The following is a 54,680-nucleotide window of genomic DNA, read 5'->3' as shown; positions in this document are numbered from 1 at the left end:
CGCCGCGAACGGAGCCAAATCCCAGGGCTACCAAAACGGTGCGATCTACTGGACCGCAGCGACCGGCGCCCGCATCTCATCCGGTGTCATCCGCGACGCCTGGGCCGCCCAAGGCTGGGAATCCGGAACCCTCGGCTACCCCACCACCGGCGTATATTCGACCGGGAACGGTAATCTTGCCCAGAACTTCCGGGGCGGCCGAATCGACTGGTCTTCAGCTGCGGGAGCAAAGACCACCCTGTCGCGATGACTGATGCCTGCCACGAGCATTTGACTCGACGGCACATCCGCCGGAGCAGCGCGCTCTCCGGAGCTTAAGGTTCACGGACGGGACGTCGCCTCATGCAAGATAAGCTGGATAGATGCGAGAAAAACCAGTAACCAACGGAACATCTGCCGAAACCCGGCCGCTCAGAGTCGCCGTTGCTATGCTCACCCTGGTACCCGGCGGGATGGGCGGTGGCGAGACCTACGCCCGCGGGCTTCTCCGCGGCCTGGCCTCCATCCGGGATGTTGCCGCGACTGCATTTGTCAGCAACGCAGCAGCCGGTTTTTCGGACCCCATTCCGGAGGTTGTCTGCCCCGAGATAGCTGGTGGAGGGTCCGCCAGAGAACGAATATCGACTCTCGTGGCTGGCCTGCTCAAGCGCAAGTCGCTCATTGCCCGCATGGGGGGCAACGATGTTTTTCACGTTCCGTTCGCCGTGAACGTGCCGCGTCCCTCTGGGTCGGTGGCGACTGTGCAGACGCTGTGCGACGTGCAGCATCGTGACCTTCCCCACCTCTTCAGCCGCGTGGAGCGGCTCTACCGAAGAGTCTTCTACGAACGCACGGCACGGAAAGCTGACGCCGTAGTCACCATCAGCGAATTTGCGAAGCGGACGATCGTAGAACACCTAAAGATCTCCCCCGACAAAATCTTCACCGCCCACTTGGCTGTCGACACAGACCAATTCACGCCCAATCTCGGTGAGCGGGAGAACTTCGTCTTCTACCCGGCACGTGGCTGGGCCCACAAGAACCATGCCGTCCTCTTCGACGCCATGCGTCTTTTGCAGGACGAACGGCCCGAATTGCGTTTGGTTCTCACTGGTGGAGGCCTCGACCATCTCATTGATGTCCCGGAGAATGTAGAGGTCAAGGGCCTGGTGCCCTTCCCGGAGTTGCTTGAGCTGTATCGCAAGGCAAAGTGTCTGGTCTTCCCCAGTTTGTACGAAGGATTCGGCTTGCCTCCCTTGGAAGCGATGGCCTCGGGATGTCCGGTGGCGTCCTCTACGGCCGGCTCTCTGCCCGAGGTCTGCGGTGACGCTGCCGTCATGTTTGATCCGCATTCGCCCCGTGCCATCGCCGACGGAATCCTCGAAGCCATCGACCGGGCCTCCGAGCTCCAAATCAAGGGGTTCCAGCAAGTTGATAGGTTCACCTGGGAGAAATGCGCGGAGGCACACGAAGCCGCCTACCGCTACGCTGCAAGGCAGCACGCACAGTCCGTTCGCTAGCTCCAATCCGCTGTTCAGCACCCAACCGGATATAGTGGCTGTGCTTGACTCTTCGACTTAAAGGACAATTTCCCCATGCCTCGTGCGCTCATTACCGGTATCACTGGTCAGGACGGCCTTTACCTTGCAGAGCTGCTGCTTTCCAAGGGCTATGAGGTTTTTGGCCTGATCAGGGGCCAGAACAATCCCAAATTCGATCTGGTCCGCAAGACAGTCCCCGATGTAAAGCTCCTCACGGGGGACCTGACGGACGTGTCCTCGCTCGTCCGAGTACTGGCAATTTCGCAGCCTGACGAGATTTACAACCTTGGGGCGATCTCCTTCGTAGCCTATTCGTGGGAAAACGCGTCCATGACGTCGGATGTCACTGGCAAGGGCGTGCTCAACATCCTCGAGGCCACCCGGCTATACGCAGGTGATGACATTGGCAAGGTTCGTTTTTACCAAGCCTCTTCGTCCGAGATGTTCGGGAAGGTCCAGCAAGTCCCCCAGAGGGAGGAAACACTGCTGTGGCCCCGCTCGCCTTACGGTGTCGCGAAGGTCTTCGGTCACTACATGACCATCAACTACCGCGAGTCGTACGGAATGCACGCCTCCAGCGGAATCCTGTTCAACCACGAGTCTCCCCGACGCGGGCCGGAGTTTGTTACGCGCAAGGTCTCTCAGGCTGTCGCCCGCATCAAGCTCGGTTTGCAGGATGAGATCGTGCTGGGAAACCTGGACGCCAAACGTGACTGGGGTTTCGCCGGGGACTATGTCGAGGCCATGTGGCTCATGTTGCAGCAGCCCGAAGCGGATGACTACGTCATCTCCACCGGGGAAACCCATTCCATCGAGGAACTGCTGGCAGCAGCCTTCGCGGCAGCGGGACTCGACGATTGGCGCCGCTATGTCCGCCAGGACCCCAAGTTCATGCGTCCGGCAGAGGTTGACCTTCTTATCGGCGACGCGGCGAAGGCACAGACTGTCCTCGGGTGGAAGCCCAAGGTTTCCTTCGATGAGCTCGTAACCATGATGGTCGAGAACGACCTGCTGGAGCAGCGGCTGCTCGCCAAATGACCACAGCACCAGCCCGCGATGGAGTTCGCAGCACCCGAACGGCCTTCATTACTGGCATTTCCGGCCAGGACGGCTCCTACTTGGCCGAACAGCTGGCCAGCGCCGGGTGGAGCATCCACGGGATGGTCCGTGCAGAGGATGCGTCACCCCCGCAGTATCTTCATGCAGGGGTGACGCTCCACGACGGAGACCTCTCGAATGCCCCGCGGCTGTCGCGGCTCGTGGAAGAAATCCAACCCGACACGATCTTCAACCTTGGGGGCACCAGCTCGGTTGCCGCGTCGTGGAAAAAACCATACGAAACGTCGCTCAGCACCGGCGCAGCCTCCATTGCTTTGCTCGAAGCCGCGTGGTTGCTTCAGGAACGAACCGGAAATGAGGTCCGGTTCCTTCAAGCGTCCAGTGCCGAGATCTTCGGCAATGCCGCTCAGGTACCGCAGAATGAGCGCACTCCGGTCAGTCCGCTTACACCGTATGGTGCGGCCAAAGCTTTCGCGCACCATGCCGTTGCCACTTACCGGGCACGCGGGCTTTTCGCCTGCTCGGCGATCCTATACAACCACGAGTCGCTCCGCCGGCCCGCGAGTTTCGTTACGCGACGGATCACCTTGGGCGTAGCTGCAATCGCACTGGGGCTCAAAGACCGTTTGAGTTTGGGCAACCTTGAAGCTGTCCGGGACTTCGGATGGGCACCAGACTACGTTGATGCCCTGGCGAGAATAGCGACGGCCGAACAGGCGGATGACTTCGTGGTCGCGACCGGAGTTTCGCACAGCGTGAGGGACTTCGCGGAAGCTGCTTTCTCTGCTGCCGGAATCTCGGACGGACTGTCGCGAGTAGACACTGATCCCAGATTTCGCCGCCCGGTCGACGCCTCCGAGATGCGTGGCGACCCTGGCAAGATTTCAGCGACTCTTGGCTGGAAGGCGACCACCACTTTTGACGGCATTGTACAGACCATGGTCGAACACGACATCGAAGTCGTCCGCAACAGCGGACTAGCGGCGCTACCAGCGGATTAGACGGACGGCGCATCACGACAGCCAGTGCATCACGACAGCGTTCGGATGCTGATTACAACGTGAAAGCTCCCGAATTGACGGATATTACCCAGTCATCCGAGTTTGTCCCCGAACAGCCTCCAAGCAGCGGTGAGACAATATCAGCCAAATCTGCCGCGGGCGTCGGTGGGGCTTCGGTGGTGGCGGCCGCAGCCGGCATCGTCATTCTCTTCATCACGAGTCACGCGCTGTCGCCGGCCGACAATGCAGAGTTCCTATCGTTCTGGGCCGCATTGTTTTTCGTCTGCGGCGTTCTCGGCGGGATTCAGGCAGAGACGACCAGGGCTGTGGGCGCGGCCCGCAGGCCAGGGCCTACGGGCACTCCCAGAGGCGCGCGCGTACTGGCATCCGGACTGATTGTTGGTTTGGCCTCAGCAGTGGTCATCCTCGCCCTGTCCCCCATTCTGAGCAACCACATATTTCACCGTGACTCCGGAGCCATTACTGGAGCCCTTGTTGCCACGGCGGTTTTATTCTCATGCCACGCCACATTGGCCGGGGCCGCACAAGGCCATGACAAGTGGTCGCTCTTCGCCGGATTGGTCTCACTGGAAGCCCTGCTCCGCCTTGGAGCCATTGCGGTCGCAGCCGCGCTTGCCGCTCCGCTTCTGGGACTGGAACTGGCATGCCTCGCTGCCCTCGCCGCCTGGCTGATAGTGACGCTTATCTTCCCGACCGCCAGAGCCTCGCTCGCGGCCCGCGCCGATGTGGGCCTCGGCAGGCTTCTTCAGAACACCGGACATGCCCTGCTCTCAGCCGCATCTTCCGCTGCGCTGATCGTCGCGTTCCCGATCCTGCTGAAGCTCACCACCTCGCCAGCCGACTACGCTTTGTCCGCGCCCATTCTCCTGGCCATATCGCTCACCCGTGCGCCGATCATGGTTCCGCTTCAGGCCTTCCAGGGCGTTGCCCTGACCGAGGTTGTCAAGAACCCCCGGGACGGCTGGAAGGCGTTGAAGAAGCCACTTGCTGCACTGCTCGCTATCGGCGTCGTCGGCGCCGTCGCGGCGTGGTTGATCGGCCCCTGGCTGATGCTCTTTTTCGGCCCCGACTATCGTGTGGACGGGTGGGCTCTCGCCGCCCTGACACTTGCTGCAGTGTTGATGGCAGTCCTCACCTTGCTCGGCACCATCGTCATCGGCTTAGGCAATCATCGGGCATACTCTGCCGGATGGCTGACAGCAACAGCGGTAGCCGTCGCGCTTCTCCTGCTCCCGGCCAGTGTCGAGGTTCGCAGCATTCTGAGTTTGGGGCTGGGCCCCCTCGCCGGGATCGTCGTCCATGCATTGGCGATTGCTCGCATTGTTCGCATCCAGCGTGAAACTGCCGACCAGGTCGTAGATCCCTAGGCCACCCAGAGGCCCCGGGGGGGCCGTCCGCCTACCTCGCCCCTAACACGAAGTCTTTCAGCCGGCCCAGAACTATGCTTCGTTCAAGGTTCGCGAAGTGGTAAGCCTTGCCGCTCTCGCCAAGGCCCTTGCGTTCCTGCGGAGACATTCGGTACAGCGTCCGGATGTTTTCGGCCAAAGCGGCGGCATCGGCAGCCGGTCCCACGAGTCCACAGTGTGCTTCATCCTCGACGAGCGTTCGGACTTCGCCATCCATGGCCAGTGCAAGCGGGCGGCCGGAGGCGATGTAAGACATGACCTTGGCCGGAATGGTCGCTTCAAGCAGATCGCTCTTGACGAGACAACCGACCAGCACATCCGCCAACGTCGTGTACTTCGGGATGTCGGAAACCGGATGGTGTCCTTCAAAGCGGAACACGCCCTCAAGACCCCGCCGCGCCACTTCCCGTTCCAGTTCGCTCCGGCTCATACCGTCGCCCACTATTACCCACACGATGTCTGTCAGGCCCTCGTGATTGAGCTCTTCGGCCGCATCAACAATGGTTTCGAATGATTGCGCAGGGCTGATGTTTCCGGTGAAGACGACCTTGAAGCCCTCGCCCAGGCGTTTGGCGAGCTCAGGCTCATAGATCTCTTCTTCGTAGAGACTTTCGCAAGCCTGCGGCACGACAGTAATCCGGTCATCGGGGAGGCCTGTTATGCCTTTGACTTTGGCACGCATCTGTTCGGACAGCACGACAATTTTTTCCGGTTGGCGGTAATGCCAATGAGATATCTTTTCTGCCAACCTGCGGAACAACTTGTTTTTCACGTGCAAAACAGAAAAGAGGTTTTCCGGCCACAAATCGAGGACGTACATTGTGGATTCTATGCCCCTCATCTTCGAGATAAGAATCCCTGTGATCGACATCATTACCGGCGAAAGCTGGTATAGAAAAACTTTGTCGTACTTGCCGAAAAGTAATCTCGGCAAATGCAGCAGACTCCCGACAGGAAATGACACATAGTTCAGGAAGATTCGAAGGCTCGAATTATCTCCCCGGGGGATCTCCGGTGCCCGGTAAATCTTGATCCCCTTGTGTTCTTGCCTAAATGGACCTCGCAACGAGTATCCAGGATAGAATTGCCCCTGCGGATAGTTGGGAAGACCGCATAGAACCTCCACATCCAGTCCGTTTTCGACAAAGTAATCGCAGATATCGTTTATCCGGAAGCCCTCCGGCCAGAAATGTTGGCCGACGACAAGTACTTTGGGCTTACTGCTCATTCCTAAGACGCTGACGTGATCGAGGGAAGCAGGTCCTGGACGAAGTCCGTGGTCTTCATCTTCTCGATAATCTCGTCAATGGTCAGCTGTTGGGTGTTGTGGGATGTGTATTCCTCCAACGTCTCGCTGACGATGTCTCCGGAATCAACGAACTTTTCGTAGTTGAGGTCCCTCGTGTCGGCGGGGACCCGGAAGTATCCGCCAAGGTCCTCCGACTTCGCACGCTCTTCGCGGGTGAGAAGCGTTTCGTGCGCCTTCTCGCCGTGCCGGGTCCCGATGACATTGATTTCGACGTCGGAATTGAACAGGCGCTTCATCGCTGTTGCCAAGTCACCAACGGACGAAGCGTCGGCCTTTTGGACGAACAAGTCGCCCTGATTGGCATTCTCGAACGCGAAGAGGACGAGCTCGACTGCTTCATCGAGGTTCATCAGGAAGCGGGTCATGTGCGGATCTGTCACCGTCAGAGGCTTTCCAGCTCGAATCTGGTCTGCGAACAAGGGGATGACCGACCCTCGCGACGCCATGACATTTCCGTACCTGGTGCAGGAGATCAACGTTTCCGACGGATCGACGTTGCGGGACTTGGCGATCACGACCTTTTCCATCATGGCCTTGGAGGTGCCCATGGCGTTGATCGGGTAGGCAGCCTTGTCGGTGGAGAGGCACACAACCTTCTTGACCCCCGCGTCAATTGCCGCGGTCAGGACGTTATCGGTTCCGAGGACGTTGGTCCGGACGGCTTCCATCGGGAAGAATTCGCACGACGGTACTTGCTTGAGTGCCGCAGCGTGGAAGATGAAATCCACTCCCCGGACAGCCTCGCGCACGCTGTCAATGTTGCGCACGTCACCTATGTAAAACTTCAACTTGTCGTTGCTGTAGGCCTTCCGCATGTCGTCCTGTTTTTTCTCATCCCGGGAGAAGATACGGATCTCACCGATGTCTGTGTGCAGGAAGTGCTTCAGTACAGTGTTCCCGAACGAGCCAGTGCCTCCGGTAATCAAAAGTGTCTTGTCCTTGAACAACTTGTCTCCTTGTTTTGCAGGTGGCTACGGCTACGAACATGGGCTGCAACCGTTAGATGATATCAGCGAGTCGGGATCGGGACGGGTAAACAATCCTCGCGCGACCCCGGCCATGGATTCGGCTTGCATGTGATTCGGCGTAGAATCTCAAGCATGCTTAGCCCAGAAACCCGCAGAGTTCTAGTGATCATGCCTGCCTGGAACGAAGGTGAAACCGTCGGTGACACGGTTGACGAGGTGATCAGCCTGAACGAAGGATACGACGTCCTGGTCGTGGACGACGGCTCAAGAGACGCGACAGCGGCTGTCGCGGCCGCCGCCGGCGCGACGGTCCTTCGGCTCCCGTTCAACATGGGAGTCGGCGGTGCCATGCGGGCTGGATTCAAGTACGCCGACCGATACAACTATGACGCCGTAATCCAAGTAGACGCCGACGGCCAGCACGACCCTCGGGAGATCGCTTCGGTCTTGGAGGGCTTGACCGCTGCCGACATTTGCATTGGGGCACGCTTCGCCTCCAAGGGTGATTACAAGGTCTCCGGTCCGCGCCACTGGGCCATGGTGTTCCTTGCTGCGGTGATCTCCAGGCTGGCACGCACAAAACTTACGGACGTGACGTCGGGGTTCCGTGCGGGAAACAAGCGGGCTATTGCGCAGTACCTCGACCACTATCCAGCTGAGTACCTGGGCGACACTATCGATTCATTGGTCGTCGCGATCAAGTCTGGCTGTAAGGTGACCCAGATCCCCGTGGCCATGCGGCCCCGGCAGGGCGGAACCCCGAGCCACAATCCAGCTAAATCCGCAATCTACCTGCTGCGGTCCGTCTTTGCGCTGCTGTTCGCGCTGACCCGGAGCCGCTCAAAAATCGCTGCACAGGAAGGCATCGCCTGATGGGAAACACGTTGGCCCCCTTCATCTTCGCCCTGGTGATGGTAGCGATCGTACTGGAGCTGGTCCGCCGCAAGGTCTTTCGTGAGAAGTATGCAGCCCTCTGGCTGGTCATTGGCGCCAGCGCCCTGGTCTTGGCAGGCTGGCCGGACCTTCTTGCGGGTGTCAGCAAACTCCTTGGCGTTCAGGTTGCGTCGAACCTGCTCTTTGCGTTGTGTATCGTCTTGCTGCTTGGCGTGTGCCTCCATCTCTCCTGGGAACTCTCCGTCGTCGAAGATGAGAACCGCACGTTGGCTGAAGAAGTCGCGATTCTGCGCACTGCCGTTGAGCAGTTGGAAAGCGATTTCCGGCGCATCCCGCAGCCCACACCGCAGGCCGCGAAGCCGCAGCTTCAATCGGCGCCTGGCCCCTGCGACGACTGACATATTTGGCACAGTTCAGGGGTGGAGTCCGGCACGCCATAGACTGCTACTGTCCATTCGGAACTTTCATCGCGCCTCGCAGGGAGCGGGCCATGGATCAATAAAGGTCGTGACATTGGGGGAACGCCGGCTTAAACCGGCCACGAAGGAATCATGCTCAGCCCCGATCTGCAAGACAACCCCCGGACCTTCGGACTCCAAGGTGTCCGCCCGGCGCCGAAGAGACTCGCCCATCAGTACCGGCACAACTGCCCCACAGTGGCTCTGCGTCGCCTTGGTTGCGAGCCTCGTGGCCCTGGCCGTATTCATGGTCCGGGCCGCTGGAGGCTTGACCGGCTGGCGGTACGGTGTTGCCCTGGGCCTGGTGCTGATTCTTATCCCGACCTCGCGGACGTTTTCACAGAGAATTCTTTTATCGATCGTCGGACTGGCGGGAACAGCCCCGATCATGTGGTGGGTCACGGGCCCGGTCCCGGATCTTAACCGCGGTTCCGCGGTCTTGGCCGTGGCAGCCGCGGCCCTAGCCGGGTCAGCATGTCACTGGCGCGTCAAACGTCAGCCACTCCGTAAGTTTCTGCCCCATTTCCGTGCCGTGGATGGCCTGCCAGTTCTCGCGGGGCTGGCTTCCCCGTGGTGGTTCAGAGTTTCGTCTCGGTCCGGACACCAAGGCAGGCGTTGCTCGTGCTGACACGGTCGTGGGATTTCGCGCCGCACTTCAACAGCCGCACTTCAACATGTTCAACATGGCTCGAAATCACGGCTCAGTTATCGCGGTGCTGCCAGCAGCCCCCGACGGCGGGAGGTGGTCCGCGGCGACGTATCCCCAAGGTTTCCACTCCTTGGCCGCCACGTTTGCCGAGGTGGTTGCCGGCCGCACTGCAGATGACGCAGGGCAGGAAGTCCTCCTGTTTTGCCGGCTGGTCGGTGTTATCCGCGTTCTCTGCACCCTGCTGGTCGTCGCTGGGCTGACGTCGCTCCCCGTGCTACGCCACAACTTCTTTGTGACGCTTCCTCTCGTTGCCATCGTGTCTACGGCCTGGGTGGTGGGTCCCGGCGCCATTCCAAAGTTCGGGGCCTTCCCAGATTTCGGGCTGGGGGTGGCACTTTGTGTGGCCTGTGTTGCGATCGTGCAGCTTAGGCGGGTCATTCACCCGGCGTTGGCGTCAACGGCCCTGATCCTTGCCCTGGCTGGGGTTGCTCACGGCTGGATTCTCCTGCTCGACCTTTGTCTTCCCAGCGCGGTGGTTTATGGCTGGCACCTGTTTCGGCATCGTGCACAGTCGGGGACGGCGGCCGCTTATCGCCATTCACTGTCTCCTGGCTGCTCGGCGCCGCCGCCCTTATGGCCGCGCTCTGGCAACTGCTGGGCAGGTCTGCCGGGGATGTTCTCAACACTACTGGCGGTATAGCTCTGGCCGACACGGGAGTGGCTGTATTGTGCATCATTGCCAATGCTTTCGTGGCGTTGGCCTTCTACTCTCGTCGAACAGTCGGAACCGACGAGGTTCGGCTCGGAACCCTTACTTCACTACACGTTGTGGCCACTCCGCTCTTTGCTGCGGCACTGCTTGTCTGCCTTGCCGTCTTTCAACTGGTCCAGGCCGGCGTGGTTACGTACTATCTCCATAAGTCATTCCTGGCTGTCGAGCACCGCGCTGGCCGGCCCTATGCCGCCGCTCATTCCGAAACTGCTCGCCGTGTCACGCGTGGAGCAGCGCAGCCCCTTCATCTACGTGGGATTCAACGACTTATTCGATCCTCTTCTGGCCGCCCAGTGGACACTGACCCTCCAAGGCAAGTGGACGAACAATATATTGAGCCCGCCATTCCAATGGTCAGCCCTCTGTTCAAGGGACCGTCCAAAGTCTCGGACGCCATTGTGGTGATCTTGGAAACGATGCCCGATCTGGACGTCATGGTCGATGCGGAGCTGGCCCCGAGTTGCGCGCCACACTTCCCCAATACGCGTCAAGAATCATAACCTACTAGCCTCCGCCCGCTCGGGGCAGTGTGAGAGCTTCGTACGGTCCCTGACCGGGTCCGGGCGCCTTGGACTGCGGGGAGGCACGGAGAGGCGAAGCTGCGGCAGGCAGTCACCTGTCCATTACGGACCCCAGGGCGTCAAACCCGTCCCCAAGAAACCAGACCCCCGCCACGCAAAACGCTCGGCTGGAAATTCCAGCCGAGCGCCAACGTGATCCAATGCCGCAGCCTAAGCCAGCGCGGCGAACCCTAAAACAGCCTGTTCTTCGCTTCGTCACCGATCGATGTTGACGAAAATTCCTGACCGTTGATGGTGTGTGTGGGCGGTCGAACGAATGAAGTTCACTGCCCGCCGAGACGTGTCGCCAATCTGGTAGTCCGCCGGAATGACGGGCGGACCGTCAGTCTCGAACTGGTCGAGGACAATGTCGATGGCGTCGACAATCGCGTCCGCCTTGACACCGGTGGTGATGATGGCCGCGGTATCCAGTGACTCCGGACGTTCGATGGCGTCCCTAAGAGTGACTGCCGGGAAGCCCAACAGGGAAGACTCTTCGCTGATGGTGCCGCTGTCGGATAGCACAAGCTTGGCTTCCTGCTGAAGCTTTACATAGTCGTTGAAGCCGAATGGCGGGTGGAAGCGCAACCCGCGCTTCAACTCCTCGGGCTGGTCCTCGAGCCGTTTACGGGTCCGGGGATGAGTGGAGACGAGCACAGGCAGTCCGTGCCGTTCGCTGATTGTCTGAAGTGCCTTGAGGATCTCGGCCAGGCGTTCTGGGCTGTCGACATTTTCCTCCCGGTGGACGCTGACCATAAAGTACCCGCCGGACGTGAGCTCCTGCTTTTCGAGCACGTCACTTGCTGCAATGGCGTCGGCGTTGCCGACGAGAACTTCCTTCATCGGGGACCCCGTCAGCAGGATCCGGGACGGGTGCAGTCCCTCTGCCAGCAAATTCCTGCGAGCGTGCTCCGTGTATACGAGGTTGTAATCCGCCACGTGGTCAACCAAACGGCGGTTCGTCTCCTCCGGGACATTTTCGTCGAAGCAGCGGTTGCCGGCCTCCATGTGGTAGACGGGGATCCGCAGGCGCTTTGCCATGAGAGCAGAAATGCAGCTATTGGTATCCCCCAGCACCAGCATTGCGTCCGGCTTTTCTGCCAGTAGGACCCGCTCCGTCTTGGCAAGGATCGAGCCCAGGACGGCACCCAAGGATGTCGTGTCCGCTTCCAGGAAGTGATCCGGCTTTCTGAGGCCAAGGTCTTCAAAAAAGACCTCGTTGAGTTCGTAGTCGTAGTTCTGGCCGGTGTGGACCAGTACGTGCTCGGTACTGCGATCAAGTCGCCGAATGGTGGCCGCCAAACGGATAATCTCGGGCCGTGTTCCTACAATGGTCAGTACTTTTAGCCTGCGGCCAGCGTCGGTCATACTTCCTCCGGGAAAGTGTCGGGAGAGGCTGCGTCAAATATTTCGTTGATCCAGAACATGGTGTAAAGCTTATCTGATCCGGTATTTGTGATCTTGTGAGACCACATTGTCGGCATATCAATAGCGACGGGCTGCTGCCCGTCGACCGAGTAGGTCCGCACTTCATCGGAAAACAACTTCCGCATGGAGATTTCGGCAGTTCCCGACAGCACCGTAAACCGTTCAATTTTTCGCCGGTGGTAGTGCTGCCCCCTGGTTACGCCCGGCTCCGTGGTGGAGAATGACGCTTGCCCCTCGCCCCCTGCGCTTCGGATGACTTCGAAAAAGGCGCCACGGGCATCCTCCTTCCGGTCCAAGGTGACGGGAAGACGATCGCCGACCAGGAACGAGCGGTAGGTATTGAACATATCGCGGTCAAACGGTTTCGAAATGTCCGGAATGGTCCCGGTGGAATAGATTTCGGCCATCTCTTGGATCAGCGCGGCCACCTCGCTTACGCGGCGGCTGGTTGCGAGCCGCTGGGTGTCCTCGGGATGGTGCAGCCCGAGGAGGATTTCGGCGGCTGTCTGCACGTGCAGAAGCAACAAGTCCTTGTCGTCCTGGACTTGCAGAGGTTTTCCGTCGGCGGCCAGCTGGCAGAAAGTCGCCACCACAGAGTTGTAGAAAGGCACTCCGTGCTCACCGAACAGATTGGGAAGGCTGACGTTGACAAAGTCGGCTCCGGCGTCTTCGGCGGCTTTCTTCAGGATCAGGCCGGCCTCCTGCTTGCCCCGACCGTACGCGCTGTCGTTGCCGGCCTGAATGGAATTGGCATAAACCACAGTCGCGGGTTTCGTCGTCGTCTGGTCCAGGGTCCACGCGAGTTGCTCAGCGAAACGGATGTTGCCGAGCCTGACGGCATCGTCGTCACCTCTGTTCACGCCCGCCACGTGCACCAGGACCGGTGCCCGTTCCATGATGCCAACCGCAGCGTCGATGTCGAATTTGTCCCCCAAGGCCAGCGCTTCAGTCGGCTTGCCAACGCTGTGCGCGAGAACGCGCGTGTGCCATCCAAGGAAGCCATTGCTTCCGGTCAAGGCGATCGTCATATTTGAATTCCTTTCACGTAGCTACAGTCACTGCCCGCAGACAGTCAGTTTGTAAATTTTCGCTTGGCCCTGGGAATCCAAGAGGGTCGCTACTCCGGAAGCTTCGAGGTTGTCCAGCCCGCGGAAACCGTTGTCGCCGCCGTGGACTTCCTGGTGGCCAAAATCAAGCACATATCCGACGTGAAGCCGCTCAACGATCGGACATAGGGTCGGATCCGAGCCTGCTTGGTTTAGACGCGCGAACAGCTGGTCCGAGCCTCCGGGGAGTTCGCTAAGCATGTGAAGCTGGATGAGTTTCCTGCCGGTAAACGCATAAGCCAGGGCGCTCCCGTTCCACGGATTGCCCACCATTACCGCGTCGTGCGGGATTTTGTCTGGCAGTCGCTTCAACAACGCCATCTCGTCTGCAGACACAAGCCGCGAGTCGTTGTTCAATTGATAGCCGCCCGCGGCTGAGTTGGTCGCCGCCCGAACGTTGGCTTGCTGGGTACCGACCGCAAGCAGGCTTGCAGCCACGACTGCAGCCGCTACGCCTACATACCGCCGGGACCGACTCGCTCCGTCCGCGGCCGTAGGCTCCTTGGCGGAAGGGTATCTGGCCGTCAGCGGAGCCACCCACTTGTCCCAGCCACGAACAGCTCCAATGACGGCCAGCGGCAGAATTACGGTGGGGAGAAGCGATGCCAGGCGGGGTGGATCGTTGTACCAGACACCTGTGAAGAACGTCCGAAGATCCCCAAACGGGAAGGACGCCACGATGACGAAGAGGCCCGCAATGACCGCGTACATTCCGACAAGCCAAAGCTGCTTGCGTCGCAGGATCAGCGACACCAGGCCTGCCACCGCCAGCACCATCACGGCCCATGAGACCGGGCGTCCAATGGCAGAACTGGTGAGTACCTCGCCAATGGCCCGCCCTGTCGTTTCGATGGGGGGCCAGAAGGCCGCAATCTCGGGAGGCCGGACCGTTTTCCACAGAACAGCAAGTGCGCCCAGTCCCAGCAGGAGCATCAGGATCATTCCGGCCACAGGCAGTGCGACTCGCTGCGACCGTCGCGCAAGCCTCACTGTGAGCCCCGCCCACAGGATCAGCAGGGGTGGCACCATAAGCGCCACAAGCGCCATTGTGCTGCTCGGGTGCGCCAGGGTCAGGCCTGGAAGCACTAGAACGAACAGCAACCAGGACACGGTTCTTGATTCTGACGGGTTCCGCCCCAATCCCAATGCCTGGATTCCCAGCGCTAGCGCCACCGGCAGCAACGCGTTACCCAGGAAGTTCGGATAAAGGACACCAAAATCCAGCAGCAACAGTGGAAACGCGCCGAAAGCCGCGGAGAGGACCCCTGCCGCGACGCTGACGGCGACCCGGTTTCCAAGGATCTTGTGTGCCAGGAAGATGCAGCCCAGCGGCCAGACGATGGCTCCCACCACGAGATTCACCACATTTACGGCCACGGGGATGGCGGCACCCGTCGTTGCGGCAAGCAGCGCGACCAGATCGTGCCAGGCCGCCGGGTAGAACCCGCCACCGGTCATGGAGCTCACCGTAATGGACGACGCTGAGCCCGTGTCGAGTATGTAACGCACGGCGTTAAGGTGAAAAACGTTGTCGAACGTTTGCGAGAACGCCTCCGGCCGTCCGAATGCGGCCATGAGACGTCGGCCAATGAGAAATGCTGCAACAACAATCGCAAGCCCGTGGCCAGCCCCCGCCCACCAGTTGATCGCCCTGCGTCCGCCGGGTTTCTTGGTATGTGTTGTTTTGGTGAGCAAGGTGGTTGTCGCCAGGGCAACAGCACCAATCAGGGCCGTGAAGACGAAGACCGGGAGAAGCGACCACTCCATGTTCAGGAGCGGTGCCACCAGAGCTGAGACGGACACGATTGAGACCGTGATGGCGGGAGCCATGGCCAGTAGCGCCATCCCGCGGGCCCGGCTTGCCCAGGCCACGAGTGCCCCCGGGACGAACAACAAGCCGATCGCCACAACGACAAGCGGGACTACAGACCACCACGACAAAGGAATCCTCCGAGAACTTTGATTGAACGAATGCAAAAAACCTATTGGTCATTGTCATGAGCCGCCCTCCCGAATCTTACTCGACTGGGGTTCGGCGGTTTGTGCTACAAGTTGAGTCGCTGAGCCAACGCCGGCGCCAGCGTCTTGGCGAATGTATTGGTCATGTGGTTGTCCCGATAGACCATCACGTTGCCGATAACTGCCGGACAGATCCCCTGGCGGCAAAAATACGCCGACATGTCGAGGAGTTCGACTCCTTGTACCTGTGCTCCTGCCAGCTGCAGGGGATCTGTCCGGGCGTCCACTTCGCGCATCTTGGTCTGGCACATCGGTGAATCGGTTCCGTTGAGCGAAACGCACTCAGGAGTGGAGACGTCGGGATAAGGGTTGTCGCCCACAACGGCCACGCGGATACCGGCTGCCCGAAGTGGCTTTAGGACCTCGACATAGCCGTCGACCAGCGCGTGGGGATTATCCCACCCCCATTTGAGCGCACGGTGGTAGCCCGCTGGCGCCATTCCGGAAACCACTACCAGTTGCGGCCGGAGGAGCAGGATCCGCTCCAGGGTTACCTTGTTCTGCTCGGAACAATTGTGGTAAACCGTCGTGCCGTCCGCTGGCGGGGCTGTAGAAAAGGGACAGCCATTGCGAACCATGGCCCGCACGTTCCATCCCGAAGGCGTGCCGGCGATAAGAAGCGCATCCACGTATTGTGCCGCGTGCGAGTCCCCCACAACGACCATCGTTTTCGAGGCATCCGCCGGACCGTACAAGCATTGCTCGATCCTGAGGTTAGCCGGATCAAAGGTCCCGCATTCGTCCTTGCCGGTGAGGGGCACATCCTTCAATGCCACGGCGGGATCCGGCTGAACGGGGAGGGCAGCAGGAACCGTTGCAGGGCGACTGGGGTCAAATGCCGTCGCTCCCGGATATTCGCGCAGGTTCAGCGCCCCGCTCAGCTGCTGGGATTTGGCTTCGACGACGACCCAAGGCACAAGGGCCGGAGCTGTCGTGGCTGCGATCAATCCCGCGGCCACAACGAGTGCGTTCCCCGCCAGGGGCCTCCATCGTCTTGCTTTCAGCGGAAGACCCGGGAAAGGGCTGACCGCGTGACGGAACCTTTGCTCGACGAAGTAGTAGGAGGCAACGGCCAAACCCAAGCTGATCCCGACAATGGCCGCACCGTGAAGGTAGCCGGGCGTTCGGCCAAGGAGAAACACGTAGAACACCACCACGGGCCAGTGCCAGAGGTAGAGGGAGTAGGACAAATCACCAACATAGGTCACCGGCCGGAGGCTCAGGAGCCGGGTAACCGAATAACCGCGGTCGACTGATGGCTGCAAGTGCGACGCACCCGAAGCGACTACCAAAACCGTAGCCAGCACCGGCAAGAGTGCGACGGATCCTGGGAAATCCATGGCGGTAGAGAACGTCATCGCGGAGTAGAGGATTGCGCAGAGACCGATCCAACCGGCAACACGCAGGAACACCGCCCGTGGATGCATCTTCGGCAATAGGACGGCGGCAATACCCCCCATACCGAGCTCCCACATTCGGGTGCTCGTAGCGAAGTACGCGATGCCGTGCTCCGTGGACGAAAACAGGATGCTGTGGACGAATGACACAAGAGACACTGTCGCCAGCACGGCGAGACAAATGGTTTCAATCCTTAGGCGCAGTTTCGCAGCGACGGCCACCCCCGACAGGAGGATCAGTGGGGTTACCAAATAGAATTGTTCTTCGACGGCAAGAGACCAATAGTGCTGCACCGGCGAAACAGCGGCTGTCGCGCCCGCATAGCTGTTTTCGCTGAACGCCTGATTCCAGTTCTGGACCTGCAGCCCGGACATGATCACGTCCAGGGAAATTGACTGCCACCTGTTTTGTGGCAGGAAGATCACAGTCGCGATGGTGGTCGCAATCAGGACCACGCTGGCAGCCGGCAGCAGCCGCCTGATGCGCTTGGCGTAAAAAACGGACAGCCGAATCCGTCCGGTATCGGAGAGTTCCCTGACCAGGGATCCCACAATGAGGAAGCCTGAGATGACGAAGAACACGTCGACTCCGACAAAGCCACCGGGCAGCAGTTCCGGCCAGATGTGATAAAGAATCACAAGTCCCACGGCCAGGGTGCGCAGCCCCTGGATGTCCGTTCTTAGGCCCGTGTTCGCCTTGTCAGGAGGGGAACTTACCCGTATATGGCGCCCCTGAAGCACCATCGCCGACGGCCTACTAGTCACAGTTCTCTTCCTATAGTGAAACGGTCGTCGTCGATGTGCTCCGGTCAGGGGACTGAGACGCTCAGTTCCCTTGAGGGCAGCCCTGCCGCTGCCCGGCCCTAGGCCCGAAGAAGGGCCACGGCCTGATCAATAGGGCCGTCGAACAACAGGTTCCCGTGCTCAAGGAGGACACCCCGCTCGCAGATGCGCGACACCAGGTCAAGGTCGTGGCTGACGACAACGAGCGTCTTGCCGTTCTGGGCCAGCTCCTGAATCTTGGAGATGCACTTGCGCTGGAAAGGCTCGTCTCCGACCGCCAGAATTTCATCGATGAGGAAGACCTCAGGGTCCGTATGGACTGCTACCGAGAAGGCCAACCGCAGATACATTCCGGACGAGTAGAACTTCACTTCCGTGTCAATAAACTGCCCGATTTCTGCAAACTCCACGATGGCGTCGAAGCGATCGTTGACTTGCTGCTCTGTCATCCCCAGGATGGCTCCGTTGAGGTAGACGTTGTCCCGGCCCGACAAGTCGGGGTGGAAACCCGCACCAACTTCAATGAGGCCGGCCACCCGTCCCCGGGTACGGACAGTGCCGGAGTCGGGAAGCATGACCCCGGATATGTGTTTAAGGAGCGTTGACTTACCGGACCCGTTCAGCCCCAGGAGGGCCACGGACTCTCCGGTCCTTACTGTCAGCGAGACGTCTTTGAGCGCGTGGAACTTCTCCGACAGGTCGCCTCGGCGACCCTTGGCAAGCCAAACGACAGCCTCCTTCAACGACCGGGTGTGACGCAGCACAAACTGCTTGCTGACGTCCCGTACTTCAATAGCGTTTGCCACTCACAACTCCTGCGCGAATCGGCCCTCAAGCCGACGAAATGTAAATTGGCCCACGACAAGGACCGCGATCGAAAGAACGATTCCCACGGGCAACCACAAGGTGAACAAGTTCGGCGGCATCGGCGCTGAACCATCGGTGGTCGGCAACCAGAAAGCGTAGTGGAAGAGCTCCACTCCAACGGTGATCGGATTCGCCTGGTAGACGGCGAAAGCAACGTCCCCAAGCTTGTCCCGAACCATGGTCCACGAGTACATGACCGGCGAAGCCCACGTCGCGATCATCAGCAACATGTCGACGATGTTCTCGGAGTCACGGAAATAGACGTTTGCCGAGCCGAACAGCAGGCCGAGTCCTGTGGCAAGGAGTGCAACGATGACAAAGCCTCCGACCGCAGCCAGGAGCTGGAGCAGATTGGGGTGCCACCCAGCAAAGACACAAGCTGTGACGAGCACAACCAGCTGCGGAAAGAAGTGAACCGCGGAAACCCACACAGAGGCGACAGGGAACAGCTCCCGCGGAAGATAGATCTTTTTGATCAAGTTGCCGTTATGGACTATCGACCTCGCAGCATTGCCCAGTGCCTCGGAAAAGAAATTGATGAGCACAATTCCCGAGAAAAGGTAGATGGCATAGTTGGCGAGCCCGTCAGGGTTCTTGGGACTTTTTTCCAGTCCAAGAAATACGCCCAGGGCGATGTAAAAAACAATGAATTGGACGCCGGGCTTCACGTAGGACCACATCAGCCCCAGAACGGAGCCCCTGTAACGGACCTTGAGCTCTTTCCGTACCAACAGCTTCAGCAAGAACCCGGACTGGCGGATGTCGCGGATCCCACCGCCGACGCCGGGGGTGGTGAGTTCGCTTAAGCTGACGCCGCTCACTTGATCTCGTTCTGCGTGTGCTGCTCGAAAGTCTTCCTCCATGACTCCATCGAAGTCAGATCCCCCACGGCAGCCTGGTACTGGGCGCTAAGTTCGCGCCAGTCCTTGAGCAGGACTGAGTGCAGGTGCGCGCTCTGGGCGAGCATCTCGCGGAGCTGCTTCGGGTCCCTCTTGTACCAGGACGCACCTGTTCCCTCTGCATTGGAGACCACCGCGCTGTCGTACTGGGCCATCCGCCACCAACGGTTGTCCTGGTGCGGCACGGTCGCCTGGGGGCGCTCCATGCTTGATCCGCTCACGGGGTTAAGCAGTTGCCGGATGACCGTCTTGGCTGCCCATGGCAGAAGTGAGACCTTCGAGGGCTGTGTGATGCCGTGGCCCCGGCGGGGCGGCTTGTCCATTTTTGGTGCAGGGAAGTCGTCCTGGTCAGGGCGGAACACCGAGTCTGAGTAACCAGCCATCATTTTTCGGATCTCCGGCAACTTCGTCGGCAGAAGCTCCCGAAGACCGGCCGGCCCCTTGAGGACATCTTCCATTGCCCAGTTACGCCCCCGGACAGTTGCATACTGCATCGAAACGAGGTGCTTCACGTCATGGTAGTGAGACTCGCGGACGACGCGCCCGCCGTACTCGTAGGGGCTGTGCAGCAGCGCCACGACAACACGGTTGCGCGCGTGGAAGTACGCCTGCCAGCCGACCAGGTCGTCCTTGTCGATCCACGAAACGTGCCAAACCGCTGAACCCGGCAGGGAGACGGTCGGGAATCCGTGCTTCTTGGCACGAAGGCCGTACTCAGAGTCATCCCACTTGATGAACAGTGGAAGCGACAAGCCAATCTCGCGGATAACGGCGGTAGGAACCAGACACATCCACCAGCCGTTGTAGTCCACATCAACACGACGGTGCAGCCAGGACGTTTGGCGAAGATTTGACGACATGAAGTCGTGCCCCAGAATCATTTCCTCGCTCGGCAGTGCGGGCTGGAACCTGTACGGATTCACAACTTCACCGAACGTGTGCATGACGGTCCGGTTGTAAAGATCGAACATGTGCCCACCGACGATGGTCGGCGTCTTGCACCGGTCCGCGAATGTGAGGAGACGAATGATGCTTTCCGGCTCGACGACTATGTCGTCATCCATAAGAAGCACATAGTCGCTGCCATTTTCAACGGCCTCGAACATTCCCCGGGCGAACCCGCCGGACCCTCCGAGGTTCGACTGGTTGATGATCCTCAGTTTCCCCTGGAGCGCATCCCTGACTTCCGCGAATCCCTCGGCCTCAGAGACTTTTTGTGAGCCCTGATCCACAAGGAGCACTTCCTGAACGTGCTCAAGGGCTTCAGGATTCTCCGCCATGAGACGCAGATTGTTCAGGCAGAAGTCGTTCTTATTCAGCGTCGTGATCTGCAGGGTGACAGACCCCGACGGCTTGTCGACCGCAGGTCCCTGCCATTCTGCCTCAAGCATCACAAGGGGTTCCGTCCCGGCGACCAGATCGAACCAGTACCAGCCGCCATCGCCGAACGGTGCCAAACTCAGTTCGAAGAAGCTGTCAGCAGTGCCTTCAACCCTGCGGGTATCGACCCGCTGGAGGGAACCCCGGGCATTGGATTTGTAGACAATGACCGAGCCGGGTCCCTGGGTGCGGACCTGCAGCCGAATATTCTCAACGGTTGTCCACCGGCGCCAGTAGCTTGCGGGGAAGGCGTTGAAATAGCTTCCGAAAGACACTCGCTCACCCGAGCGGACAAGGGTGGACCTGCGGGAGAGGAAATCCTCTATGTGAGCTTCTTTAGTGGGGGCTGCGAAGCTGCGGGCACTGGCCGTTTGTCCTCCGCGGTCCCCCGCCGTGGGCAGCTGCGTCCCGGTGGCGGCACCCATGTCCATGTAGAGCGGGACAGTGTCCATTTGGCTCTGGCTGGGCAGAATTACCCTCTGGAGAGTCGACCAGCTCAGTTTCGTTTCAACTTCTACTTCGCTTGAGACTGTCATGCGTCCACTCCTCCGCTTTCAATCTTCGCGCCGCCCTCGAAATGCGGTCGGATCTGGTTCTCGAACATTGTCAGCGCGGACCCGATGGCCATGTGCATGTCCAGGTACTTGTACGTTCCGAGGCGTCCGCCGAACAGGACGTCCTTTTCGGCTGCCGCGAGGTCGCGGTACTTCAGCAGGCGCTCCCGGTCCGTTGCCGTGTTGATCGGGTAGTAGGGCTCGTCGCCCTTCTCCGCCGCGCGGGAGAACTCGCGCATGACGACGGTCTTTTCCGTCTGGTAGTCGCGCTCCGGGTGGAAGTGGCGAGGCTCGATGATGCGGGTGTAGGCCACATCGGCGTCGTTGTAGTTGACCACGGACGTTCCCTGGAAATCGCCGACGTCGAGCACTTCTTCCTCGAAGTCGATGGTGCGCCAGGAGAGGTCGCCCTCGGCGTAGTCGAAGTAGCGGTCGACGGGGCCGGTGTAGATGACCGGGACGTTGCCAACAACCTTGTTCTTGCTGTATTCGTGCGACTCGTCGAAGAAATCGGTGTTGAGCCGGACCTCGATGTTCGGGTGCTCGGCCATCTTTTCGATCCACGCGGTGTAGCCGTTGGTCGGCAGGCCCTCGTACTTGTCGTTGAAGTACCGGTTGTCGTAGTTGTAGCGCACCGGAAGCCGGGAGATGATGCCCGCGGGCAGGTCCTTGGGGTCCGTCTGCCACTGCTTGCCGGTGTAGTGCTTGATGAACGCTTCGTAGAGCGGCCGGCCGATGAGCTGGATGCCCTTGTCGTTCAGGTTCTGCGGGTCAGTGCCGGCAAGTTCCCCGGCCTGTTCCTTGATGAGCTCCTGCGCCTGGCCGGGAGTCAGGTTGGCGCGGAAGAACTGGTTGATCGTGGCCAGGTTGATGGGCAGGGAGTAAACCTCACCCTTGTGCACGCCGTACACCTTGTGCACGTAGTTGGTGAACGTCGTGAAACGGTTGACGTACTCCCAGACACGTTCGTTTGAGGTGTGGAAGAGGTGTGCGCCGTAACGGTGCACCTCGATTCCGGTCTGCGTGTCCTTCTCGCTGTAGGCATTACCGCCGATGTGGTGGCGGCGGTCGATGACGACAACCTTCAAGCCCAGCTCAGTGGCGGCCTGTTCTGCGATTGTCAGGCCGAAAAAGCCTGACCCTACGATGACAAGGTCAGCGGTCACAAAATCTCCTGGTTCGAATATGGGCAGCGCAACGTTGTGCGTTGTCTGCTGCTCTAGCCTACCCGAGACAGGGTGTAAACCGGCGAATCGGGGCCCGCGGCGGGGGTCGCCGCGGGCCCGGTCGTTTGTACGTTTCCCGAGGTCAGCACGGCTTTCCACATACCAGGATTTCCTTGGCGCGGGCCGCTGCTTCCGCGACTAGCGTGGGATTCAGCGACGCCGCGGGAAAGGACCCCCAGCCGATGATGCTGCACTGCACTCTCGTTCCGGCGCCGGGATCCGCACTCGCGGCCGGGCCGGTGGAGCTGTCCATCGAACTGCCAGCCATGTGTTCCGGAGTGGAACTTCAGGCGGCGATCGCCCGTCGCTACGGGACCCGGGAGCTGACCGTGGACCGGGTCCCGGTCGCCGCGTTCATTGTCGGCGAGCGCCCCCTCGTCGACGGCGCCGTCTTGGTGGACGGCGCAGTTCTGATTGACGGCGCAGTGACTGCCGCTGCCCCGGATACGGCACGCCTGGTCCTTGCCGTGCACAGCGGGCCGGGTGCCGGCCTGGTGGTCCCCCTACGGCGCGGGAGGTTCCGGATCGGACGCAGTGGCACGGAGATCGACATCCCGGACACGGAATTGTCCCGCGAGCATGCGGAGCTGGATGTCTCCGACTCCGCCGTCACCCTGCTCGATCTTGGGAGTGCCAACGGGATCAGCGTCAACGGAAAAAGAGTGCAGGCTGCGGCCCTCTCGTCAGACGCCATGATCCGGTGCGGCGGTTCGTCGATGTCCCTGGTTTTCTGCGGCGCCTTGGCCCCCGGAGTCCAGAGTTCTGCGGGTTCCGACGCCTCGGAACCGTTGGTAGTCAGCAACCCCGCGGCGAACAGCAACAGGGCTGCCTTGATGCTGGCGGCGGCCCTTCCGCTGGCAATCGGGGCCGGACTGGCGGTCGGAACGGGAATGTGGATCTTCCTGGCGTTCACGGCTGTGTCAGCGGTTTCGGTCCTGGTGCCCGTTGTCTTGGGCAGACGGCAGCGCCGGGAGTTAAAGGCTGTCGTCGCCGCGGCGGCGATTGAGGACATGGACCGACGGCAGCGGGCCGCACCGTCTGCAGGAGAGCTGTCCCTGCGGGGCTCCTTTGCCGGGCCTGACCCTGTTGTGGCGGCCTCTGCCGGCACAGGGCCCGTATGGCTGCGCCTCGGAGAGGCACAACAATGCGCGAACATCCGGTTGGAGCCGCCCGACGCCGGCTTTCGCCCACCGGTACTCGGAATGATGCCCGTGACGCTGGATCCCGGAACCACCGTAACGACCGTTCGTGGCCCGGAAGCTGCTGTGGCGGGCCTCCTGCGATCTCTTGTGCTGCAGCTCGCCTGCTACCCCGCTGCCCGGCGGACCAGGATTCTCATTCATGGCCCGATCCCGTCTCTCCTTGCCGCGCGCTTCCTTGCAGCCGCGACTCTCTCCACGCAGGAAGCCGCCACTCTGGCAACCCTGGTGGCCGGCCCGGACGGGGGCCCCGAGAGCGGGGTACTGATCATCGTCAAAGCCGCCGGAACGTCCGCGCTGCGCGCCGTGGCAGTCAGCCGCGGCTGGCAAGTAATCGACTGCGCCGGCGATCCGGGCGCAGGTGCAGAGTCATCCATCGTTCTCAATGCCCGCACCGGAAAGCTTTCATCAGCCCGCTCCTCGCTGGAGTTCACGCCTGACCTCGTTCCGGCCGGCGTCTTCGACCGCAACTGCCGCCGCTTGGGAGCCGGAGTTCCATCGTCAGTCCCACGGACGGGCATCCCCCCGGCCTCTTCGCTCGGTGGGCTTGTCCCGTTCTCAGCGCGGGACATTTCCCAGCGCTGGACAGAGTCCGCCTCAGCGGGTGGCCTTCCGGTGGTGGTCGGCGTCGGAAGCTCCGGTCCCCTGCGGCTGGACCTCCAGGCTGACGGCCCCCACTTCCTCGTGGCGGGCACCACGGGGTCAGGCAAGTCGGAATTCCTCCGGACCCTGGCCGCTGCGTTGGCAGCCGCCCATCCACCCGGCCGAGTCAATTTGCTGTTCATAGATTTCAAGGGCGGCGCCGGTCTGCGGCCCCTGGCCGGCCTAGCCCACTGCGTTGGGCTCCTCACCGACCTCGACACCAATGAAGTAGCCCGCGCTCTCGTCTCCCTGCGCACGGAAGTTCGCCGCCGGGAGGAACTCCTCGCCGAGTTTCGGGCCGCCGATCTCATAGCTTACGAATCTGCTCATCCGGCCAGGCCGTTGATGCCTCATCTGGTCATCATCATCGATGAATTCAGGATGCTGGTCGATGAGGCCCCTGCCGCCCTGGCTGAACTGATGCGGATTGCCGCCATTGGCCGTTCCCTCGGAATACACCTCATCATGGCAACCCAGCGTCCCCAGGGCGCCGTGTCCGCCGATATCCGCGCAAACGTCACCAGCTGCGTCGCCTTGCGGGTCCAATCCGAGATGGAGTCCGTTGACATCATCAATTCCCGTCTGGCCGCCGCCATCCCGATCACCAGACCGGGCCGGGCCTACCTGGTCCGCGGCAACGAAGCGCCGGAGGAGTTCCAGTCGGCCACGGTCACTTCGCCCGTCCAGGACACGACCCGCCGCCCCGCGGTGATGGAGGCAATGGAATTCCTCAACCGCCCGCCGGCCGGCTCATCAGGCTCGGCGGGCAGCACCGCCCCGCAATCTGCCGGGGCTATGGCTCGGCTGACGGAAACAGTATCCGCCCTGTGGGAGGCGGCCGGCGGCAGCCCGCCACGCCGTCCCGTCGCAGAGTCCCTCCCCAGGAATCTGCCGTTTCCCGCGGACGGGATCCGCGACGGGACCCGGCTGGGGCTGTTGGACCTTCCCGAAGAGCAGCGCGTCGCCGAGTTTGGCTGGCTTCCGGCCGCACACGGTCATCTGGGATTGATCGCGGGCAGCAATGGCGGCGCCGACGCCGTCCTGGGGCTCATCCTCGGGCAACTCCTTAGCTGCGAGGAGGAATCGCATCTCTATCTCCTTGATGCCGCCGGTTCATTCACCGAAGCGGCCAAGGCGCCGCGGGTCGGCGCAGTCGTGGGGCTGCACGAACTCCGCCGGGCCGCGCGGGTTCTGGAACGGCTCTCGGAAGAAATGACCCGGCGACTGGGCGCGGCGCCCACGGCCGGCCCACCTGACCTGGTCCTCGCACTGTGCGGCTGGGGCTCCTGGATGTCGGCGTTCCGGTCCGGCCCCCTGGCCTGGGCCGAAGACCTCGTCCAGGACCTCGTCCGCGACGGCGCCAGGGCGGGAATAACGGTGCTTGCCGCGGGCGAACGCGAGCTTGTGAGCGCCAGGTTCTTCGCTGCCGTTCCCAACCGGATCTTCCTGCCCGCCGGATCGACGGAGGAGGGGAGGCTCGGCTGGCCCCGGTTGCCAGTCTTTGACGCCGCTTCCGGCGGGGTGGTGGTTTTTGGGCCGATGTCCCCGGCGTCCTCTCCGTCGGGGCATGTGGGACAGCTGTTCGGGCCCGCCTCCCCTGCTGCGCTGGCAGGGACCGTTGCCCCGCGGACCCGGCCGTTCCGCGTCGAGCCACTTCCCCGGCTGCTCACGGTCGCCGAAGTCCACTCCCGCCTATCGTGCCCTGCTCCCCCGCCCGGCCACGTGTGCCTTGGCGTCGGAGGCGACGACATGCTGCCGGCGGGCCTACCACTGCATCAGGGCGATGTCCTCGCCGTCCTCGGCGGCCATTCCTCCGGCAAGAGTTCGCTGCTGACTGCCCTGCCAGGCCTCAATCCGGGGGCCAGTTGGCTCCGCGCCCACGCGGAGGAGGACGCGGAGCAGTACTGGGCGGGGCTCCATGAAGCGGCAAGCTCCGGCGCCCTGGACCCGGCAGCGATACTCCTGGCGGACGACCTCGATCTGCAGTCGCCCGAAGCCAACAGCCGGCTGCTTCTGCTCAACAGGCTCGGCTGGCGGGTGGTCCTCACCGCCGTCTACAGCCCGGGCATCCGGCAACGGGTTCCCCTGGTTCTGAGCGCGGCCAGCCAGGTTCGGGGCGTCCTGATCGCCCCGCGCAGCCCTCTGGACGGAGAGCTGTTTGGCGTCCGTTTCGATCTTGAGCCGAACCCTCCTCCGGGGCGCGCGGTCGTGATATCGGACGGCCGGTCGCAGATGGTGCAGTTGGCGTTCGATCCTGCGGCAGATGGCAGCGACAGGGGACCGTGAATCCGCGGCTACAGGGCCGGCGGTGCCCCGCCTGCCCGCGACGCGAAGGCGATGACACGCTTGTCAAACAGCAGCACGATGGCGATTACCGCCGGTACGAGCATGGCCAGACCCGCCAGGGGGAACCCGCCCGTCAGCGTTGGAAAGCCGATGGTGAGCGTAAAAAGCTGAGCAACGAGTGCGCCCGCACGCGGCCACCGGTATCCGCGGAACAGGAAGGTGGCAACCGCAAAGAGCCAGGCGGAGAAGGCCAGCAGGAGCCCCAGCGTGAACACCGCGCCCCAGAAGGAGAGTACCGGGGCGCCGGTCAGCAGTTGGCTTCCGTACCAGATGGCCGCCACCAGCAGCGCTGACGCTTCCAGCGCGACGACGACCGCAATCACCAGGATGCCTGAGGGCCGTGTGGGAAGGCCGGCGCCGGGATCGCCGGCAGGGACACCTGGGGGAAGACCATCGCCGTTCGCGGCAGGTTCGGAGGGGTTTTCAGGAGCTCTTGACACACTGGCACAGTACCGGACATAGTCGTCTAGATGTGAGGGCGCCGCCAGCGAATGTGATGCATCGCTCACGATCCCGAGGCATATTGAAGCGGGTTATCCCTTGTTTACGCAGCGTTAACATGACACGCTTAAACCAGATGACCGAGGGGGCCCCAGAGGGCCCCTTTCTTATGAAGCCTCTAGTGAATAGTTTCACAAAGGCATTTAACGAGTGCCCAGGAAATGGAGTGACTGATCAGCATGGATTGGCGTAACCGCGCAGCGTGCCTTGACAAGGACCCGGAGCTTTTCTTCCCCGTAGGAAATACCGGCCCCGCCCTCCTGCAGATCGAGGAAGCCAAAAGTGTTTGCCGTCGATGCCCCGTTGTCGACACCTGCCTCCAGTGGGCGCTGGAGTCCGGCCAGGACGCCGGCGTCTGGGGCGGCATGAGCGAAGACGAACGCCGCGCCCTGAAGCGCCGTGCGGCCCGCGCCCGCCGCGCCTCCTAAAGACCAAGTTCCTGACGCCGTATTCAGCGGCAGGACAGCAATGGCCGCAGACCTCCGTCTGCGGCCATTTGCCGTTTAACGGCCGCCGGGGCGTGCCGCCGGCCGGACGGGCGAGTTCAATGAACCGGCCCGCCGCCGGCCAACGGTTACCGTTTAGCCAGGCTCAGGACAATCTGGACAGCGGTTCCGCCGCCCTCCCTGGCTTTCCACTGAATGCTCCCGCCCAGTTCGCTCGTCACCAGGGTGCGCACGATCTGCAGGCCCAGTCCCTCCACATACGGCGTGGCCGGGATGCCGACGCCGTCGTCCGCGACGGTCACGGTGAGCAGCTCCTCGCCGTCCTCGCTTTCAGAGCGGTCGGCGATCAGCCAGACGGTTCCGGTCCGGCCCTCCAGACCATGCTCGACGGCGTTCGTCACCAGCTCGTTGATCACCAGGGCCAGCGGGGTGGCAAAGTCACTCGGCAGCTCGCCGAAGAGTCCCGAGCGGGCCGTTTTCACCTGCTGCGACGGGGACGCCACTTCAGCCGAGAGGCGGAACTGGCGGCCGATGAGCTCATCGAAGTCGACGCTCTGGGTCAGGCCCTGGGAGAGCGTCTCATGCACGAGGGCAATCGTGGCCACCCGTCGCATTGCCTGCTCGAGTCCCTGCTTGGCCTCGTCGCTGACCATGCGCCGTGACTGCATCCGCAGCAGCGCAGCGACGGTCTGCAGATTGTTCTTCACCCGGTGGTGGATCTCGCGGATCGTGGCGTCCTTTGTCACGAGTTCCATCTCCCGCCGCCGCAGCTCGGAGACATCACGGCACAGCACCAGGGCCCCGAAGCGCTGCTGTTCGTCCCGGAGGGGAATGGCCCGCAGCGACAGGCTGACCCCGCGGGACTCGATTTCACTGCGCCATGGCATGCGTCCCGTCACAACGAGCGGGAGGGTCTCATCCACCATGCGGCGGTCTTTCAGCAGTCCCGCCGTGACCTCGGCCAGGCTCCTGCCCTCGAGCGACTCGCCGTCGCCGAGCCGGCGGAACGCGGAGACCCCGTTGGGGCTCGCGTACTGGACGATCCCCTCGGCGTCGAGCCTGATGAGGCCGTCGCCGACGCGGGGCGCGCCGCGACGGGAGCCGGTGGGCGAGGCGAAGTCGGGCCAGAGCCCGAGGGTGCCCATCCTCAGCAGATCGTAGGCGCATTGCCGGTAGGTCAGCTCAAGCCGGGACGGCATCCGGGAGCTGGAAAGGTCCATGTGGGTCGTGACGATGGCCAGCGTCCGGCCGTTGCGGACCATGGGTACGGCCTCGACCCGGAGGGCCATGTCACTGCTCCAGTTGGTCTCGTTGGAGCGCTCGATCGTGCGGCTCTCCCACGCCTTGCCGACCAGCGGCAGCAGGTCCGACCTGATCCCCTCCCCCACGAAGTCGGCATGGAACACCGTGTGCGTGGTGGAGGGGCGGACGTGGGCCAGCGCCACGTAACCGAACTCAGGGTGCGGGAACCACAGCGCCAGGTCGGCGAACGCAAGGTCCGCGACCATCTGCCAGTCGCCGACAAGGAGGTGCAGCCATTCGGCATCCCCCGGCCCGAAATCAGCATGCTCCCTGATAGGGTCCGTAAAGATTGCCACAGCACCTCCATTTGCGACGCCGGGGGCGGCAGCCCCTAGCGTCGAACGATTGACCTCAAGAGCCTCAATGCTACCGACAGCGAGGCCATGTCATCGGCCTCGAGGGCATTGACCTCGTCAAACATGGACTTCGCCCGGCCGAGCTGCTCCACATTCTGGCTCTCCCAGGCCGCCAGCCGCTCCTCCGCCGGAGTTCCGGCCGGAGTACTCTCCAGGACCGCCGTCGTCATGTCGGAGACGGTGGAGTAGAGATCATCCCGCAGGGCCGCGCGGGCCAGGGCCTGCCAGCGGTCCGCCCTCGGCAGCTTGGTGATGCGTTCGAGCAGGGAATCCGCGTGGAAGCGGTTGAACACCGTGTAGTACACGTGCGCAATGTCGGCCACGGATTCCGGGCTGACATGGACGATCTTGGCGATATCCAGGAGCACGAAGCTCTCGAACAGCTCCGCCCAGCGGTGCGCCAGGTCCTCGGGAAGGTCCCAGCTGCGCGCCTTCTCCAGCCATTCGGCCACGCGCGCGCGGTCGTCGCCGCGGAGGTAGTCCAGCAGCCGGGCCCGCATGGGGTCCATGAGCGGCTTGAATTCCGCCACAATGTCGGCGATGGGACGGGACGTCGAGCCCTGGCCGAGGAGCCACCGGACGGCGCGGTCCAGGAGCCGCCGGACGTCCAGGTGGACGGTGCTCCAGTGTTCGGTCGGGAACGACGCCGGCAGTTCGTTGAGTTCCTTGACCATGATGTCGAGTTCGTAGACCTCGCGGAGGGCCACGAACGCCTTGGCGACCGCGGCTTCCGTGGCCGAGGTTTCCTCCATGGCGCGGAACGCGAAGGTGATGCCGCCGAGGTTGATCATGTCGTTGGCCACCACCGTCGCGATGATTTCGCGCCGCAGCGGGTGTGTGTCCAGTTCGGCGTCGAACCTGTCCCGCAGCTGTTGCGGGAAGTAGGCACGCAGCGTGGCACGGAACCACGGGTCGTCGGCCAGGTCGCTGTCCCGGAGCGCCGAGGCGAGTTCGATCTTGGCGTAGGCGGCCAGCACGGACAGCTCGGGCGAGGTCAGGCCCTGGCCCTGTTCCAGCCGCTCACGCAGCGTCTCGGTCGTCGGCAGGGCTTCCAGCTCACGCTTCAGATCGGCGCGCTTCTCCAGCCAGTCCATCAGGCGTTCGTAGCTGGGGCTCCATTCGGAAACCCGCATCCGGTCATTGAGCAGCAGGATGTTCTGGTCGATGTTGTCCTCCAGCACCAGTCGGCCGACTTCATCGGTCATCGAGGCAAGGAACTCCGAACGCTCCGCAGGATCCAGCTTCCCGGCGGCGACCATCCGGTCCACGAAGATCTTGATGTTGACCTCGTGGTCGGAGCAGTCCACCCCGGCGGAGTTGTCGATCGCGTCGGTGTTGAGGATGACCCCCTGGAGTGCCGCCTCGATGCGGCCCCGCTGGGTCATGCCCAGGTTGCCGCCTTCACCGACCACCTTCACGCGCAGCTCGCGGCCGTCGACGCGGATGGAGTCATTGGCCTTGTCGCCCACTTCGGCATTCGTTTCCGTGCCGGCCTTGACGTAGGTGCCGATTCCGCCGTTGTACAGCAGGTCGGCCGGCGCAAGCAGGATCGCACGCAGCAGTTCGGGCGGGCTGAGCCGTGTGGTCCCGTCGGGCAGCCCGAGGGCGGACCTGACCTGGTCCGAAACCGGGATGGATTTCGCCTGGCGGGCAAACACGCCGCCGCCTTCGCTGATCAGTGCCTTGTTGTAGTCGTCCCACGAGGAACGGGGCAGTTCGAAGAGCCGCTGGCGCTCGGCGAAGGAAACGGCCTCATCCGGGGTGGGATCGAGGAAGATATGCCGGTGGTCAAAGGCCGCGAGGAGCCGGATGTGCTTCGAGAGCAGCATGCCGTTGCCGAACACGTCCCCTGACATGTCGCCGACGCCGACCACCGTGAACGGCTCGGTCTGCGTGTCCAGGTCCAGCTCGCTGAAGTGGCGCTTGACCGATTCCCAGGCACCGCGGGCGGTGATGCCCATGGCCTTGTGGTCGTAGCCGACGGAGCCGCCGGAGGCGAAGGCATCCCCAAGCCAGAAACCATATTCCGCGGCCAGGCCGTTGGCGATGTCGGAGAACGATGCCGTGCCCTTGTCGGCCGCGACGACGAGGTAGGAATCGTCGTCGTCGTGCCGCACGACGTCGGCCGGCGGCACGAGCTGCTCGCCCTCCGGCGTCGTGATGAGGTTGTCGGTGACGTCCAGGAGGCCGCGGATGAACGTCTTGTAGCTTTCGACGCCCTCCGCCATCCAGGCGCTGCGGTCCGCCGCGGGGTCCGGGAGTTGCTTGGCGTAGAACCCGCCCTTGGCACCGGTGGGCACGATCACGGCGTTCTTGACGGTCTGGGCCTTGACCAGGCCGAGGATTTCCGTGCGGAAATCCTCGCGGCGGTCAGACCAGCGCAGTCCGCCGCGGGCCACCTTGCCGAAGCGCAGGTGAACACCCTCGACGCGGGGCGAGTAGACCCAGATCTCGAACATCGGCGTGGGGAACGGCAGTCCGTCAATCGCAGACGGGTTCAGCTTGAAACTGAGGTGCGGCTTGTTCTGGTAGTAGTTGGTCCGCAGCGTCGCCTGGATCAGGTTCTTGAACGTGCGAAGCACGCGGTCCGCGTCGAGGGTCGCGACCTGTTCGATGGCTGCGTCCAGTCCGCCGAGGACCTCCTTTTGCCGGAGCCTGCGCTCGTCCTCACTGAGTGAGGGATCGAAGCGGGCCTCGAACAACGCGATGAGTCCGCGGTTGACGTCAGGGTTGGCCAGCAGGGTGTCGGCCAGGAATCCGTAGGAGTTCGTGTTGCCCATCTGCCGCATGTACTTGGCGTAGGCGCGCAGCACGACGACCTGGCGCCAGTGCATCCCCTCGCGCAGCACCAGTCGGTCGAAGCTGTCCGATTCCACCTCACCGGAGACCGCGGCGCCGAACGAGTCCGCGAGCAGCTGCCCGGTCTTGAGGGGGTCCACCCCGGCCGGGTATTTCAGGCCCAGATCGTAGAGGAAGAAGTCACGTTGGTCCGCCGTTTCGATCTCGAACGGGCGTTCGTCCAGGACTTCCAGGCCCAGGTTGTGGAAGTAGGGCAGGATCTGGCTCAGGCTCTTGGGTTCGAGCATGTAGAGCTTGACGCGTGCGTCCTCTTCCAGCGTAGCTCCGGCGCCTTCGGGGAGGTAGACATGGACACCGGGCTGTTCCTTTCCGGTTTCCTCGGCCTCCCCGGCGCCGGCACCGTACTTCTCGAAGCGGGCGATGTCCTCCAGGGCATCCTCCACTTCGTAGTCGACGCGGTAGGTCGCGGGGAAGGCCTCCGCCCACATGGCGGCACGCTCCTTGGCGCCGTCGTCCTCGGTGCCGCCGTCGCCGTCGGCACGGGCGTGCAGGACCTCCGCGATGCCCTCGCTCCACGAGCGGGCCGCGCGGACCAGCCGCTTCTCAAGCTCGTCGCTGTTGATGTTGCTGACGTCGGCGTTCTTTGGAAGCCTGATCCGGAAGAAAAGCCGGGCCAGCGCGGATTCCGTCATCCGCGCCTCGTAGTCGATTGAAACGGCATCGAAGGTCTCGCGAAGCTCCTCCTCGATGCGCAGGCGCACGTTGGTGGTGTACCGGTCCCGCGGGAGGTAGACGAGGGCGGACATGAAACGGCCATAGATGTCCGGCCGGAGGAACAGCCGGGTCCGGCGCCGCTCCTGCAGCCGCTGGATGCCCGTTGCAATGGCGGCCAGATCGGGGATTTCGATCTGGAAGAGCTCGTCGCGGGGGTAGGTCTCGAGGATGCCCAGCAGGTCCTTGCCGGAGTGGGAATCCGGCGGGAAGCCGGCATCGCTCAAGACCGCGGCGACCTTTTCGCGGACCACCGGGATGTCACGGACGGATCCGGCGTACGCGGTGGTGGCGAAGAGCCCGATGAAGCGGCGTTCGCCGTTGACGTTGCCGGCCGCATCGAAGCTCTTGACACCGATGTAGTCGAGGTAGGCCGAGCGGTGCACGGTGGAGCGGGAGTTGGCCTTGGTGATGACGAGCGCGCGCTTTTCGCGGGCTTTTTTCCTGCCGGTTTCCGTGAGGTGCTGGATCTGGTGCGGGGTGTCGGTTCCTCCCCGCAGCAGTCCGAGTCCGCTCTCTTCCCGGGGTTCCAGCACATCTTCGCCGGATTCGTTTTTGAGGTCGTACTCGCGGTAGCCGAGGAACGTGAAGTTCCCGTCATCCAGCCAGCGGAGCAGTTCCTGGGCCTGGCGGAGTTCGGCGATCTGCGCGGGATTGGCCAGTTTGTCGAGGTCCTCGGCGATCTGAAGCGCCCGGTGCCGCATCTTCGGCCAGTCTTCGACGGCGGCGCGCACGCCGTCGAGCACGCGCCCGATGCCCTCCATCAGCGCCGCGCGCTTCGCGTCGTCCACGAGGTCGATTTCGACGGCGATCCACGACTCCATGTGCGAGGCGTTGTCCCCCTGGGCGATCAGGTGCGAAAGGTTGGGCATCGCTGCCGTGTCGCCGCTCGAGATGCCCAGGTGCGAGGGGACGCGCGCGACCTTCACGAGTTCACCGCTTTCGCGGTTGCGGGTTACGACGAACAGGGGATGCATCACCAGGCGGATGGGGGCACTCTGCCGGACCAGTTCGGCGTTGACCGAGTCAACGAGGAAGGGCATGTCGTCGGTGACGATGTAGACGACGCTGCGGTCCGCTTCGTCGGCGATGGTGATGCTGGCGGCGCCTGGGAACCGGTGCGCCGCCGTGCGGCGGTGCGTCTCTGCCCGTTCTGCCAGCAACTCCCCGGGATACGCGCGAGCGTCCTCTTCGGCAAGGTGCTCGTAGTAGTCCCTCAGGTAGCCTTCTCCGGCACCGATCGAAACGGGGTGATCCTCCACGCTGGACCCAGACGACATCGACAAACGCCTCCATCAAAAAGTTCACGGCCGCTTCGTTGCGGCCCTCATGGCGAGCCTAGCCCTTTAGCCGAAGCTTCGCTGTGGAAGAAAATACAGAGGATCTGCGGTTTCGCTGGACGGGTGCACAAGCCAGCTCGGCGATACCCCTCCGCAGTGGAGAATCCGGTGCGGCCTCCAGCAGGAGCGATCCCGAGAGCAGCGCCGCATCGCTCGAGACCGGATCGGCCGGCAGGAACGCAAAGATGGGGACGGTGGGGCCGTACCGCTCCCACGCATCGCGGAGTTGCCGCTCCGGGGATCGGCCCACCGCGGACTGCCGCACCTTGTTCAGGACCACCCGCGGGGACGCCTGCGGGACGGCCGATTCAAGCTCTGCGAGGCCACGGACCAGCCTCGGGACGCCGATCGAGTCCGCCGCCCCCACGGCGAACACCGTGTCAGCGAGTTCGAGGCTCCTCAGCGTCGCGGCGTTCCGGCGCGGCGCCATGGTGTCGAAGCTCAGCTCTTCGTCGGATTCAAGGCAAAAACCGGTGTCGATGACAGTGACATCAACGATTTGCCGGGCCCGGGCAAGCACCAGCGAAAGCGCCGCGGCGCGGAGTTCAGTCCAGCGGTCCGCACGGGTGATGCCGGTCAGCACCCGGAAGGTCCCTGATCTCGTGACCACCGGTGCCGCAATCCTGAGCAGAGCCTCCGCGTCGAGGAGGCCATGGTCCGCCAGACGGCACGCCTGCGCGAGCCCGGCCGCCTCGTCCAGCAGCCCGAGCATGGCGGCGACGCTGGCACCATAACTGTCGGCGTCCACCAAGAGCACCGACTTTCCGCCGGCTGCGAGTTCTGCCGCCATGTTGGCCGCGAGCATGGTCCGGCCAGGCGAACCGGCGGGCCCCCACACCGCAATGATCTGCCCCTCGGCGGATCGCTCCGGCCGTCCCTCGGCTGGGCCGCCGGACGGCCCGGGCTCAGTGCCCGCGCCCGCCTGGCCGGGAGTGTCGGTCTGCCGGAGCGGGTCAGTCCCGGCGAGCAGTGCGACAGCCCCCGCTATGCGGTTGGCAAGGGCGGCGGCGTCGACTCCAGTTCCTTCGGCGGCCACGCCGATCCCCCGGAGCCGGACGTTTTCATCCGGATTGTCCGTAAGTGCAACGACCGCGACGCCGACGGCGGACAGCCGGTCAACCAGCGACGCCGTCAGGTCCTCGCTGCCCTCCGCGACGACGGCGGCACGGGCCAGCCCGCCCTGGCAGGCGGCCAGCAGCTCTGCCAGTTCGTGGCACCGCCGCACAACTGATACCGGCCCGTGGAGCCGCTCCAGCCGGCCCACCAGGTCTTCGCGCGAGTCTCCGACCGTGACGACGGGGATGCTCATCGGCCTGCCCCACCCGGGTTCCAGACAACGGAGATCTTTGCCTTGTTGGCCTGCGCCCCCAGCAGATCAGGCATCTGCCCGTCCGCAACAAGCACCATAACGACTGTGGACCGTGCCGAGCCCAGGGCAGTGCTGCCCGGAGTGATCTGGGCGATTTCCGCGCCGGGCAACAGCAGGGTGGGCTGGCTGAATCCGTTCCGGGCATCGGGCAGCGCCACCCAGACGTCCACCCGGGAACCCGCAACTGCCTGGGCCGGCAGTGTCTCGTCAATGGTGACCGCGACCGGCTTCCGGCCCAGCCCGTCCGGCTGCCCGAAGCTCTCGCGCGGCACCAGCTGGTCCTTGCCGATTCTCTGGGCAGCCACGAGCCCGTCAGCCACTCCGGTCGCCGGCGTCAGATAGTGCTGCTCAAGGTCGCCAAGGCGGACCTTGACGCGGTTCAGCTTATCCACCGTCAGCTTTTCGCCCACTGCGATCGCTTCCCGCGCGGTGTACGCCTCGGCGGTTTGATCCGCGGCCCCGACCAGGGACGTGACCCCTGCGACGGAGGCCAGGACGAGCAGGATGCCAACGATGAGCTTGGGATCTTTCCAGGATGGTTTCTTCAGCCTCGCCCCGCCAGCCACCGTGCTCACACTCATGCGCCCGCTCCCCTGTAGTCGCCGCCCGAATCCGGCCGGGCACCATCATTGTTTCGCCTTCGTGCCCCGACGGGAAGCCTCAGGAACAAAGAAGTGCAAACTGTGGATAACAGCCTCAGATGGACTCATCGGTGGCAAAATGGTGCCATGCCCCGATTCCTTACCCTCGCCGACGTCGCAGAACAGCTCCAGATCAATGCCCCGGCCGCCTACGCGCTGGTACGCAGCGGCGAGCTCAAGGCCATTCAGGTGGGCGGACGCGGCCAGTGGCGCGTCGAGGAGAAGATGCTCGAGCAGTACATCGAAGAGCGGTATGCGGAAGCCAGCCGGATGATCGAAGAAGCCAAGTCCAAGTCCCGCTGAGCGGCATGTGCCGAGCGCGGCAGCCATGCCGTATCCGGCACCCGCCTACCGGCCGGGCGCCAGCTAGCCGGCAGTCAGCGCCGACCTGATTCCGGCCAGCGCCGCGAACGGAATGGTCGCCACCTGCCGCACGTTGGCCGCCCGGCGCTCCTCGCCCTCCCCGGTGACCGCCAGATCAAGGTAGTCACGCCCGACCCGGTCAATCACACCGAAGAGCGTCGTTTCGCCCGTTAGGCCGCCCGCGGTCAGGACGCCCAGGCCGGCGCGGTCCCGGGCAAGGCCGCGCAGGGCGTTGGCCAGGCCAAGTCCTTGCCGGACCTTGGAAGGCTCGGTTACGGCCAGCCGGGAGAGCCCGACGTAACGGACCGCGGAGGCATAGGGAACCAACACCTGGTGCCGTGGTTCGTCCAGCACCATCGCCTGGCTTCCCGCGTGGCTCAAGGTCCCCTCGAACGTCGATCCGGACGCGAGCTGGACCATAATCAGCCGTCCCAGCGAGCCGCGAAGCCGGTCCGCGAGCTCCACCGAGGCCTCCTCCGTCCGCGTCCGCTCCGCGATTTCGGCATCGAGATCCAGGCGCTCCCCGGCGGCCATCTGGGTCTCCAGATCGGCAAAGAGGGCATCCCAGCGCATGGCGCCAGCGTAGGCGAGCCCTTCCTTGCGGTCAACCGCACCTTTTCGAAGCAGCTATAGACAAATCGGCCACTTAGAGTGCAAACTGCATCTAAGTGCATCAAACAGCATCAAACACCATGTAATTGAACCACTCCAATGTGAGGCGGCCTGAACATGAGAACTGCAGAACTCCCGACGTACCCGTGCCGCCGAGTGATTTCCGCTGACGCGGCCATGGCAACAGCCATCCTGCTGATGGGACTGTTCCTCGCCGGAACGGGAGGCCTGGCTGTCCAGCGGTGGGGCTCCTCGACGGCCCGCCACGAGTCCCCCGGGTTCGAAGACCAACTCGGCGTTGTGGCGAACACGACCGGACTCATCGTGACTGTCTGGTGGGCCATGTCATTTGCCATTGCCGTCGCGGCGGCCCTGCTGGAACGGTCCGGGAAGGTCCGCGCCGCTTCGGCTGCGGAAAAATTCGCCCCCGCGTTTATACGCCGCCTCGCCTTGGCTGCCGTCGGACTCCAACTGCTCACAGCACCGCTCGCCACTGCGTCCACCTTGCCGCCGGGGCAGGGCCCGGCGGCTTCCGCACCCGCGGCCGCATCCGCAGGGTGGACCCCGACGCCGGCGCCTACGCCGCCCGCCGTTCAGCCTGCCGTTCCGCCCGGCACTTCGGTTGCCGTCCATCCGCAATGGCGGCCACTCAACCCGGTCATCGAACCCGGTCCGTTGACCGGCCGGCCGCTTCGCCTTCAGCAGCCCGCGGGCGAGGGAACAGAGGTGACGGTGCGCCCCGGGGATTCGCTGTGGAGCCTGTCCGCGGCCAGGCTGGGGCCGTTCGCCTCCGACGTCGACATAGCCCTGGACTGGCCCCGGCTTTACCAGGCCAACAGGGACGTCATCGGAGCCAACCCCCACTTCCTGCGGCCGGGCCAGGTACTGAGGATTCCGCCCGGGCCCTGACACACCGCCGAAACCACCAGCATCGAAAAGAACCACAGCGGTCCCCCAACAGCCCCCGTCCCCCAGCAAAAGGAAGTCTCATGAGCGCCATGACCAGCCCCCGCGCCGCCGCGCAAGACCACGCAGCCAATGCTTCGCCCTTGCGTCTGGTCGCAGGGGGCGCAGCACCCGACACGTCTGGGCCATCGGCGCCGCTGGTTCGGGTTGCCGATGAAACCCGGGAGATCTGTGCGATTTCCCGGAGCACGGTTCAGGCGGCCATCGAGGTGCTGGCCGGCATCCGGCCGGCGCAGCAGCTCGCCCGCCGGCTCGACGAGCGCTGCCTTGCTGCCCTGCAGCACCGTGCCGCGCTGACCCGCAGGGTGCCGTGCGGGGCGTCGCCAACCGCGGGACGGCTGCACCGCAACCCCTCCGTCCGCTCGGTCCGGGCCTGCCGGGTGTCCGCGGATGTCTATGAGGCCAGCGCCGTCGTGGTCGAGGAGCTGCGCGTCCGGGCCGTGGCGCTGAGGCTGGAACGCAGCAGGCTTGCCTGGCGCGTCACGGTCCTGGAAATCGGCTGACAGCCACCGCGCACTGTTACCGGAAAGCAGGCTGGGGCCACCGGCTGCAGCGACGGAAGGAGGAGAGAGCGGCAACGAAAGAGGACCGGAACACGTTCCGGTCCTCTTTCGTTGCCGCAGCTATTGCGGCGCCGTCAGTTCTGGCCGCGGCGGGACAGCCAGCAGTAGATCAGCTAGCGCCGCTTCTTCTTGTTCGCGCGGCGCGGGGCATCCTGCGCCGCGGCCTTGGCCGGGTTTCCGGACCGGCCGGAAGCCTTGGCCTCGACACGCGTCTGGGCCGAACCGTCCTCACCGGGGGCCGTGTACTGCAGCTGGGCCGGCTTTTCCGGCGCTTCCAGTCCTGCGGCCCGGATCTGCGGCTCATGATGTTCTGTGTGTCCGCCTGCGGCGTCTGCGACCACCACGTCTTCGGCCGGGGTCACCTCAACCTCCAGGTTGAACAGGAAGCCGACGCTTTCCTCCCGGATGGCCTCCATCATGGACTGGAACATAATGAAGCCCTCGCGCTGGTATTCCACCAGGGGGTCGCGCTGGGCCATGGCGCGCAGGCCGATGCCTTCCTTGAGGTAGTCCATCTCATAGAGGTGTTCCTGCCATTTGCGCCCGATCACTGAGAGGACAACGCGGCGCTCGAGCTCGCGCATGCTCTCCTGTCCGATGGCTTCTTCGCGGGCCTGGTAGACCAGCCGCGCGTCGGAGAGGATCTCTTCCTTGAGGAAGTCCACGGTGATCCGCGACTTGCCGCCGGCCTCGTCGATGAGGTCGCGAGGGGTGACACTGACCGGGTAGAGGGTCTTGAGGTTGGACCACAGCAGGTTGAAGTCCCAGTCATCGCCGGTGCCCTCGGCGGTGGCTCCGTCGATGAACGCGGTGATGGTGTCTTCCAGGAAGTACTGGACCTTTTCGTGCAGGTCATCGCCTTCGAGGATACGGCGGCGGTCGCCGTAGATGGCTTCGCGCTGGCGGTTCAGGACGTCATCGTACTTGAGGACGTTCTTGCGCTGTTCGGCGTTGCGGCCCTCCACCTGGCCCTGGGCCGAGGCGATGGCACGCGAGACCAGCTTGGATTCGAGCGCGACGTCGTCCGGCACCGAGCTGTTCATCAGCCGTTCTGCCGCGCCGGAATTGAACAGGCGCATGAGGTCGTCGGTCAGGGACAGGTAGAAGCGGGACTCGCCGGGGTCGCCCTGGCGGCCGGAGCGGCCGCGCAACTGGTTGTCGATGCGGCGTGATTCGTGCCGTTCGGTGCCCAGCACGTACAGTCCGCCGAGGTTGAGGACTTCCTCGTGCTCGTCCTTTACGGACTGCTTGGCGGCCTCGAAGGCTGCCGGCCAGGCAGCTTCGTATTCTTCGGAGTTCTCTTCCGGGTCCAGCCCGCGCTTGGCGAGCTCGGCGACGGCGGTGAACTCGGCGTTGCCGCCAAGCATGATGTCGGTGCCGCGGCCTGCCATGTTGGTTGCAACGGTCACGGCGTCCTTGCGGCCGGCCTGTGCCACGATCGCGGCTTCACGGGCGTGGTTCTTGGCGTTGAGGACCTCGTGCCGGACGCCCTCCTTGGCCAGCAGCCTGGAGAGGTACTCGCTCTTCTCGACGCTGGTGGTGCCGACGAGAACCGGCTGGCCCTTTGCGTGCCGCTCCGCAATATCCTTGACGACGGCGTCGAACTTGACGGCCTCGTTCTTGTAGACGAGGTCCGCCTGGTCCATGCGCGTCATGTCGCGGTTGGTGGGGATGGCAACGACGCCGAGCTTGTACGTGCTCATGAACTCGGCGGCTTCGGTCTCGGCGGTGCCGGTCATGCCGGCCAGCTTGTCGTACATGCGGAAGTAGTTCTGCAGCGTGACCGTGGCCAGGGTCTGGTTCTCGGCCTTGATCTCGACGCCTTCCTTGGCCTCGATCGCCTGGTGCATGCCCTCGTTATAGCGCCGGCCCGCGAGGATGCGGCCGGTGTGCTCGTCAACGATGAGCACCTCGCCGTCGAGGATGACGTAGTCCTTGTCCCGCTTGAAGAGTTCCTTGGCCTTGATGGCGTTGTTGAGGAAGCCGATCAAAGGGGTGTTGGCGGACTCGTACAGGTTGTGGATGCCGAGGTAGTCCTCGACCTTCTCGATGCCTGCCTCGAGCACGCCGACGGTGCGCTTCTTTTCGTCGACTTCGTAGTCATCCTCGGGCTTGAGCCGCGTGACGACCTTGGCGAACTCGCTGTACCAGCGGTTGGTGTCGCCCTGCGCCGGGCCGGAGATGATGAGCGGCGTACGTGCCTCATCGATGAGGATGGAGTCGACCTCATCGACGATGGCGAAGTTGTGGCCGCGCTGGACAAGCTCCGACTTGTCCCACGCCATGTTGTCGCGCAGGTAGTCGAAGCCGAATTCGTTGTTGGTGCCGTAGGTGATGTCAGCGGCGTACTGTTCGCGGCGCACGGCGGGGTCCTGGTTGGAAAGGATGCAGCCGCTGGTCAGTCCAAGGAACCGGTAGACACGGCCCATGAGGTCCGACTGGTACTCCGCCAGATAGTCGTTCACGGTAATGACGTGCACGCCGTTGCCGGCCAGTGCGTTGAGGTAGGCCGGAGCGGTGGCCACCAGCGTCTTGCCTTCACCGGTCTTCATTTCGGAAATGTTGCCCAGGTGCAGGGCGGCGCCGCCCATCAGCTGGACATCGAAGTGGCGCAGGCCAAGGGTGCGCGAGGAGGCTTCGCGGACGGCGGCGAACGCCTCTGGCAGCAGGTCGTTGAGCTTCTCGCCGTCAACGTGGCGTGCGCGGAGACGGTCGGTCTCTTCGCGCAGTTCGGCGTCGGTGAAGGTCTGGAAGGAGCTTTCCAGGGCATTGATGGAATCGGCATAGTTCCGCAGTTGCCTCAGGGTCTTTTTATCACCCGTGCGGAGAAGTTTTTCGATAAGTGATGCCACGTGAAGTTGCTCCCAGTCTCAAGCTGCCGAATTCTGGCGTGTTTAGTCTACGGGAGAGACGCAGCGCCGGTTACGCCTGTTCCCTCAGAGCGGATACACCGCTTCCCGCGCCGGACACGGCGTCCGCGAGTGACGGCGCCAGGTCCCCTTTCGGGGACACAACAATCCGGTCCAGTTCCAGCCACTCTGCCATGAGCTGCAGTTCCGCGGCGAGTTCGACGGCGGTGTCGGCCGGGGCGCCCGGCTCCGCGTGCGCAGCCCGGGCCAGCAGGAGGCCGTTGGCCCGGTCGGCCTTGAGGTCGACGCGGGCCACGATCCCGTCGCGCAGGAGGAACGGCAGCACGTAGTAGCCAAACCGGCGCTTCGGCTCCGGCGTGTAGATCTCGATGCGGTAATGGAAACCGAACAAGTCCTCGAGCCGACGCCGCTCGAAGACCAGCGAGTCGAAAGGGCTCAGCAGCGCACGGCCCGTGGCCGTGCGCGGGAGCTTGGCCTCGACGTGCCGGAAGACGGGTTTGTTCCAGCCGGTCACGGTGACCGGCTGGAGCCTGCCGGCGTCAACGAGGTGTTCCACGGCAATGGCGGACGCACGCATGGGCGTCCGGAAGTAATCAGCGAAACACCGCAGCGTGCCGATCCCATGGGCCCTGGCGGCGGCGTCGATCAGGCGGACCAGCGCTGCCGCCGGCTCCTGCCCGGTGTCTACTGCGGCGGCTGCGTCGGGATCTGCGTCCGGCCTGGCGGGGAGGACCTTGGCGGTAAGGGTGTAGCGCCGTTCAAAGGAGTCCGTGCGGGACGCGGCCGAAATGAGTCCGGCTTCGAAGAGATGCTCCAGGACCCGCTTGACCGCGTTCCAGTTCCACCCCCAGTTGTCCTGCGGCCGGTCCTCAACGTGGCCCAGCCGGGCGGTGAGTTCGGCGGCGGTCATCGGCCGGCCGGCTGCCAGCGCCTCGAGCACCCGCTCGGCAACGCCGCTGCGCAGCTCGGGGTCCATGGCATGCGCCCCCACCCATTTCCGGCTCTGCCACAGGACCAGGTCCTGGAAGTGGTCGGGCCGGATGAAGCTGGCCTCGTGAGCCCAGTACTCCATCATGCGGCGCGGGTGGGTGCCGGCCATCCGTTGAAGGATGGCGCGGTCGTAGTTCCCAAGACGGGAGAAGAACGGCAGGTAGTGGCTTCGCGACAGCACGTTGACCGAGTCGATCTGGACCAGCTGGAGACGGGCAAAAGTACGGCCCACCGCCCGTGCAGTCACGGGTCCGGCGGGCCGTACCTTGTCCAATCCCTGGGCTGCCAATGCGATCCGCCGGGCCTGCTTGAGGCTCAGCAATTCCTGCACGTCAGTCCTTTCGTCGGATGGTCAGCACCAGCTTATGCGGTGGCCGGCTCATCCTCGGACCGGTAAGCGAGGATCTTCTCTTCCAGCGCAGCCGCCCCGGGCTCGCAGGTCTGGTCAAGGGAGATCACTCCATACGTCCACCCGTCCCGGCGGTACACGACGGACGGCGCTTTAGTCTCCTTGTCCACGAAGAGGTAGAAGTCGTGCCCCACGAGCTCCATGTTGTCGACGGCGTCGTCGAGCGTGAGGGATGATGCGGGAAAGACCTTCCGGCGGATGAGCACGGGCGAGTCTCCGGCCGGGATATCGTTCTCGACCTCATAGGGCGATTTTTCAGCGGGAGCCTCCTTGGGCTCAAGCCAATGGTTCGCCTCTTCGTATATGGGCTCGCGGGTGCTCGCGGGCTCGAGGGTTGCCGTCGCTTCGGTGACGGACTTGGGGGTGTGCCGGCCGTGGTGGACCTTCTTGCGGTCCTTCGCCCGGCGCAGGCGTTCAAGAAGCTTGTTGTAGGCAAGATCGAACGCGGCGAACTTGTCGGCGGCGCTGGCTTCGGCCCGAATGACGGGGCCCCGGCCCAGGACGGTCAGCTCAACCGTAAGCATCTCATCTGTCTGCCGGGCCTTGGTCTCCTTGGAAACCTTCGCGTCCACCCTCTGGACTTTGTCCCCCAGCGACGTGATCTTTGAGATCTTCTCGTCGGCGTACTCGCGGAACCGGTCCGAGACCGTCAAATTGCGTCCGCTGATCATGAACTCCATGGTGCCCTCCAAATGACTTCGGTGACACGACGGCGGCACTTCCTGGGGCTGTTCTGACTGACAGTCGAGCCCCTTTCCGAGCCGCTATCGACAGGTACATCTGTTCTTGGTACCCATCTTCGACGTTAGTTCATAGCAACCTCTTATTCATCCTTTTTTGGTTTATTTTTTTCATTGACGGGCCGCTTCCCTGCCATCGCGGGGCCGGCTGCGCCGAAGTCGCGCGTGCCGGGCGGGCGTGTCGCGGCGAGGACGACGGCGCCCGTCACCAGCGCTCCGGCCGCCCGCAACGCCCGGGCAGCCTCGGCCAACGTGGCGCCCGTGGTGAGCACGTCGTCAACAATGATGCACGGCCGCCCGTTTACGCCCGGAGCGAAGAGCCCGCGACGTACCCGCATGGATCCCCGCACCCGTTGCGCCCGGTCCCCGCGGCCCAGCCCCTTTTGTCCGCCGGGCTGTCCCCGGAACCCGGGGAGACCGTAAGGGGACCCCGGCGCCGGCCCCGGGGCTCCTCGCCCGGCCGGCCCCCTGCGGGCCCGCAGCCCCGTCTTGTGGAGAGCGTGGACGGTGGACAGGCCGGATTGCCCGCCGGCTCCCGCTGCGCGGAGTGGTCCCAGGCCGCCCAGCAACACATGGACGGGACTGAAGCCCCTCCGCCGAAAGGCGCTTCCGCTCGTTGGCACGGGTACGAGCAGCACCCCAGGCGCCTCCCCGGCGGCAGCCCGTATGGCCCGGGCCAGGCCCGTTGACAGGACCTCCGCGAGCTGTCCCTGGCCGTGCTTCTTGAAGGACAGCACCGCGAGGGCCAGCTCCGCGCGGTAGGCACCGGCGGCCACGACCGGCAGCAGCACCGAGCCGTCCACGTCCATGAGGGCCGGGGCCCGCGCTTCCGCCCGGAACGGTGTGCGCATCAGCTGCCGGACTTGCCGTTCGCAGCCGCCGCAGAGCGCAAGGTCTTCAGCCCCGCAACAGACGCAGTCCACCGGCGCGGCGAGTGCCAGCACTTCGGCCACGGCGGCCGCGGCCCCGTCCGCCAGCCGTGACAACGGGCGGCGGTAGCCACCACGGTGTCTGGCCGCAGCCGTTGCCGGCGGTGCCAGGTCGGGGTCTACAGCTCTCCTCAGCCCACGGGCTGCGCGGGTCGGGGTTCTCTTGCCTTTGGACCCGGCCCCGGCGTTGGCTGCGGCGCCGGGATCAGCCCAGCCGCTGGCGCTTCCACCACGGCCGGTGTCACGGAGCTCCCTGAAAATCGCCACGTGACAAGATTCCGCCCGCGCGGTTGCCTGCGGGAGGCCCCGGTGGCGCCATGTGGACAGCCGCCACGCACTGACCCGCCCCGCACCGGCCGGGCACGGCAGCCAAAGGGTCCCGGCCGTACCCGGTGGTAGCGCTAGCCCGGGTAGGACGGATCGATCGGTCCCTTGAGCTGCGGGGACCATCCGTTGCCGATCCGCTGGAAGATGCCTTCCGTCGACTGGGCGTAGATTTCTTCCCCGCCGTTGCCCGCGCTGAGCGCGGTCAGTCCGGGCCAGGGCGCCAGCTTCTGCGTTTGCGACGAGGTGAGGAACAGCAGCTCGGGGGCGACGGCGTCGCTTGGCGAGCCCTTCATCACAGCCACTGTGGAGTCGTCCACCCACACGCCCTGATCCGGGTCATTCGACGCGAGGAGGGTCATCGGCACGGTCAGGTCCTTGGGCGTTCCGTCCGCTGCCCGGACGATGCCGGTTATCTGGACTTTCGTTTTGCCGTTTTGCTCCGTGATGACGAGGGCGCGGGTGCCCTCGCGGGAGACCTTGAATTCCTTGACCGTCCGTCCGGAAAGCCACGCCGGCGACACCGTCACAGTGGGCACGCTGGTGCCTTCGGCCACGCCGGCCGGCCGGTAGGCGACCAGTTCCGTCGCGCCGTTGGCTCCCGGCCCGGCCGTCCAGACCCAGTCGTACCGGTCGAAGGAGGGGCGGGTCAGGGTGGCGCGGGTGGTGAGGGACCTCGCGGGCTGGCCGGGCACGACGGAGTACAGCGTGCCGCGTCCGGCGTTGAGGAAGGCCGCGGATTGCGAGACGGGCGACTCCGCCGGTGCCCGCGGCGACAGGGACGAGACTGGCTGGATGTCCGGAAGCGGCGAGATCCTGTTGTTCTCATACCGGACCAGATCGTTGTTGCTCACGGCGATCTGGCGGGCCGGGACGTTTTTGTCCCGGATCGGCGGGAGGACCGAACCGTTGTCTTCCACGCGCACCAGGTCCTGGTTGGCCCTCAACTCGACGTTGATGACATCCGGCTGGCTGCGGAAAGTGAGGGCAAGCTGGGTCTGCATCCGCAGCCGGTCCTCGTTGGAAGCCTCCACAAGGTCCTTCGCCGTGAGGTCCACCTGGGCAGCGCCGGAGACCACGGGAACCGACTCGCGGGCCAGCTTGATGCCTGAGGGGAAGGCGCTGACGACGGCGCCCTTGAGGTACGGCGCCGGGCCGCCGAGCAGCGCGCTGGTCATGGCCTTGACGGTCTTCTTTTTGATGAACCAGCGGACGTCGGGCACGGCGTAGGTGAACGTGGGGTCATAGAAATAGATCGGATAGGCGCCGTAGATGACTTTGAAGGTCTCCTCCGGGATCGCCGTGCCGTCCGGGAGTTCGGCAATCCGCCATTCACCGTCCACCTTGGTCAGCGTGGCGGGAATGTTTTCCTTGGTCCCCTCCGGCAGCTGGGTGGCCACACCGTCCGCGTCCACGGAGTAGGACAGGTCCAGCTCGTAGTTGAAGACGTTTTCGACGCCGGTCGGCACCACCCGCGCGGAGCGGAAGACGAGCACCCGCTGGTCGGGTTTCCAGGTCACTGACGACGCCTGGGTGAGGTACTGGCGTGCCACCGCGTAGTCGTCCTCGTAGCCGCTGCCGGCGAGATAGAAGTCCTCGATGACCGCTTCCGGCCCGGCACCTGCACGGGGTGCGGACGGGAAGAACACGGGGGCATTGTTGGGGTTCCCCGCGCTCTCGTCAGTGCTCTTTCCCACCGGGCCCGAGCGCGGGATCTGCGCGCAGGACGTCAGCAGGAACAACAGCACCGCCAGCAGCGCGGCCGCGGCACGGGTGGTCTTCCGAGTGGCACCGTTCATGACCCCTCCTTCGTTCCGGTTCCCGTTGATCCGGTGCCCGTTTTTCCGGGGTCCGTGGTTCCGGTACCGGTCTTGCCGGCACCGTCAACGCGCGGGGCCGGCGAGGGGTCCAGCAGCAGCATGGTGCGTTCGCTTCCCGTGCCGTGGAGTCCGACGTCGACCGGCTCCAGCTGGAGGGGCGATTTCGTGATGGTCTCCCCCTGGCGCAGCGGGAGGGTGAGGCGGAAGTTCGCGCCGCTGCCCTTGCTTCCCCAGGCCTGGAGCCAGCCGTTGTGGAGTTTCGTGTCTTCGGCGGCGATGGACAGGCCGAGTCCGCTGCCGCCCGTTGTGCGCGCCCGGGCCGGGTCAGCTCGCCAGAAACGGTCGAACACGCGTGCCGCTTCCGCGGGAGTCATGCCGATGCCGTGGTCCCGGACTGCGACGGCTACGGAGTTGCCGTTGGCGGCCACGGAAATGTTCACCGGGCGGCCCTCACCGTGTTCCAGCGCGTTCAGGATGAGGTTGCGCAGGATCCGGTCGATCCGGCGGTCGTCCATATCCACGATGATGCTGTCCCGGGGCGCGTTGAGGGTGACGTCGGAGCCGTACTCGGCCGCCACCGGGGCAACGCCTTCCATCACGTGCGCAACGAGCTGCACAACGTCGCCGGGTTCGGCGTCGAGCGTGGCGACGCCGGCGTCGAAGCGGGAGATTTCCAGCAGGTCGGCCAGCAGAGACTGGAACCGCTCCACCTGGTTGTAGAGCAGTTCCGCGGAGCGCTTGTTGATCGGGTCGAAGTCCTCGCGTGCGTCGTAGAGGACTTCGGCGGCCATCCGCACGGTCGTGAGCGGAGTACGCAGTTCGTGGGAGACGTCTGAAACGAACCGCTGCTGCATCTGGGACAGGGTGGCAAGCTGCGTGATCTGCTCCTGGAGGCTCGCGGCCATGTGGTTGAAGGAGGCCCCCAGCCGCGCCACCTCGTCCTCGCCCTTGACCACCATACGTTCCTGCAGCTGCCCCGCCGCGAGCTTCTCGGACACGACAGCGGCGTGGCTGACCGGGCTGACGACATTTCGGGTCACGTACCAGGCCACGGCGCCAATCAGCAGCGCCAGGACCGCGCCGCCGGCCAGCAGCACGTTCTGGATCTCGTCAAGGGTCTTCTGTGCCGTATTGAGGTCATAGATCAGGTAGAGCTCATAGACCGTGCCGTTGAAGGTGACCTTGTTGCCGACGGCAATTCCGGGCCGGTCTTCGGTACCCACCGGGAACTCCGTGGATGCCCAGAACTGCTCTTTGCCCGAATCCTGCACGGCCTTGCGCAGGTCGGTCGGAATGACGCTGATGGTGAGCTGGTCCGAGGCCCGTGACTCCACCCAGCGGTTGCGGGGTTTGGTCTGTTCCGGCATGGCCTCAAAGACGTAGCGCCGCTGAATCACCGAACCGCGGCCCTCGACGGCGTTCAGCGTGTCGTAGACGAGCGTAATGACACTGGACTGATCGGTGACCTGGGCGCCGTCGAACGTGTCCTGGACCTGTTTGACGTTGTAGCGCGTCTCCGACTCGGCCTGGGCCAGCCGTTCCTGGAAGAGGTTGTTGGCGATCTGGTTCGACAGGTACGCGCCGACGACGGCGAAGGACATGATCGCCAGCATGAGCGTCGTCAGCACGGTCCGGAACTGCATCGACCGCCGCCATTTGCTGTGCAGTGAACGGAGCAGGTAGCGGATTCCGGGGAGCAGGCGGGTGGCTCCCATCCGGACCAGCCTCGCCACGCGCACGCCCACAATCCGGGCGCGCTTAACCCAGATCCTGGTCTGGAAGCCCACGGCATGCCAGCCGGCGGGACCGTCGTGGTGCCCAGCGGCTGTGGGTGCGAACGCGCCGGCGTCGGCGGTATCGGCATCGGCTGTTTCGGGTTCGACGGCGGCCGGCTCCGGGGCCGCCGTCGGCGTGCCGGCAGCGGGTGCGTCGGCACTGGGTGCGTCGGTAGCCGGCGCGACGGAAGCGGGCGCGTCGGCGGCGGGAACGGTCAGGCCAGGCTCGCGGAGATCAACCGATGCGCGGGCAGCACTTTTCGGAGCGGCCCCTTGAGCGGGTGCGCCCGCCGGACCATTTCCGGGGCGGCGGTCCGACGGTTCAGGAACCTGCTTTGTAGCCGACACCACGGACCGTCAATACAACTTCGGGGGCTTCGGGGTCACGTTCGATCTTTGACCTCAGCCGCTGGACGTGGACGTTGACCAGCCGCGTGTCGGCGGCGTGCCTGTAGCCCCAGACCTGCTCCAGGAGGAGTTCCCGGGTGAAGACCTGCCAGGGCTTGCGGGCCAGTGCCACCAGCAGGTCGAATTCCAGCGGTGTCAGCGAGATGCGCTCGGTGCCGCGGCTGACGAGGTGTCCTGCGACGTCGATCGTGACGTCCGCGATGCGCAGCGTCTCCGGGGCCTTCTGGTCGCCGGGCCGGAGCCGGGCCCGGACCCGGGCGACGAGCTCGGCCGGTTTGAACGGCTTCGGGACGTAGTCATCAGCGCCGGACTCGAGGCCACGGACGACGTCGGAGGTGTCTGCCTTGGCGGTGAGCATCACGATCGGCACGTCGGATTCGGCGCGGATCTGGCGGCAGACTTCAATGCCGTCTATGCCCGGAAGCATAAGGTCAAGCAGCACGAGGTCCGGCTTGGCGGCGCGGAAAACTTCCAGGGCCTTCCCGCCGTCAGCGCAGAAGACAGGCTCGAACCCGTCATTGCGCAGCACAATACCGATCATCTCGGCCAGCGCCTCGTCATCGTCCACTACCAGAATGCGTGCCTTCATATGTATATATTCCCCTATTGAAATGGCTTTGTCGTATTCGGCGGTGCCCGGGCATGGCGCCGCCGGCGCCCGGACCGCACTTCGACGCCGCAGCCGGGGTTATGACAAACCCCCGTTTGTGCCGCAGGCTGTAGGCAGGAACCCGGCACCAGGCCGGCAACCCAGGAGGTTTCTGTGAGCACCCCGATCTATCAGCTTGCGCTCGGCGCGGACTTTGCGCTCCTGCAGCCGGAGCTGCAGGAGTACTTCTCACTCGCTCCCGGATCCGGCCGCTACGGCGTCGGCGAGGGCGTGTTCGAGGTCGTCGGCTGCCGGCAGAAATGGCTGCGCCCGCTGCTGCGCCTCGCCGCCGGCGAGGAGTCGTTCTTCCCGGAATATGGGGAGGGCATCCGCTTCCGGATCGAGAATCATGCCCACCTGGACCCGTTCGGGCGGTCCAGCCTCACCGCCCGGCGCGAAATCTTCTTCCCGGGCACCACGCGGTTGTTCCACGACACCACGAGCTTCGATGATTCAGGCGGCCGGCACGGTCTGGTGGATTACGTCGGGCGGTACAGGCGGCTCGTGACCGACCTCAACCTCGGCGTCACCGCCGGCGGCAGGCTGCGCGGGGTTTCGGAGGCGTCGCGGCTGTTCCTGGGCCCGCTCCGGATTCCCCTGCCGGCCGCCCTTGATGCCAAAGCGTACGCCGAACAGTGGTGGGCTCCGGAGGAGGGCCCAGCCGGAAAGCACCGGATCCAGGTGAAGGTGATCCAGCCGCAGCTGGGGCTGGTCCTCGTCTATGCCGGGCACTTCGACTACCGGCTGGAACCGTACCCGGACGGCCAGTCGGCCCCGGGGTACCTTCCGGACCGGGCCCGGCCCGAACGCTGGGAAGCCCGCAGCTAGCCGAGCGCGAGCTGGTTGAGGCCGTCGGCGACCTGGGTCAGCCGCCCCAGCACCGCCGTCGCGGATGACGGCGAATGACCGTACAGCCCGTCGGACGGCGTGACCCGCAAGGCGCCAAGGGTCGACGCCGGCAGGCCCAGTTGGCGCCACGGCCGCCAGACGGTCTCCACGACGTCGGCGACGCGGGGCAGCGCAGCGGCGGGATTGGCGACGTCGAGCGCCCCGGCCCACAGCCGCTTACCTGACTCCACAGCGCCGGCAAGCTGTTCCCACTGCCGGGACGTCAGCGCGCGCAGGGGCACGGCGATCCCGTCGGCGCCGGCCGCCAAAATCCGTTCGAACGGCGCCTCGACTTCCGGGACGGACACCACCACCTCGACGGCGCCGGCCGCCCGCAGGGCGTCTATGACCAGCTGCCAGGCGTCGGTGGCTTCCCGGCCCGGCACCGAGCGCAGGGTCCGGTAGCCGCTGGAGGTGGGAATGGTGCCGGCCAGTACCGAGGCGATCTCCGGCTCGTCGATCTGGACCACGATGCGAGCCCCGGGGGCCGCGGCAGCCACACGGCTGAGGTAGCCGCCGGCGCCGGCGGCCAGCGAAGCCGCGAGGTCGCGGCGGGCACCATGGTCTATCAGCGCACGCTCGCCGTTGTGGAGGTGCAGGCCCGCGGCAAGGCTGAGCGGGCCGCGGAGCTGGACCTTGATGTCCGTGGCCGGGGTGTCCTCGGCGCCGATGACGTCGGCAAGGATGTTGATGTCGGTGGACAGGGCCGAATGCGCCCGCCGGAAATCCTTGCCGGGACGGTCCACGATCCGCCAGCCGTGGGGCTGGACGTCCACGGCGAGGTCCACCAACAGGGACGCTGTCCGGCCGAGCGCGTCGGAACCGACGCCCCGGTCCGGCAATTCGGCCAGGAATGGCAGGTGCGGGCTGCCGAGCTCGCCGCGGATGATGCGCGCTGCTTCGAGGGGGTCCTCGCCGGGCCAGGTGCCCAGGGCGGTGGCGGTGACCTGTTCCGGCTGCGCTGCTTGGGGTCCGGCCACGGCTAGGCGGTGGCGGAGACGGTCGGGCCTGCGGCGCCGGGGACTTCGCCGGCGGTCGGCTGGCGCACGGCGTTGGTGGCCCCGGGATCGGCGGCCAGCGCCGCTTCATGGTCCTCGGCAATGGCCTCGTGGTGCCGGATGACCTCGCCGATGATGAAGTTGAGGAACTTCTCTGCGAAGGCCGGGTCCAGGTGGGCCTCCGCGGCAAGGCGACGCAGCCGCGCGATCTGGGCTGTTTCCCGGCCGGGGTCCCCGGCGGGAAGTTTGTGGGCTGCCTTCAGGAATCCGACCTTCTGGGTGGCCTTGAAGCGCTCGGCGAGCAAGAAGACGAGGGTGGCATCGATGTTGTCAATGCTGGAGCGGATCGACAACAGCTCCGCCATCACCGCGGGATCCACCTGACCGGCCAGCGAGCTGGCCCCGGGGTCATAGGAATCGGCGTCAGGATTAGTCTGGTTCTGCTCGGTCATTGGTCCAGTCTAGGGGCACGGGCGTTAATCACTTCTGCTGTTAAGCGGGCGTGGACGGCCTGCCGGGAGTCGACTTCCGTCCCGTCTCCGGGGTGCGGAAAGGGACATGCCCGCCGTAGGTTGCGAACGGCGGGCATGTCCCTTGGATAACTTGCGGAACGGCTCAGCTGTGAAGGACTGCGCGGAATTCCTGCCGGCGTCTGGCCTGTTCGTCCGGATCCGGAACCGGCAGGGAGGCAATCAGCTTCTTGGTGTATTCGTGCTGCGGATTGCCCATCACCTGGTTCCCGAGACCCTGCTCCACCATTTTGCCCTTGTAGAGGACACCGACCCAGTGGGACAGGATGTCGACGACGGCGAGGTCGTGGCTGATGAACAGCGCGGCGAAGCCGAATTCGGCCTGGATGTCCTTGAACAGTTCCAGCACGACGGCCTGGACCGAAACGTCCAGGGCCGACGTCGGCTCGTCGGCAATGAGCAGCTTCGGGTTCAGGATTAGCGCCCGCGCGAGGGAAGCACGCTGCCGCTGCCCGCCGGAGAGCTCATGCGGGAACCGGTCGGCGTAGGCGGCCGGCAGTTGCACGGCTTCCAGCAGCTCCCTAGTCCGCTTCCTGGCCTCGGCCGGGGTTGGTTTGGTGTGAATGACCAGGGGCTCGGCAATGCAGTCGCCGATGGTCAGCTGCGGGTTGAAGGACGCCGCCGGATCCTGGAACACGAACCCGATCTCTTTGCGCAGCGGCTTGAACGTGCGCTCCTTCAGGTTGAGCATTTCGTAGCCCAGGACGTTCAGGCTGCCACCGGTGGTCCGGTTCAGGCCCGCGATGGCCCGCCCGATCGTTGTCTTGCCGGAGCCCGACTCCCCCACCAGGCCGAAAACCTCGCCCGCGGACAGAGTGAAGTTGACCCCGTCCACGGCCTTGAAAGCGGGGCTTCCCAGCCGGCCCGGGTACTCGATGGTGAGGTTCTTGGCCTCAACGAGCACCTCGCCGCCCTGGTGCGCCCGCTCCATCATGCCTTCGGAAGCGGAGTTCCTGCCCAGGTGCGGCACCGCAGCCAGGAGCTTCTTGGTGTAATCCTGCTTCGGCTCGGCAAAGAGCACCCGCGAGGTTGCCTCTTCGACGACGTCGCCCTGGTACATCACGACGACGCGGTCGGCGAGGTCCGCCACCACGCCCATGTTGTGCGTGATGAGCACGATCGAAGTGCCGTACTGGTCCCGGAGATCCCGCAGGAGCTCGAGGATTTCGGCCTGCACGGTAACGTCCAGCGCTGTGGTTGGTTCGTCGGCCACGATGAGCCCCGGGTTCAGGGCCAAAGCCGCGGCGATGACCACGCGCTGCTTCTGCCCGCCGGAAAACTGGTGCGGGTAGTAGTTGACCCTTGTTTCGGCGTCCGGGATCCCCACTTTGCGCAGCGCCTCAATGGCGCGGGTCTTGGCTTCTTTGGCGCTGATGCTGCCGCCTCCCCCGTGGCGGGCATGGGAGCGGATGCCTTCGGCAATCTGCCAGCCAACCGTAAAGACCGGGTTCAGTGCCGTGGACGGTTCCTGGAAGACCATGGCCACGTCGCGGCCCCGGATTTCCCGGAGCTTCGCCGGGCTGACACTGATGACGTTGTTGCCGTTGATCAGCACCGCCCCGGAGCTGATCGCGGTCTCCGGCAGGAGGCCAAGGATCGTCTTGGCGGTGACGGTCTTGCCGGAGCCCGATTCGCCCACGATCGCGACGACCTCGCCGGGGTTGACCTCGAGGCTGACGTCCTTGACGGCATACACATCGCCGGCGTCGGTGGCGAAGGTGACCTTGAGGTGGTCGATGTCGAGGACCGGGCCCGCGCCGGTGCCGGTGCCCTGCTTGTCGATGTTGATGGTCATGAACTTCTCACTTCTGCTTCGAGTGCGGCCTGGGCACCGGTGGTGGAGTCCGGGCCGCCCTTGCCGGAGACAGCCTTCTTGCGGCCCCGCAGCCGGGGGTCGTTGAGGTCGTTGATGCTCTCGCCGACGAGCGTCAGTCCGAGGACGGTGAGCACGATTGCGAGGCCGGGGTACACGCCCGTCCACCAGATGCCGGACGTAGTATCCGCCAGGGCCTTGTTGAGGTCGAAACCCCACTCCGCGGCCGACGTCGGCTCAATGCCGAAGCCCAGGAAGCCCAGGCCGGCGAGCGTGAGGATGGCCTCGGAGGCATTGAGGGTGAAGATCAGGGGCAGGGTGCGGGTGGCGTTCTTGAAGACGTGGAGGCGCATGATGCGGATGTTGGAGGCGCCCACAACCTTCGCCGATTCCACAAACGGTTCCGCCTTGAGCCGGATGGTCTCGGCCCGGATGACGCGGAAGTACTGCGGGATGAAAACCACCGTGATGGAGATTGCTGCAGCGAGGATGCCGCCCCAGAGGCTGGACCGGCCGCCGCTGATGGCGATCGCCATGACGATGGCCACGAGCAGGGGCGGGAACGCGTAGATGGCATCCGCGATGACCACGAGGGTCCGGTCCAGCCAGCCGCCGATGTAGCCGCTGACCAGGCCCAGGGCCACGCCGATGAAGATCGACATGACCACGGCCACGATGATCACGAGGACGGCTGTCTGGGCACCCCAGACGACGCGGGAGAAGACATCATAGCTGCCCACGGTGGTGCCCCAGATGTGTTGCCCGCCGGGTGCCTGCTGCGACGGGAAGTTGCCCTCGGCGTCGGAGATCTGCGAAAAGCCGAACGGCGCGATCAGGGGAGCGAAAATCGCGGTCAGCAGGAAGACCGCGGTGAGGATCAGCCCGGCCACAAGCATGCCCCGCTGCAGGCCGACGCTCTTATTGAAGTGCGAAATGACCGGCAGCCGCCGGAACCAAGGCCCTCGGGGATCCTTGACGGGTTCACTAACGGCAGTGGTGCTCATATCAGTACCTCACGCGGGGGTCGATCAGCGCGGCGAGAATG

General features: G+C 64.2%; 42 protein-coding genes (1 of these 42 running past the window's edge). 14 read left to right on the top strand and 28 right to left on the bottom strand.

The genetic code is table 11. The annotated features are described in order from the left end of the window. From AC1DC5_RS03130 to AC1DC5_RS03110, 5 genes are all read left to right on the top strand, one after another. On the top strand, nt 1-250 hold a 250-nt coding region (locus AC1DC5_RS03130; RefSeq protein ID WP_476864149.1), incomplete at its 5' end, for an LGFP repeat-containing protein. 112 nt (nt 251-362) lie between these two features. After that, nucleotides 363-1,499, top strand: a complete 1,137-nt coding sequence (locus tag AC1DC5_RS03125; protein ID WP_476864148.1) for a glycosyltransferase family 4 protein — start codon at nt 363-365, stop codon at nt 1,497-1,499. Nucleotides 1,500-1,574: 75 nt separating this feature from the next. Continuing rightward, nucleotides 1,575-2,558 carry a GDP-mannose 4,6-dehydratase gene (locus tag AC1DC5_RS03120; protein ID WP_476864147.1) on the top strand — a complete coding sequence of 328 codons (984 nt, stop codon included), beginning with the start codon at nt 1,575-1,577 and terminating at the stop codon, nt 2,556-2,558. Next, complete coding sequence (locus tag AC1DC5_RS03115; protein ID WP_476864146.1) at nt 2,555-3,580, top strand: GDP-mannose 4,6-dehydratase; 1,026 nt, start codon at nt 2,555-2,557, stop codon at nt 3,578-3,580. Before AC1DC5_RS03120 ends, AC1DC5_RS03115 begins: the two co-directional genes overlap by 4 nt. 74 nt (nt 3,581-3,654) lie before the next feature. Further along, a complete protein-coding gene (locus tag AC1DC5_RS03110) occupies nt 3,655-4,968 on the top strand; it encodes a hypothetical protein (RefSeq protein ID WP_476864145.1) in 1,314 nt (437 codons plus the stop codon). A 31-nt stretch (nt 4,969-4,999) separates the two neighbouring features. Here the strand turns inward: AC1DC5_RS03110 and AC1DC5_RS03105 are convergent, their stop codons facing one another. Next, nucleotides 5,000-6,235 (bottom strand): glycosyltransferase family 4 protein, encoded by a 1,236-nt coding sequence (locus tag AC1DC5_RS03105; RefSeq protein ID WP_476864144.1) that lies wholly within the window; start codon nt 6,233-6,235, stop codon nt 5,000-5,002. 2 nt (nt 6,236-6,237) lie between these two features. Further along, nucleotides 6,238-7,263 (bottom strand): polysaccharide biosynthesis protein, encoded by a 1,026-nt coding sequence (locus tag AC1DC5_RS03100; RefSeq protein ID WP_476864143.1) that lies wholly within the window; start codon nt 7,261-7,263, stop codon nt 6,238-6,240. 153 nt (nt 7,264-7,416) lie between these two features. Between AC1DC5_RS03100 and AC1DC5_RS03095 the strand changes: the two genes are divergently transcribed. The 3 genes from AC1DC5_RS03095 to AC1DC5_RS03085 all read left to right on the top strand — a co-directional run bounded on the left by AC1DC5_RS03095 (nt 7,417) and on the right by AC1DC5_RS03085 (nt 9,985). Beyond that, nucleotides 7,417-8,157 (top strand): glycosyltransferase family 2 protein, encoded by a 741-nt coding sequence (locus AC1DC5_RS03095; RefSeq protein WP_476864142.1) that lies wholly within the window; start codon nt 7,417-7,419, stop codon nt 8,155-8,157. After that, nucleotides 8,157-8,576: a DUF2304 domain-containing protein gene (locus tag AC1DC5_RS03090; RefSeq protein WP_476864141.1), complete on the top strand. Its 420-nt coding sequence runs from the start codon at nt 8,157-8,159 to the stop codon at nt 8,574-8,576. The genes AC1DC5_RS03095 and AC1DC5_RS03090 overlap by 1 nt, the downstream gene beginning before the upstream one ends. A 596-nt stretch (nt 8,577-9,172) precedes the next feature. Beyond that, nucleotides 9,173-9,985, top strand: coding sequence for a hypothetical protein (locus AC1DC5_RS03085; protein WP_476864140.1), 813 nt, complete (start codon nt 9,173-9,175; stop codon nt 9,983-9,985). A gap of 848 nt (nt 9,986-10,833) precedes the next feature. Here the strand turns inward: AC1DC5_RS03085 and wecB are convergent. The 8 genes from wecB to glf all read right to left on the bottom strand — a co-directional run bounded on the left by wecB (nt 10,834) and on the right by glf (nt 22,216). Next, a complete protein-coding gene (gene wecB, locus AC1DC5_RS03080; RefSeq protein WP_476864139.1) occupies nt 10,834-11,985 on the bottom strand; it encodes a non-hydrolyzing UDP-N-acetylglucosamine 2-epimerase in 1,152 nt (383 codons plus the stop codon). Next, nucleotides 11,982-13,073 (bottom strand): polysaccharide biosynthesis C-terminal domain-containing protein, encoded by a 1,092-nt coding sequence (locus tag AC1DC5_RS03075; protein WP_476864138.1) that lies wholly within the window; start codon nt 13,071-13,073, stop codon nt 11,982-11,984. Before AC1DC5_RS03075 ends, wecB begins: the two co-directional genes overlap by 4 nt. A 27-nt stretch (nt 13,074-13,100) precedes the next feature. After that, a complete protein-coding gene (locus tag AC1DC5_RS03070; protein WP_476864137.1) occupies nt 13,101-15,059 on the bottom strand; it encodes a DUF6541 family protein in 1,959 nt (652 codons plus the stop codon). Nucleotides 15,060-15,196: 137 nt separating this feature from the next. Continuing rightward, complete coding sequence (locus AC1DC5_RS03065) at nt 15,197-17,332, bottom strand: acyltransferase family protein (protein WP_476864136.1); 2,136 nt, start codon at nt 17,330-17,332, stop codon at nt 15,197-15,199. Nucleotides 17,333-17,430: 98 nt separating this feature from the next. After that, a complete protein-coding gene (locus tag AC1DC5_RS03060) occupies nt 17,431-18,156 on the bottom strand; it encodes an ABC transporter ATP-binding protein (RefSeq protein WP_476864135.1) in 726 nt (241 codons plus the stop codon). Beyond that, complete coding sequence (locus tag AC1DC5_RS03055) at nt 18,157-19,080, bottom strand: ABC transporter permease (protein WP_476864134.1); 924 nt, start codon at nt 19,078-19,080, stop codon at nt 18,157-18,159. Beyond that, nucleotides 19,035-21,032 (bottom strand): glycosyltransferase, encoded by a 1,998-nt coding sequence (locus tag AC1DC5_RS03050; RefSeq protein WP_476864133.1) that lies wholly within the window; start codon nt 21,030-21,032, stop codon nt 19,035-19,037. Before AC1DC5_RS03050 ends, AC1DC5_RS03055 begins: the two co-directional genes overlap by 46 nt. Beyond that, nucleotides 21,029-22,216, bottom strand: coding sequence for a UDP-galactopyranose mutase (gene glf / locus AC1DC5_RS03045; protein WP_441404571.1), 1,188 nt, complete (start codon nt 22,214-22,216; stop codon nt 21,029-21,031). Before glf ends, AC1DC5_RS03050 begins: the two co-directional genes overlap by 4 nt. A gap of 242 nt (nt 22,217-22,458) precedes the next feature. Here glf and AC1DC5_RS03040 point away from each other — a divergent pair, with 242 nt between their 5' ends. Continuing rightward, nucleotides 22,459-26,403 carry an FtsK/SpoIIIE domain-containing protein gene (locus AC1DC5_RS03040; protein WP_476864132.1) on the top strand — a complete coding sequence of 1,315 codons (3,945 nt, stop codon included), beginning with the start codon at nt 22,459-22,461 and terminating at the stop codon, nt 26,401-26,403. An 8-nt stretch (nt 26,404-26,411) separates the two neighbouring features. Here AC1DC5_RS03040 and AC1DC5_RS03035 read toward each other — a convergent pair whose 3' ends face one another. Further along, nucleotides 26,412-26,903 carry a hypothetical protein gene (locus AC1DC5_RS03035; protein WP_476864131.1) on the bottom strand — a complete coding sequence of 164 codons (492 nt, stop codon included), beginning with the start codon at nt 26,901-26,903 and terminating at the stop codon, nt 26,412-26,414. Between the two features lie 240 nt (nt 26,904-27,143). On the opposite strand from AC1DC5_RS03035, the gene AC1DC5_RS03030 reads away from it, so the two are divergent. Continuing rightward, on the top strand, nt 27,144-27,392 hold the full coding sequence (locus tag AC1DC5_RS03030) for a WhiB family transcriptional regulator (RefSeq protein WP_003804966.1): 249 nt from the start codon (nt 27,144-27,146) through the stop codon (nt 27,390-27,392). Between the two features lie 146 nt (nt 27,393-27,538). On the opposite strand, the gene AC1DC5_RS03025 is transcribed toward AC1DC5_RS03030, so the two are convergent. From AC1DC5_RS03025 to AC1DC5_RS03010, 4 genes are read right to left on the bottom strand one after another with little or no spacing between them, the layout of a single operon-like run. After that, nucleotides 27,539-29,008, bottom strand: coding sequence for a sensor histidine kinase (locus AC1DC5_RS03025; protein WP_476864130.1), 1,470 nt, complete (start codon nt 29,006-29,008; stop codon nt 27,539-27,541). A 35-nt stretch (nt 29,009-29,043) separates the two neighbouring features. Beyond that, nucleotides 29,044-33,918, bottom strand: a complete 4,875-nt coding sequence (locus tag AC1DC5_RS03020; protein ID WP_476864129.1) for an NAD-glutamate dehydrogenase — start codon at nt 33,916-33,918, stop codon at nt 29,044-29,046. A gap of 58 nt (nt 33,919-33,976) precedes the next feature. Continuing rightward, nucleotides 33,977-35,287 (bottom strand): CpaE/TadZ family protein, encoded by a 1,311-nt coding sequence (locus AC1DC5_RS03015; protein ID WP_476864128.1) that lies wholly within the window; start codon nt 35,285-35,287, stop codon nt 33,977-33,979. Next, a complete protein-coding gene (locus AC1DC5_RS03010) occupies nt 35,284-35,928 on the bottom strand; it encodes a CpaB family protein (protein ID WP_476864127.1) in 645 nt (214 codons plus the stop codon). The genes AC1DC5_RS03015 and AC1DC5_RS03010 overlap by 4 nt, the downstream gene beginning before the upstream one ends. Nucleotides 35,929-36,075: 147 nt before the next feature. On the opposite strand from AC1DC5_RS03010, the gene AC1DC5_RS03005 reads away from it, so the two are divergent. Then, a complete protein-coding gene (locus AC1DC5_RS03005) occupies nt 36,076-36,291 on the top strand; it encodes a helix-turn-helix domain-containing protein (protein WP_224047050.1) in 216 nt (71 codons plus the stop codon). Between the two features lie 63 nt (nt 36,292-36,354). Here AC1DC5_RS03005 and AC1DC5_RS03000 read toward each other — a convergent pair whose 3' ends face one another. Beyond that, nucleotides 36,355-36,924, bottom strand: coding sequence for a hypothetical protein (locus AC1DC5_RS03000; RefSeq protein ID WP_476864126.1), 570 nt, complete (start codon nt 36,922-36,924; stop codon nt 36,355-36,357). Between the two features lie 156 nt (nt 36,925-37,080). On the opposite strand from AC1DC5_RS03000, the gene AC1DC5_RS02995 reads away from it, so the two are divergent. After that, complete coding sequence (locus AC1DC5_RS02995; protein WP_476864125.1) at nt 37,081-37,872, top strand: LysM peptidoglycan-binding domain-containing protein; 792 nt, start codon at nt 37,081-37,083, stop codon at nt 37,870-37,872. A gap of 80 nt (nt 37,873-37,952) precedes the next feature. Continuing rightward, nucleotides 37,953-38,432 carry an Rv3235 family protein gene (locus AC1DC5_RS02990; protein ID WP_476864124.1) on the top strand — a complete coding sequence of 160 codons (480 nt, stop codon included), beginning with the start codon at nt 37,953-37,955 and terminating at the stop codon, nt 38,430-38,432. A 173-nt stretch (nt 38,433-38,605) separates the two neighbouring features. Here the strand turns inward: AC1DC5_RS02990 and secA are convergent, their stop codons facing one another. The 7 genes from secA to mtrA form a co-directional block, all read right to left on the bottom strand. Then, on the bottom strand, nt 38,606-41,344 hold the full coding sequence (gene secA, locus AC1DC5_RS02985) for a preprotein translocase subunit SecA (protein WP_476864123.1): 2,739 nt from the start codon (nt 41,342-41,344) through the stop codon (nt 38,606-38,608). 70 nt (nt 41,345-41,414) lie between these two features. Then, nucleotides 41,415-42,683, bottom strand: coding sequence for a winged helix-turn-helix domain-containing protein (locus tag AC1DC5_RS02980; protein ID WP_476864122.1), 1,269 nt, complete (start codon nt 42,681-42,683; stop codon nt 41,415-41,417). Nucleotides 42,684-42,715: 32 nt separating this feature from the next. After that, on the bottom strand, nt 42,716-43,441 hold the full coding sequence (gene hpf / locus AC1DC5_RS02975) for a ribosome hibernation-promoting factor, HPF/YfiA family (RefSeq protein WP_441404559.1): 726 nt from the start codon (nt 43,439-43,441) through the stop codon (nt 42,716-42,718). 143 nt (nt 43,442-43,584) lie between these two features. Further along, nucleotides 43,585-44,697, bottom strand: a complete 1,113-nt coding sequence (locus AC1DC5_RS02970; protein WP_476864121.1) for a ComF family protein — start codon at nt 44,695-44,697, stop codon at nt 43,585-43,587. A 134-nt stretch (nt 44,698-44,831) separates the two neighbouring features. Further along, entirely contained in the window at nt 44,832-46,553 is a 1,722-nt protein-coding gene (locus AC1DC5_RS02965; RefSeq protein WP_441404557.1) for an LpqB family beta-propeller domain-containing protein, read from the bottom strand. Then, a complete protein-coding gene (gene mtrB, locus AC1DC5_RS02960; protein WP_476864120.1) occupies nt 46,550-48,700 on the bottom strand; it encodes an MtrAB system histidine kinase MtrB in 2,151 nt (716 codons plus the stop codon). The genes AC1DC5_RS02965 and mtrB overlap by 4 nt, the downstream gene beginning before the upstream one ends. Then, nucleotides 48,672-49,346, bottom strand: a complete 675-nt coding sequence (gene mtrA, locus AC1DC5_RS02955; protein ID WP_441404556.1) for an MtrAB system response regulator MtrA — start codon at nt 49,344-49,346, stop codon at nt 48,672-48,674. The genes mtrB and mtrA overlap by 29 nt, the downstream gene beginning before the upstream one ends. Nucleotides 49,347-49,520: 174 nt before the next feature. Between mtrA and AC1DC5_RS02950 the strand changes: the two genes are divergently transcribed. Next, nucleotides 49,521-50,234, top strand: a complete 714-nt coding sequence (locus AC1DC5_RS02950; RefSeq protein WP_441404555.1) for a DUF4166 domain-containing protein — start codon at nt 49,521-49,523, stop codon at nt 50,232-50,234. On the opposite strand, the gene AC1DC5_RS02945 is transcribed toward AC1DC5_RS02950, so the two are convergent. The 5 genes from AC1DC5_RS02945 to AC1DC5_RS02925 form a co-directional block, all read right to left on the bottom strand. Next, nucleotides 50,231-51,274, bottom strand: a complete 1,044-nt coding sequence (locus AC1DC5_RS02945; protein ID WP_476864119.1) for a uroporphyrinogen decarboxylase/cobalamine-independent methonine synthase family protein — start codon at nt 51,272-51,274, stop codon at nt 50,231-50,233. The genes AC1DC5_RS02950 and AC1DC5_RS02945 overlap by 4 nt on opposite strands. Nucleotides 51,275-51,276: 2 nt before the next feature. Next, complete coding sequence (locus AC1DC5_RS02940) at nt 51,277-51,744, bottom strand: chorismate mutase (protein ID WP_441404553.1); 468 nt, start codon at nt 51,742-51,744, stop codon at nt 51,277-51,279. 163 nt (nt 51,745-51,907) lie between these two features. Then, entirely contained in the window at nt 51,908-53,617 is a 1,710-nt protein-coding gene (locus tag AC1DC5_RS02935) for an ABC transporter ATP-binding protein (protein WP_441404552.1), read from the bottom strand. Next, nucleotides 53,614-54,639, bottom strand: a complete 1,026-nt coding sequence (locus AC1DC5_RS02930) for an ABC transporter permease (protein WP_476864118.1) — start codon at nt 54,637-54,639, stop codon at nt 53,614-53,616. Before AC1DC5_RS02930 ends, AC1DC5_RS02935 begins: the two co-directional genes overlap by 4 nt. Nucleotide 54,640: 1 nt before the next feature. Next, a protein-coding gene (locus tag AC1DC5_RS02925; RefSeq protein ID WP_476864117.1) for an ABC transporter permease crosses the window boundary here: on the bottom strand, nt 54,641-54,680 show its end. 1,052 nt of this gene lie beyond the right edge of the window; 40 of the gene's 1,092 nt are visible here — the last part of the coding sequence; its start codon lies beyond the right edge, outside the window; its stop codon occupies nt 54,641-54,643.

The sequence above is a fragment of the Arthrobacter sp. 10L424 genome, assembly GCF_056395325.1.
The sequence above is the reverse complement of the archived record's forward strand: the minus strand, read 5'-3'. Positions and strand labels throughout refer to the sequence as shown.

What these genes read in the sequence shown, in the direction of transcription:
- AC1DC5_RS03125 (WP_476864148.1), top strand. Translation starts at nt 363, where the DNA reads ATGCGAGAAAAACCAGTAACCAACGGAACATCTGCCGAAACCCGGCCG.
- AC1DC5_RS03120 (WP_476864147.1), top strand. Translation starts at nt 1,575, where the DNA reads ATGCCTCGTGCGCTCATTACCGGTATCACTGGTCAGGACGGCCTTTAC.
- AC1DC5_RS03115 (WP_476864146.1), top strand. Translation starts at nt 2,555, where the DNA reads ATGACCACAGCACCAGCCCGCGATGGAGTTCGCAGCACCCGAACGGCC.
- AC1DC5_RS03105 (WP_476864144.1), bottom strand. Translation starts at nt 6,235, where the DNA reads ATGAGCAGTAAGCCCAAAGTACTTGTCGTCGGCCAACATTTCTGGCCG.
- AC1DC5_RS03095 (WP_476864142.1), top strand. Translation starts at nt 7,417, where the DNA reads ATGCTTAGCCCAGAAACCCGCAGAGTTCTAGTGATCATGCCTGCCTGG.
- AC1DC5_RS03090 (WP_476864141.1), top strand. Translation starts at nt 8,157, where the DNA reads ATGGGAAACACGTTGGCCCCCTTCATCTTCGCCCTGGTGATGGTAGCG.
- AC1DC5_RS03085 (WP_476864140.1), top strand. Translation starts at nt 9,173, where the DNA reads ATGGCCTGCCAGTTCTCGCGGGGCTGGCTTCCCCGTGGTGGTTCAGAG.
- wecB (WP_476864139.1), bottom strand. Translation starts at nt 11,985, where the DNA reads ATGACCGACGCTGGCCGCAGGCTAAAAGTACTGACCATTGTAGGAACA.
- AC1DC5_RS03075 (WP_476864138.1), bottom strand. Translation starts at nt 13,073, where the DNA reads ATGACGATCGCCTTGACCGGAAGCAATGGCTTCCTTGGATGGCACACG.
- AC1DC5_RS03055 (WP_476864134.1), bottom strand. Translation starts at nt 19,080, where the DNA reads ATGGAGGAAGACTTTCGAGCAGCACACGCAGAACGAGATCAAGTGAGC.
- AC1DC5_RS03050 (WP_476864133.1), bottom strand. Translation starts at nt 21,032, where the DNA reads ATGACAGTCTCAAGCGAAGTAGAAGTTGAAACGAAACTGAGCTGGTCG.
- AC1DC5_RS03040 (WP_476864132.1), top strand. Translation starts at nt 22,459, where the DNA reads ATGATGCTGCACTGCACTCTCGTTCCGGCGCCGGGATCCGCACTCGCG.
- AC1DC5_RS03030 (WP_003804966.1), top strand. Translation starts at nt 27,144, where the DNA reads ATGGATTGGCGTAACCGCGCAGCGTGCCTTGACAAGGACCCGGAGCTT.
- AC1DC5_RS03020 (WP_476864129.1), bottom strand. Translation starts at nt 33,918, where the DNA reads ATGTCGTCTGGGTCCAGCGTGGAGGATCACCCCGTTTCGATCGGTGCC.
- AC1DC5_RS03015 (WP_476864128.1), bottom strand. Translation starts at nt 35,287, where the DNA reads ATGAGCATCCCCGTCGTCACGGTCGGAGACTCGCGCGAAGACCTGGTG.
- AC1DC5_RS03010 (WP_476864127.1), bottom strand. Translation starts at nt 35,928, where the DNA reads ATGAGTGTGAGCACGGTGGCTGGCGGGGCGAGGCTGAAGAAACCATCC.
- AC1DC5_RS03005 (WP_224047050.1), top strand. Translation starts at nt 36,076, where the DNA reads ATGCCCCGATTCCTTACCCTCGCCGACGTCGCAGAACAGCTCCAGATC.
- AC1DC5_RS03000 (WP_476864126.1), bottom strand. Translation starts at nt 36,924, where the DNA reads ATGCGCTGGGATGCCCTCTTTGCCGATCTGGAGACCCAGATGGCCGCC.
- AC1DC5_RS02995 (WP_476864125.1), top strand. Translation starts at nt 37,081, where the DNA reads ATGAGAACTGCAGAACTCCCGACGTACCCGTGCCGCCGAGTGATTTCC.
- AC1DC5_RS02990 (WP_476864124.1), top strand. Translation starts at nt 37,953, where the DNA reads ATGAGCGCCATGACCAGCCCCCGCGCCGCCGCGCAAGACCACGCAGCC.
- hpf (WP_441404559.1), bottom strand. Translation starts at nt 43,441, where the DNA reads ATGGAGTTCATGATCAGCGGACGCAATTTGACGGTCTCGGACCGGTTC.
- AC1DC5_RS02965 (WP_441404557.1), bottom strand. Translation starts at nt 46,553, where the DNA reads ATGAACGGTGCCACTCGGAAGACCACCCGTGCCGCGGCCGCGCTGCTG.
- mtrA (WP_441404556.1), bottom strand. Translation starts at nt 49,346, where the DNA reads ATGAAGGCACGCATTCTGGTAGTGGACGATGACGAGGCGCTGGCCGAG.
- AC1DC5_RS02940 (WP_441404553.1), bottom strand. Translation starts at nt 51,744, where the DNA reads ATGACCGAGCAGAACCAGACTAATCCTGACGCCGATTCCTATGACCCC.
- AC1DC5_RS02935 (WP_441404552.1), bottom strand. Translation starts at nt 53,617, where the DNA reads ATGACCATCAACATCGACAAGCAGGGCACCGGCACCGGCGCGGGCCCG.
- AC1DC5_RS02930 (WP_476864118.1), bottom strand. Translation starts at nt 54,639, where the DNA reads ATGAGCACCACTGCCGTTAGTGAACCCGTCAAGGATCCCCGAGGGCCT.